This window comes from Couchioplanes caeruleus, from assembly GCF_003751945.1.
In the GTDB taxonomy this organism is placed as follows: Bacteria; Actinomycetota; Actinomycetes; order Mycobacteriales; family Micromonosporaceae; genus Actinoplanes; species Actinoplanes caeruleus.
In genome coordinates this window covers 6,613,297-6,670,967 of sequence record NZ_RJKL01000001.1, presented here as the reverse complement: position 1 = coordinate 6,670,967, position 57,671 = coordinate 6,613,297, and the positions used below count along the sequence as shown (strand labels likewise).

Below are 57,671 nucleotides of genomic sequence, written 5' to 3'. Positions count from 1 at the left end.
GGAGGCGCAGGCCGCCACGCTGTACCGGGGCTCGCTGCATCCCTACAGCGCGGGCCTGCTCGGCTCGTTCCCCGCGCTGAGCGGCCCGCGGCGCGAGCTCAGCGGCATCCCCGGCTCGCCGCCCGACCTCAAGGGCATGCCCACCGGCTGCTCGTTCCACCCGCGCTGCCCCAAGGTATTCGACCCGTGCGCCGCGAACATCCCGGTGCTGGGCAACCCGGATACCCCCGACGGGTCGGCGCGGACCGTGGCCTGCTGGCTCCACCCCACCCGCATCCCCAGCCCAGGAGACGCATGAACCCCGTAGGCAGCTCCTTCCCCGACCTGCTCCTACCTCCCACCGCCTTTCCCCCGTCGTTCCAGTGGGGCGTCGCCACCTCCGCTTATCAGATCGAGGGTGCCGCCGCCGAGGACGGCCGCACACCGTCCATCTGGGACACGTTCTGCCGGGTTCCCGGCGCCGTGAGAGGCGGCGACAACGGCGACGTCGCCTGCGACCACTACCACCGGATGCCGCAGGACGTGGCGCTGATCAAGAGCCTCGGCGTGGACTCGTACCGCTTCTCCGTGGCGTGGCCGCGTGTCCAGCCGCACGGCCGCGGCCCGGTCAACCCGGCCGGCCTCGCCTTCTACGACCGGCTCACCGACGAGTTGCTCGGCGCCGGGATCGCACCCTGGGTCACGCTGTACCACTGGGACCTGCCGCAGGCGCTCGAGGACGCCGGCGGGTGGCCGCACCGGGACACCGCGTACCGCTTCGCCGACTACGCGATGCTGGTCTTCGACCGGCTCGCCGACCGCGTCGGGACCTGGACGACGCTCAACGAGCCGTGGTGCTCCGCGTGGCTGGGCTACGAGGTCGGCGTGCACGCCCCGGGCCGCCGGGACTTCGGCGCCGCCGTGGCGGCGGTCCACCACCTGCTGCTCGGCCACGGTCTCGCGACGCAGCGGATGAAGGCGGCGGCGACGCGGGAACACACATTCGGCATCACCCTCAACATGGGCACGGCGGACCCGGCGACCGACGCACCGGCGGACCACGACGCCGCCCGGCGCGCCGACGGCATGGGACTGCGCGCCTACCTGGATCCGCTGTGCAAGGGCACGTACCCGCAGGACGTGGTCGACGACCTCGCCGAGCGAGGCGTCGCCTTCCCGGTCCGGGACGGTGACCTCGACGTCATCGCCACGCCGATCGAGGTACTGGGCGTCAACTTCTACTTCGGCCAGGACTTCAGCGGCACCGACGAGCACGGCTGCCGGGTCGACGCCGACGGCCATCCGGTCGTCCGCGTGGTGCCGCAGGACCGCCCGCGGACCGCGATGGACTGGCCGATCACGCCGGAGCGTCTCACCCAGTTGCTGCTGCGGCTGCACCGTGACTACCCGGGCCTGCCGCTCGTCATCACCGAGAACGGCGCGGCCTTCGACGACGCGGCCGGCGAGTCGGGCTTCGTGGCGGACGAGGGGCGCACCGCGTACCTGGCCGAGCACATCGCGGCGGTCGCGGCGGCGTGCGAGCAGGGCGCGGACATCCGGGGCTACTTCGCGTGGTCGCTCATGGACAACTTCGAGTGGGCGGAGGGCTACGCGAAACGGTTCGGCATCGTGCACGTCGACTACGAGACCCAGCGGCGTACGCCGAAGCGGTCGGCCCTGTGGTTCCGCGACACGATCGCCCGCCACCGCGCGACCTGACCGCCCGCACGCCGCCGGCCGGGGCACCGTGGTCGACGAGCCGTGCAGCGCATCTCCGGCGCGCCGGCATGGTCCGTGCGGGACGCCGGCGGTTGCCGGGCACGCCGTGCCGGCATGCTCCACGACCGACGGCTGCCCGGGCACGCCGTGCCGGCATGCTCCACGACCGACGGCGTGCCCGGGCACGCCGTGCCGGTTCAGGTGCGGTCCCGGGCCGCGGCGCGGCGGTGGGCGGCGCGGGACATCGGTGCCGGGCCGGTCGCCGTCGGCAGCCCGCCGTCGGCGAGCAGCCGGGCGATCGGAAGGGTGGCCGCGCCCATCGCGACGGCGTCGGGTCCGAGCTGGCACAGGTCGATGCGGGTCCGCGAGTACGGATGCCGCAGCGCGTTGCGGGCGGCGGCCTCGCGGATGCCGGTGAGGAAGCGCTCGCCCAGCGCCAGGCCCACCCGGCCGCCGAGCACGATGCGCTCGGGAGAGAAGAGATTGATCAGCCCGGCGATGCCCGCGCCCAGGTAGCCGACGGTCCGGCGGAGGACCTCCGCCGCCGCACCGGCGAGCGGCTCGTCGGCGAGCACCCGGGTCAGCAGGTCCGGCCCGGCCGCGAGGCCCGTCGCCTCGGCGAGGCGGGCGGCGATCCGGTCGGCGCCGATGTACGCCTCCAGGCAGCCCCGCGCGCCGCAGCGGCAGAGGTCACCGTCGTAGACGAGGGTGGTGTGCCCCCACTCCCCCGCATTGCTGTGCGCGCCGCGGTAACCGCGCCCGTCCATCACGACCGCCGCACCGACGCCCTCGCCCACCAGGACGATCACCGCGTGACGCGCCCCGCGGCCGGCGCCGAACCACATCTCGGCCTGGCCGACCGCCTTCGCGCCGTTCTCCACGTGGATCGGCACGTCGGTGCCGTCCCGCAGCATCGCGCCCAGCGGGACGGCGTCCCAGCCGGTCGGCTGCGAGTGCACCACGGGCGCGCCGCCGGACTGGTCCACCACGCCCGCGACGCCCACGCCGAAACCCAGCACCTCGGCCCGGGCGACGCCGGCCTCGGCCATGACCGCCGCCAGCCCCTCGAGCAGCTTCTCGGCGGCCAGGCACGGATCGGGCTGTTTTGGTGCGGGCAGGGCGTACTGCGCAACGCCGAGCCGGGACATCGCGAGGTCGTACAGCTCGACCAGGACTCGTGTCTCGCTGACGTCGGCGCCCGCGACGTACCCGAAATCCGGCGCCACCCGCAGCAGGGACCGCGGGCGGCCGCCGTCCGAACCGACCAGGCCGGCCTCCTCGACCAGGCCCTCGTCGATCATCTCGCCGATGAGGTTGCTGACGCTCGCCTGGCTCAGCGCCGTGGTGTCACCGAGCTGCTGCCGGCTCTGGCGCCCGCCGTGGAAGAGGTCGGTGAGCAGGCTGGCCCGGTTGGCGCGGCGGACGTCCCGCACCGTCGTACGCCTGGTCTCCACATCCGCACCGCCTTCGATCCGCCCGTGCCGAGGTAATGATGCGCCCCGGGCCGGTCGGAAACCAGGCGGTGAACGGCCCATGATCTGCTGTACGGTCTCCGCCGTGACCGACTACCGCGACGTGAACCGCGCCAACTGGGACGAACGGGCACCCTTCCACGCCGCCTCTCCCGGCTACGACCTTGCCGCCTTCGCGCGGGATCCCGAGCACCTCAGCGACGTCGTCACCTTCGACCGGCCGCTGCTCGGCGACATCCGCGGGCTGCGCGGAGTGCACCTGCAATGCCACATCGGCACCGACACGGTGTCGCTCGCCCGGCTGGGCGCGTCCATGACCGGGCTCGACTTCTCACCGGCGTCGCTCGCCGAGGCCCGCCGGCTCGCCGAGCTGGCCGGCGCCGCGGTCGACTTCGTCGAGTCCGATGTGTACGGCGCACCGGACGTCCTCGAGAACGGCGCCTTCGACCTGGTCTACACGGGGATCGGGGCGATCTGCTGGCTGCCCGACATCCGCCGCTGGGCGCGGGTGGTGGCCTCGCTGCTGCGGCCGGGCGGGCGGTTGTTCATCCGCGAGGGCCACCCGGTGCTGTGGTCGCTGCGGGACGACCGCGAGGACGGCCTGCTGGCCCTGGACTATCCGTACTTCGAGCACGCCGAGCCGGTGGTCTGGCAGGACGACGGCACCTACGTCGAGACGGATCACACGTTCGCGCACACCACCACCCACGAGTGGAACCGCGGCCTGGGTGAGATCGTGACCGCCGTCCTGGAGGCGGGCATGACGCTCACGGGCCTGGTCGAGCACGACAGCGTGCCGTGGGAGGCGCTGCCCGGCATGACGAAACTGCCCGGCGGCGAGTGGCAGGTCACCGACCGGCCGCGGCGGCTGCCGCACACATACACCCTGCAGGCGGTGCGTACGGCCGTTTAGAGATCGTCGGGTACGGGGTATGTCGCGAGCCAGTCCCCCCACCTCGCTGAGGAGCCCCCGATGCGCGCAGGATCGATCGGCGGAATCATCGTCGTCATATGGCTGGTGCTCGGCGCCATCGCCGCGTTCGAGCGTGGTTACTTCAAGGACACCGGCGACACCAGCTGCGCCGAGGCCGGCACGGTCATGGTGACCGTGGTGGCCGGCCCGCTGAACTGGCTCGGGGTCAACCCGAAGATCACCTGCGACATCCCCGAGCCGTCGAAGTAAGCCCTCGCCCGTCCGCGGTGGAGGGCCGCACCCCGCGCCCCGCCCCACCCGTCGTGGCGCCGCCCGCCGTCGTCCGACGGTCGTCGTCGCGCCGCCGTCGCCGTGGTCGCGCTCAGGCCGCCCGGCCCTCGTCGCGTCGTGACCGCGCGGCCATCGGTCGCTGCGCGGCGGGCGACCTCCACCGATCCCGGACGCCGTACAGGCCGCCCGGTCCTCGTCGCGTCGTGACCGCGCGGCCGCCGGTCGCTGCGCGGCGGGCGACCTCCACCGATCCCGGACCGAGCTCAGGCCGCCCAGGGCGGGCTGAGCTCGGTGCCGTCGGCGAGCGTCGCCCGCAACCCGGCGCTCGTGGTCACCCAGGCGGTCGCGAGCTCGCCGGACGTGTTGTCGATGGCGAACTGCGCCCCGGCGGGCACGAACGCGGCCTCTCCGGCCCGCACGGTCGCCGTCTCTCCGTCGATGGTGGTGGTGACCGCGCCGGAGAGCAGGAACAGGACCTCCTCGCGGCTGACCCGGTGCGGCACCCCGACGGTCCCGTCGGCGATCTCGAGCCGCCACGCACTCAGCTCGCGACTGCCCCGCGAGGGGGCGACATACGAGTGGAAGGTCGCCCCGTGCATCCGGTGCTCGACGACGTCCTGTTCACGAATCACAGCCATGGTCGCTCCTCGTTTGGTCAAGCAGATTGACTATATGGTCAAGCAGATTGACGTATCTGTCAAACTGGTGCCGTGGAAAGTGGCCTCCTCGATCTGCCGGTCCTGCTGCTGAGCGCGGCACGGGCCCTGGTGGACGGCATCGACGCGGGCGTGCGCGCCCGCGGCTTCACCGATCTCCGTCCGGCACACGGCTTCGCCTTCGCCCGCCTCGCCGGGCCGGGCGCGACCGTCGTGCAGTTGGCGGAGCACCTCGACGTCACCAAGCAGGCGGCGAGCCAGATGGTCGAGGAACTGGCGAAGAAGGGCTACGTGGAACGCCGGCCGCATCCGGACGACGCCCGGGCGCGGCTGGTCGTGCTGACGGAGAAGGGCCGGGCCTGCACCCGCGCGGCCGACGAAGCCGCCGCCGAGATCCTCCGGCCCTGGGCCGCGGCGCTAGGCCCCGCACGCCTGGCCGCCCTGCGCCAGGACCTGTCGAGGCTCGCCGTTCCGGGCCGCATGCGCCCCGTGTGGTGAGCCGGAGAAACCACCGGCCTGCCGCCCGCCGGGTCGGTGCGGCGGACTGACCCGATGTGCCACCGGCCTCCCCGCCGGGTCGCGACCTATGCGTCGTTGGACCAGCTCCGGGTCGACAGCACCAGGCGGTAACCGTCGGGATCCTCCACGGCGACACCCCAGCGATCCCAATACTCGCCCTGGGAGACGCGCTTTCCACCGGCCCGCTCGAGCCGCTCCAGGATCCCGTCGTCGACCGGCGCGGCCAGGTAGAGCACGAGCAGGTCCTCCGGCGTCGGCGCGGGCTCCGGCACGCCCGGACCGGCGACCAGCTCCAGGTGCCAGGACGCACCTGGCCAGCCCAGCATGACGAGGTCGTGTTCGCCGGGAGTCTCGCCCGCGGCCCGGTAGAGCACGTCCAGCCCGAGCCCCTCGACATAGAAGCGTTCGACGGCGGCAAGGTCCCGGCTCGGCCGGGCGATGCGGACGGCGACGGTCGGATCGATCATGTGATTACCTTTCCCGGCACCGGGGCGGGCCCGGAGGAACGGCCCCGGGCGTGCGGCCGGAGTCAGCCGCGCTCGATCAGGTGGCCGATGATCTGCGGGCCCATCAGCACCGCCTCGCCCGAGCCGTCGCGTCGGGAATCCTGCTCCGGCAGGTCGACCGGGTCGCCCGTCGCGCTGGCACCGACCGGACGGGGGCCCACCCAGGCGACCGCCAGGCGGGACTCGCCCTTGAGGAAGCGCTGGACCCGGACGCCGCCGGTGGCTCGGCCCTTCGCCGGGTACGCCGCGAAGGGGGTCACCTTCACCTGAGTGCCGGTCGAGGTCACCACCATCGGCTCGCCGTGCTGCTCGTCCCGGGTGTCGATGGCGTGGAACGACAGCACCTCGGCGTCCTCGGAGAGGTTGATGCCCGCCATGCCGCCACCCTTGAGGCCCTGCGGGCGGACCAGCTTGGCCGGGAAGCGCAGCAGGGACGCGTCGGAGGTGACGAAGGCGAGGGACTCCGCGCCGTCGGTCAGCCAGGTGGCCTGGACGACCTCGTCGCCGTCCTTGAGGGTGATGACCTCGAACTCGTCGGAGCGGACCGGCCACTCCGGCGCGCACACCTTCACCACGCCCTGGCGGGTGCCGATCGCCAGGCCCGGGGACTTGCCGGGCAGTAGCGGGGCCAGGCCGACGACACGCTCGCCCTTCTCCAGCGGGATCAGCTCCGAGGCCGACATGCCGCCGCGCAGCGAGACCGTGCCGGACTGCTCGGGCAACACCGGCAGCGGCAGCACGTCCGTCTTGAAGGCGCGGCCCGCGCTGGTCACGAGCAGGACCCGGCCGCGGGCGGTCGAGTGGACGACGGAGCGGACGGCGTCGTGCTTGACCCGGCCGCTGCGGCGTCGCGCCTCGGTGGCCTCCTCGCTCTCCGCCGCGGTGCGGGCGATCAGCCCGGTGGCCGACAGGATCACCTGACACGGGTCGTCGGCAACCTCCAGCGGCCCGGCCGGGGCGGAGGCCGCGAGCACCTCCTTGAGGTCGCCGTCGATGAGCGTGGTGCGCCGGGGCGCGCCGAACTCGGCCACGACCTCGGCGAGCTCGTCGGAGACCACCTGCCTGAGCACGCCGGTGTCGTCGAGGATCCGGGACAGCTCGGCGATCTCGGCGTTGAGCCGCTCCTGCTCGGCCTCCAGCTCGATGCGGTCGAAGCGGGTCAGCCGGCGCAGCGGGGTGTCCAGGATGTAGTTGGCCTGGATCTCGGTGAGCCCGAACTCGCTCATCAGGCTCGCCTTGGCCGCGGCGGCGTCGTCGCTGCCGCGGATGATCGCCACCACCCGGTCGATGTCGATGAGGGCGATGAGCAGGCCGTCGACGAGGTGCAGCCGGTCCTGCCGCTTGGTGCGCCGGTGCGTCGTCCGGCGGGTGACCACCTCGTAGCGGTGCGCCAGGAACACCTCCAGCAGCGCCTTGAGCCCGAGGGTCTGCGGCTGGCCGTCGACCAGCACGAGGTTGTTGATGCCGAACGAGCTCTCCAGCGGCGTGAGCCGGTAGAGGTCGGCGAGCAGCGCCTGCGGGTTGACGCCGACCTTGCACTCGATGACCAGGCGGGTGCCGTGCTCGCGGTCGGTGAGGTCCTTGACGTCGGAGATACCCTGCAGGCGCGCGGCCTGTCGCTGGCCCTTGCGGGGGCCCGAGGTGACGAGCTTGCCCTTCACCTCGTCGGTGATCGCCTCGATGATCTTCTCGGTGCCGACGCCGTACGGCAGCTCGACCACGGTGATGGCCTGCCGGCCGCGGCCACCCTCCAGCGGGCCGGTCGTGGCGCGGGCCCGCATGCGCACCACGCCGCGGCCGGTCTCGTATGCCCGGCGCACCTCGTCCAGCCCGAGCAACTGCCCGCCGGTGGGCAGGTCGGGGCCAGGCACGAAGCGCATGAGCGTGTCGAGGTCGGCCTCCGGGTCGGTGATGAGGTGCCGCGCCGCCGCGACGACCTCGGCGAGGTTATGCGGGATCATGTTGGTGGCCATGCCGACCGCGATGCCCGACGTGCCGTTGACCAGCAGGTTGGGGAACGCCGCCGGCAGCACCGTGGGCTCCTGCTCGGAGCCGTCATAGTTGGGCTTGAAGTCGACGGTGCCCTCGCCGAGCTCCCCGACGAGCAGCATGGCCTCGCGCGACATCCGGGACTCGGTGTAGCGCTCGGCGGCCGGGCCGTCGTCGGGCGAGCCGAAGTTGCCGTGCCCGTCGATCAGCGGGACGTTCAGCGAGAAGTCCTGGGCGAGGCGGACCATCGCGTCGTAGATCGCCAGGTTGCCGTGCGGGTGGTACTTACCCATGACGTCGCCGACGACGCGGGCCGACTTCACGTACGCCCGGTCGGGACGGTGGCCCTGCTCCTGCATGGACCAGAGGATGCGCCGGTGCACCGGCTTGAGCCCGTCGCGGGCGTCGGGGAGGGCGCGCGAGTGGATGACCGAGTAGGCGTACTCCAAATAGGAGTCCTCGACCTCGGTGGTGATCGGGTTGTCGATCACCCGGGCCCCGGCCTGGTCGAAGGCCGACAGGTCCACCCGGGACTGCTCGTTCTTGCGGCGTGCCATGTCTGTGACCCGTTCCTCAGGCGTCGATCGTTTCCCGGTCGATCCGGCCGGCGGCCTCGATCAGCCAGTTCTTGCGCGGCTCGACCCGCTCACCCATCAGCAGCTCCAGCGTGGCCTCGGCGCGCTCGGCGTCGTCGAGGGTGATCCGCCGGACCGTCCGGGTCGCGGGGTTCATGGTGGTGTCCCACAGCTCGTCGGCGTCCATCTCGCCGAGACCCTTGAACCGGGGCACCGGCTTGACGACGGTCTTGCCGGCCTTCTCGAACCGGGCGACGGTCGCCTCCATCTCCTGCTGGGTGTACGTGTACACGGTCTCGGGGTTGCGGCCCTTGGTGGCCACCTTGTGCAGCGGGGGCATCGCGGCGAAGAGCCGGCCGCTCTCGATCACCGGTCGCATGTACTTGGCGAAGAGCGTGATGAGCAGCGTCCGGATGTGCGAGCCGTCGACGTCCGCGTCCGCCATGATCATGACGCGGCCGTAGCGCATCGTGCTCAGCTCGAAGGTGCGGCCCGAGCCGGCGCCGAGCACCTGCACGATGGCCGAGCACTCGGCGTTGTCGAGGACCTGCTGGAGGCTGGCCTTCTGCACGTTGAGGATCTTGCCGCGGATCGGCAGCAGCGCCTGGTATTCCGAGCTGCGGGCCATCCGGGCGGTGCCGAGCGCGCTGTCGCCCTCGACGATGTAGATCTCACTGCGGTCGATGCCGGTGGAGCGGCAGTCGACCAGCTTCGGCGGCATCGAGGCGCCCTCGAGGGCGGTCTTGCGGCGGGCCGCGTCCTTCTGCTGCTTCTGGGTGAGCCGGACCCGGGCGGCGTCGACCACCTTCTGCAGGACCGTGCGCGCCTCGCTCTTGGTGCGCCGGTCGTCGATCCACTGCTTGAGGTGCTGCTCGACCAGGCCCTGCAGCACGCGGGTGATGCCCGCGGTGGAAAGCTCGTCCTTGGTCTGCGAGGTGAACTGCGGCTCGGGCACCCGGACGTGGATGACCGCGGTGAGCCCCTCGAGGTAGTCGTCCAGGACCGGTGCGTCTTCCTTGGGCTTGAGCAGGCCGCGCGCGTTGCGGACCGCCTCGCTCAGTGCCCGCACGAGGGCGCGGTCGAAGCCCTTGCGGTGGGTGCCGCCGTGCACGTTGCGGATCGTGTTGGTGAAGCACTCGACCGTGCGCTCGTAGCCGGTCCCCCAGCGGAACGCGACCTCCACCTGGGCGCGGCGCTCGACGTTGGACTGCATCACGCCGTTGGCGTCGGCGGCGTTCTCCTTGTAGGTGCCCTCGCCGGTGACCATGAGGATGCCGGAGACCGGCTTGTCGCCCGAGGGCGTCAGGAACTCCACCATGTCGCCGAGGCCCTGCGGGTAGTGGAAGGTCTCCTCGGCGGGTGCCTCGCCGGTGAGGTCGCGCAGCACGTACGCCACGCCGGGCACCAGGAAGGCCGTGTTGCGCAGCTTGGTCCGCACGATGTCGACGTCGAGCCGCGCGCCGGTCTCGAAGTACCGCGCGTCGTACCAGTAGCGGATCGACGTGCCGGAGCTCTCGCCCCGCTTCATCTTGCGCACGACCCGCAGCCCCGGCTCGGCCTGGAACTTCGCCGCCGGGCCGTCGCCTGCGAACACGCCGGGCACGCCGCGCTGGAAGGAGATCTCGTGGACCTTGCCGTCGCGGCGGACGGTCACGTCGAAGCGCAGCGACAGCGCGTTGACCGCCGACGCGCCGACACCGTGCAGACCGCCGGAGGTCTTGTAGCCGGAGCCGCCGAACTTGCCGCCCGCGTGCAGCCGGGTGAGCACCAGCTCGACGCCGGTCAGGCCCGACTTGGCGTTGATGTCGGTGGGGATGCCGCGGCCGTCGTCGTCGACCTGCACCGAGCCGTCGGCATGCAGGGTGACGTCGACCTGCGTGGCGTGGCCGGCGACGCCCTCGTCGGTGGCGTTGTCGATGATCTCGTTGGCGAGGTGGTTGACCCCCCGACTGTCGGTCGAGCCGATGTACATGCCGGGACGCTTGCGCACCGCGTCGAGACCCTCGAGGTGGGTGAGGTCGTCGGCCCCGTAGAGGATCTCCTGTTGCGCAGTCACGAGGTGCTACTCCTCCAGCGGTGGCGGGCCGTCAACGACGCGGCGAGCCTACCGGGGAGGTGCGACGAGTTTGGTGAGGCCGACCGGGAACGCCCCCTCGAAGAGGAGCACCAAACGGACGAATGTCACTCATCGTGAGCCATCACACGGTTGCGGCCGGCCTGCTTGGCCTCGTACAGGCCCGCGTCGGCCCGGCCGAGGAGCGCGTCCGGGGTGGTGTCGGTCGACCGCAGCCGGGCCAGGCCCACGCTGATCGTCGCCGGAATCGGACCGGTACGGGTGTCCAGCGGCGCGCCGTCGATCGCGGTGCGCAGCTTCTCCGCCAGCGCCGGGCCGTCCTCGCGGACCCCGGGCAGCAGGACGGCGAACTCCTCGCCGCCGTACCGGGCGACGATGCCGTCCGGCGGCAGGCAGGCCAGCAGCCGGGTGACCACCGCGCAGATGACGTCGTCGCCGGTCTGGTGGCCGTACGTGTCGTTGATGCGCTTGAAATGGTCGATGTCGACCATCAGGGCGGTGACCGGGCTGCCGGCCGCCCGCGCGGCGCCCAGCGACCTCTCGGCCAGCTCGAAGAACCGCCGCCGGTTGGCGACCCCGGTCAGGCTGTCGGTGGTGGCCAGCTCGTTGATCCGGCTGAACAGCCGCGCGTTGTCGTACGCCACCATGCCCTGGCTCACCAGCGCCGCGGCGACGCCGAGGTCGGCGGCGGCGTACGCGCCGGCCCGCTCCGAGGCCAGCACGAGGACACCCACGGCGCCCTCCCGGTCGTCCAGCGTGACGGTCAGCCAGCTCGCCCCGGCGTAGTCGCCGAGCGCGGACGCCCAGGCCGGCGTACCCGAGATCATGTCGGCCTGGCGGTTGGCGAGGAGCGCGAGCAGCGCGGGGTGCTCGGCCGGGCGCACGGTGAACGGGCCGGACGAGTCGCCCAGGATGGTGATCTCGGCGGACGCCGAGGTGCCGAGCAGCAGCCAGCCGCGCTCGCCGCCCGGCGTCTGCCGCGCGGTGAGCAGCAGCCGGCGCAGCACCAGCTCGGGGTCGAGGGTGCCGCTGAGCCGGGCCATCGCCCGGCGCAGGGTCTCGGCGAGGTCGCGCTGACGGTTGGCGGCGGCGACGGCCACCTCGAGCTGGGCCGCCCGGGCGGTCTCCAGGCCGACCGCGATGTGGTGGGTGACGGCGGTGAGCACGTCCACGTCGTCGACGGTGAAGACGCCCTTGGCGACCCGGCTGTCCAGGTAGACCACGCCGAGGAGGCGGTCGTCCAGCTCCAGCGGGGCGACCAGGATGCTGCGCAGGCCGAACTGCACGACGCTGTCGGCGCCCATGGCGGCGCCCTCCTCGGTGCCGGTGACCACGAGCGGCTCGCGGCTGTGCCGGACCCTGTCCACGACGGTGGTGCTGTAGCCGGCGAGTTCGGCGAGGTCCTGGCCACCCGCGTCGCGTCCCACGTACGGCGCCAGCACACCACTGTCGGCGTCCACCAGGAACAGCAGGGCGCGCTCGGCGCCGAGCAGACGGACGGTCTCGTCGAGCGCGACCCGGGTGAGCCGCTCGGGGTCGATGACCCGTGACGCGGCGTTGCTGAGATGCTCGAGGGCGGCCCAGCGCTGTCCGGCGCGGCCCCGGGCGGCGACGACCGGCACCCGGTTGCGCCGGCCGGCGTCGAGCCGGAACTCGGCGGCGACCCGGCGGGCCCGGTGCGGCCAGCCGCGGTCCTCGGCGATGCCGGCGGCCATGCGGGCCTGCCGCTCGGCCTCGCCGGCCACGCCCAGGACGGTGAGCGCGCGGGCGCGGACCAGGGCGGCCTCGAACGAGGTCAGCGGCGCGTCGACCGCGCGCAGCAGCTTCTCGGCCTTGCCCAGGATGTCCAGGGCCTGACCGGCGTGGCCGGGCTTCAGCACGGCGAGCGCCGCGCTCGCCACCCGGTGGTGCGCCGCGACGACGGGCCGCTTGGTGACCTGGCCGAGCATCCCGACGGCCGCCTCGGCCGCGGCGATCGCCCGCTCCTGCTCGGCGGGCGCGGCGCGGCGGGCCTGCTCGAGCCGCCCGTACGCGCGGTAGACGTAGTAGGAGTGCTGCGCGGGCAGCACGTCGAACGGGCGCAGGCCCAGGCCGTCGAACTCGGCGACGGCGTCGTCGAAGGCGCTGCCCAGGTCGTCGCGCTCGATGGCCGCGAGCATCCGGGCCACGATCATGTCGACGATCTCGTGGATCTCCCGGGTGTCCCCGGCCCGGTTCAGCCGGGCGAGCGCCTCGCCGGCCCGGCCGCGTATGGCGAGCATCCCCGCGTCGACGGCCACGACGGCGCTGCGGTCGCCGTGTCCTCCGGCGTCCAGCCATTTCTGGCGCCCGGCGCAGGCGTCCTCGGCCTCGGCGATCTCGCCGCGCAGCAGCCAGTCCCAGCCGAGGACGGCGTAACAGTCGAGGATCAGCCCGGCGTCGAGGAACCGTTCGCGCTCGACCAGCACCTGCCGGACCCGCTCGCCGGAGTCCGCCCCGCTGCCGTGCACGGCGATGGCGGTGATCCACTCGATGCGGGCCGCCAGCGTGGGATCGCCGAGGTCGCCGGCGATCCGCGACGACGACGCGGCGATGCGGTCCGAGAGCCGGTGCATCCCGGCCATGCGCAACGGCAGGGTGAGGGCGACGAGGTCGCGGGCCCGCTCGGGCGAGCGGCCCAGGCGGTTCATCGGGTACGGCATGCGCAACGCGTAGAACAGCGAGTGGGCCGGCCGCAGCGTACGGACGCTGCTGGAGGCGCCGTAGTGGTACAGGTTCGACTCCAGCCGCAGCAACTCGCGGCGCTCGCCCCTGGCGGTGCCGTAGCCGAGCCGCGTGACCCGGGTGAAGCAGCCCACGAAGAACAGCCAGAGTCCGGTGAGCACCCGCACGATCGGATTTGCGGGCAGCGGCCGGCCGAGTTCGGCGAGCCCCTGCTCCACGGCGCGCATCTGGGCCGCACCGCTCCAGCTGCTCTCGTGGACGCGGGCGAGCAGCAGGTGGATGCGGGCACGATCGGTGCCCTCGGGGGCCTCGGCCAGCGCCTCGGTGAGCAACGCGACCGCCTCGTCGAAGCGGCCGTTCTGGTGGTACGCCGTGCCCAGGAGCTCCTTGAAGCCGCTGCCGAGCGCCACGTCGCTGGCCTTCGCCGTGTCGCGGGCGTACTCCAGGTAGGTCAGTGCCGTGTCCGGGGCGTGCTCGGCCAGGGCGCGGGCGCCGGCGGCGGTGCAGGCGCGCAGCATCCGGCCGGACGCCTGCTCGGGGCGGCCCAGCACGCAGTGGCGGGCGAGGGCGTACTCGTCGGGGTCGGGCCGGCGGTCGAGGGCGTCGGCGATCCGCTGGTGCAGGTCGCGGACGTCGTCCTCGTCGATGTCGGCGAGCAGCGCGACCCGGATGCTGTCGTGCAGGAAGCGGTGGGTACCGTCGCCGTACGCGACCAGGCCCTGGCGGCCCGCGTCGGTGAGGACGTCGAGGACGCGGCGCAGGTCCCGCCCGGCGGCCTCGGCGACGATGTCGGCGGCGAACGACGTGCCGACCACGGCGGCGATGCCGAGCAGCCGGCGGCTCTCGGCGTCGAGGGCACCCATCCGGCGCAGGACCAGCTGGGCCGAGTCCGCGGGCAGCGCGAGGTCACGCACGCCCTCGGCGTCGACCTCCCAGGTGCCCCAGTTCGGGGTCAGCAGGCCGGCGTCCAGCACGGCCCGGGCGTAGACGATCGTCGCGAAGGGATTGCCGCCGGTCAGCAGTGCGATCTCGGTGGCGCCGTCCTCGGGCAGCCGTACGCCGCCGGACAGGGCACCGATCAGGTCGGCGACCTGCGCGACGGTCAGCGCGGGCAGCGAGATGTCGGTCACCCGGGTGCCGGGCCGCATCCGCACCGCGGCCTCCCCGCCCTCGCCGGGACGCCCACTGGTCACGATCAGCATCGGTACGCCGGAGACCCCGGCCGCGAGCTGCTCCAGGACCCGCAGGGTGCCGTCGTCGAACCACTGGGCGTCATCGAGGTGCAACAGCACCGGCCCGGCCGCCCGGGTGAGGCCGGTGAGCAGGTCGGCGACGGCCGCCGCGTGCCGGCCCTGCCCGATCTCGCCGGAGACCTGCGGCACGCCGAGCGCGTCCGCGAGCGCCGGCGACAGGCTGGTGACCAGGCCGGCGCTCTGCCCGGCGGCGGCACGCAGCGTGGCCTTGGCGACGGCGCGACCACCGGGCCGCTTGAGCAGTTCCTTCACGTACGCGTCGACGGCCGCCCGCAGCGGTGCCATCGGGCGGCTGTCGCTCGACGAGGCGCCGCCCTGCAATACCACGCCACCGGTGGCTCGCACCAGTGCGGCGAGCTCGGCCGCGAGCCGCGTCTTGCCGGACCCCGTGGGCCCCTGGAGGGTCACGACGCCGCCCTTGCCGGCCATCGCCTCGCTCCAGAGCTCACGCAGCGTCTCAAGCTCGGCGTCACGCCCGGTCAGCGGCGGCTCGAACGGGACGACCGGCCCGTCCTGCTCGCCGAGGGCGAAGGCCGCGGCCGGTTCGGCGCCGAGGCGGCGCAGGTCGGCCAGCAGCCCGGCGGCGCTCTGGTAGCGGTCGTCCGGGTCCTTGGCGAGCAGCCGGATGATGATCGCCGCGAAGGTCGCGCCGAGGCCCGGAGCCAGCGCGCGGGGATCCGGCACCGGCGCCGTGGCGTGCAGGTGCAGCAGCTCGCCGACGTCGTCCGCGGCGAACGGCGGCGCGCCGGTGACGCATTCGAAGAGCACGGCGCCGAGGGCGTACAGGTCGGAGCGGTTGTCGACGGGCCGGTTGAGCATGCCGCTCTGCTCGGGCGCGCAGTAGGTCAGCGTCCCGGCGATGGCGTCGTCCGGCCCGACCCCCTCGCCGGCGGCGGCCGTGGCGAGCCCGAAGTCGACGAGGTGGGCCGCGCCCTCGCCGGTGATGATGATGTTCTCCGGCTTGATGTCGCGGTGCACCAGGTTGTGCTCGTGCGCCGCGCTGAGCGCGGCCGCGATGTCGGCGCCGACCGAGACCGCGTGCCGCTCCGGCACCGGCCCGCGCAGCAACCGCCGGGCCAGGGACTGGCCCTCGGCCAGGTCCATGAGCACGTACGGCCGGCCGGCGACCTCGCCGGTCGTGTGGGCCCTGGGCAGGTTGGGGCAGTTGATGGAGGCGAGCACGGCGGCCTGGCGGCGGAACTCCCGCAGTTCCTCGGGCGGGGCCGGCTGAGCCGATTCCTCCTGGCCCCTGCCTCGCTGGGGTGCGATCAGCCGCGCCGCGCCGGGCGCCTTCAGCAGCATCTTCAGGGCATAGTCGGTGCCCGCGTGCCGGACCCGGAAGACGATGGCCTGCGCGCCGCGGCCGAGCTCGCCCAGCACTTGGAGCCCGGCGGCATCGCCGAGCTCCGACTGCACCGCGGCCGGCTCCACCGGTACGGAAGGCGAGGCACCCACGATGCCTTTATCGGCGCTGCCCGAGCGCGCTGAAGGATTGTCAGCGGCAGGGCTCGAGGGCGCGTGCTTGCGCCGGCACCTCCTGGGGGTCCAGGGCTCGCCACAGCTCCACCGGGGCCGACTTGCCGGCCAGCGACACCGGCGGCAGCTCCTGGTAGGCGACCGCGCCGTCGGAGGCGTTCTGCGTCGCCGCGCAGACCACCACGGTGTCGTGCGGCGCACAGGCCTGCAGCCGGGCCGCCGTGGCCACGACGCTGCCGCTGACCATCCCGTAACCGCCGTCGCGAGTGGCGTCGAGGTCGACGATCACGTCGCCGGTGGCGAGCCCCACCCGGGTGCGGACCGGGAACCGGCCGGCCAGAAGACGCCCCCGCAGCGCCTCCTGGACACCCAGCCCCGCCCGGACCGCCGCCGCGGCGGCGTCGCGTACCCCGTCCGGCGTGCCGGCCCGGGGGCCGTGCGCGCCGAAGACCGCCATGACCGCGTCGCCGATGAACTTCTCCACGACCCCGCCCTCGTCCCGCACCACCGCCGAGACGACCTCGAAGTAGTCGACTTGCAAATCCCGCACGTCGGCGCAGTCCAACTCGTCGACCATGCTGGTGAAACCGACGATGTCGACGAAAAGCACCGTCACCGTCTGTCGCCGGCACCGGACACCGGCGGACAATCTGTTCATGTCCCTACGCCCCCCTTTACTGCGTTGGCGCAGAGAACGGTGCCAGGACGGGGCGGGACAGCGGATCAGCAGAATGACGTATCTATGACAGCGGCCGCGTCGTCGGTTCTTTGTGACGCAGAACAGTCCGAACCGACGAGAACGTCATAGCGGCGTTCCCACTAGGCTGCCACGCATGGCCAGCGAAGGGGATGACGCGCCACTTGTCGGACGTTCCGACATCCTGACGTCGATCCAGGCCGACCTGCTCGCCGCGGGCCCGGGCGGCACCGCGGCGGTGTTCGTGACCGGCGAGAGCGGCGTCGGCAAGAGCCGCCTGCTGCGCGAAACCGCCGACGTGATGCGCGCGGCCGGCGCCGCCGTGCTCCTCGGTGCCTGCCTGGACATCGGGGACGCCTCGCCGCTGCACCCCGTCCTCCAGGCCCTGCGCCAGGCCGGCGTCCAGCCCGGTCCCGCCCCGGTCGACGCCCAGGACGGCGCGGGCGCCCTGCTCGAGCGGGTGTCCGCCGAGCTGCGCTCGCTGGCCCGGGGCCGCCGGCTGCTGCTCGTCCTCGACGACCTGCAGTGGGCCGACCGCAGCACCCGCCAGTTGCTGCTCTATCTGCTCGCCGGCCTCGGCGACGTCGACCTGTCGGTGCTGGCCGCGGTCCGCTCCGAGTCGCTGCACGGCGCGCATCCGCTGCGCCGCGTGCTCGCGGAGCTGCGGCGGCTGCGCTCCGTCCGGGTGCTGGACCTGGCCCCTCTCGACCAGGACGCGACCGCCGAGCTGGTCATGGCCATCGCCGGCACCGGCGTCGCGGCCGAGGACGCCGACCGGGTCTTCAAGCGCAGCGGCGGCAACCCCTTCGTCGCCGAGGAACTGGCCCGTGACCTGCGCGACGGGCGGGTCGAGCTGTCCGACACCCTGCGGGAGATCTTCCTGTCCCGCGTCGACGAGCTGCCCCCACACGCGCACGACGTGGTGCACGCGGTCGCCGCCGGCGTCGAGCCGGTCGAGCACTCCCTGCTGGCCCGGGTCCTGCCGCTGCCCGAGACGGAGCTCATCGAGGCGGTCCGGGCCGCGGTCGCGCACCGCTTCCTGACCAGCGCGGCGGACGGCTACCGGCTGCGTCACCAGGTGGTCGCCGAGGTCCTGGAGCACGAGGTCCTGCCCGCCGAGCACGCCGCCCGGCACCGGCGCTACGCCGAGGCGATCGAGGCCATGCCGGGCGACCCCGACCACGCGCGGCTGGCGCATCACTGGCAGCAGGCCGGCGAGCCGGCCCGCGCCCTGCCCTCGGTCGTGGCCGCCGCCCGCGCCGCCGAGCGGCTGTACGGCTACGCCGAGGCGCACCGCTACTGGGCCCTGGCCCTGGAGCTGGCGCCGGACGACTCCCCGCAGCGCACCGACCTGCTCGCGCACGCCGCCGAGGCCGCCCACCGCTGCGGCGAGCACCAGCGCGCCCTGACCACGCTGGAGCTGCTCGCCGTCCGCGCGGACGGGCCGAGCGCCTGCGAGATCCACCTGCGCCGGGCCCGCTACCTCGCCGCCGCCGGGCGCACCGCGACCGCGGAGATCGAGTACGAGCGCGCCCTGGCGTCCCCGGAGTGCAGCGCCAGCGAGAAGGCGAGCGCGGCCGCCAACCTCGCCGAACTGCTCGTGCACCTCGGCCGGTACGCCGACGCCGGCGACCGCGCCCGGGAGGCCCTGGAACTGGCCGAACGCGCCGACGGCTCGACCGCCGACCTGGTCCGGGCGAGCGCCGCGCTGGGTTTCAGCCTGGCATTCCGGGAGGATCCGGACGCGGGTCTCGCGGTCATCCGCCAGGCGGTGGAGATCGCCGAGCGCACCAAGCACCCGGACGACATCGGGTGTGCGTACCTGCATCTGGCCGAGCTGCTGACCAACCCGCTGAACAACATCGAGGAAGGTGTGCTCGTCGCCCGTCGCGGCGCGGAAAGGCTCGCCGCGATGGGCCAGGGCCGCACCTATCAGACGCGGTTGCTGGCGATCGCGGCGAACGGCCTGTTCCGGGTGGGTCAGTGGGCGGAGGCCGGCCAGGTCCTCGACGACGCGATGCGGCACCGTCCCTCCGGCGCCGATGCGGTGGAGATCCTGCTCGCCCGGTGCCGGCTCTGGGTCGGCTTCGGCGACGTCCGCGCCGACCGGGACCTGGACGCCGTCGCGACGATCCTCGCCGGCGGCGGCGCCCGACACGTGCTGCCGATGCTGACGCTGCGGGCCGGGCTGGCCATGTGGCAGGGGCGGCACGCCGAGGCCCGGGCGGCGGTCCAGCGCGGGCTCACCGAGACCCGCTCCGATGACCTCGTGCTGCTCGGCGTGCTGGCCTGGCACGGGTTGCGGGCCGAGGCGGAGGCGCAGGCCGGCGGCGAGGTTCCGGTCGACCCGGGCGCGGTGCGCCGGCTGCAGGCGGTGGTCGAGCGGATGGCCCGGGGGGCCGGCAACGCGGCGCCGCCGGTCCGGGCGGTCGTCGACGGCTACCTCGACCTGTGCGCGGCCGAGCTTAGCCGGATCGAGCAGCGCAACGACCCGTCCCTGTGGGCGCGGGCCGTGCAGGCGTGGGACCGGCGCAAGCAGCCGTACCCGGCCGCCTATTCGCGGCTGCGGCAGGCGGAGGCGTCGTTCGCCCGGCGCACCAAGCGGGCCGCCGCGACGACCGCGCTCCGGGAGGCGTACGAGACCGCCCGCGCGATGGGCGCCAGGCCGTTCGCGGCCGAGATCACCCAGGTGGCCGCCCGGGCCCGGGTGGCGCTGACCGGCGAGGAGGAGACCGCCCACGCCTCCCCCGCACGCGGCGACGACGGCCTGAGCATGCTCACCGAGCGCGAGCGGGAGGTGCTGGCGGCCGTCGCCGAGGGGCTGACCAACCGCGAGATCGGCCAGGCGCTGTTCATCAGCGAGCGCACGGTCGGCGTACACGTGGGCCACATCTTCGACAAGCTCCAGGTACGTACCCGGGTGCAGGCCAGCCGGGTCTACCTCCGCGCGGCGTGACCTTTTCGTTATCTACGTACGCGGAATACGTCGTTCTACCGATCCCTGCGTAGTCCATCAGTGAGAGGCTCACAGTCGTTCGGGGGAGCACCGCCCGGCAGCCGGGAGGCGCCGGGCGGTGCTGAGGACCTCCGCCGAGAAGTCCGCCGTGTGGAGGATCCATGATCACCGAGACGTCCGTCTGGGGGCCCGTGCGACGGGAGATGGCCGACGTGCTGTCCGGTCACCCGGACGACGTCCCGGCCGTGGTCGACCAGCTCACCAAGCTCCAGGACGTGCTGGAACGGGTTCCGCCGCTGCTGGTCAGCAATCCCCTCGCCGACTTCAACAGGCTTTATCTGACGATCACGACCTGCGTGCTCGAGCGGCTCTACGCGGGCCGCTTCGCCGACCCCGCCTTCCTCGCCCGCCTCGACGTCGAGTTCGCCGCCCGCTATTTCGACGCGCTGCGGCAGTGGTCGGACATGAGCGCCGGCTGCCCGAAGTCCTGGTCCGTGCTCTTCCACCGGATACCCGGCCCGGACGCCCGCCCGCTGCCGTCGGCCGCCGCCGGCGTCAACGCGCACATCAACTACGACCTGCCGTTCGCCCTGGTCACCACGTTCGACCACCAGGGCGGTTACCCGGTGGACGACAGCGACCAGCACCACGACTACCTGCAGATCAACGACATCTTCGCCGAGCAGATCCCCGGCCTGCGCCGCGGCTACCTGGAGAAGTGGCAGTTGTTCATCGACATGATGAACGGCGACCTCGACGACCTCTGGCAGGGCGAGATGGTGGAGTACACCCGCAACGTCGCCTGGCGCAACGCGCAGCGGCTCTGGTCCGTCCGCCACGACCTGCAGGCCGTCGCCCGGGAGCGCAGCCGGCTGGACCGCACCACCGAGGCCTTCGGGAAGCTGCTGCTCTCCCCGATGGGCACGATTCTGCAGTGACTTTGTTGAGGGGGCGGGGCAGGGCCCGTGCTCGAGGCACCGAGCGCGGGCCCTGACCCACAGACCGCCTAGCGGATCGCGATGAGCCGCGCCGTCGCCCGGTCCCCGTCCTTCGCCCCGGCGACCCCGATCTCGACGCCGTTCTTGAGGGTGTTCACGTCCACGGCCTTGCGGTTCTGCAGGACCTTGACCTTGTCGCCGAAGGTCCAGGTCTGGGAGAAGCCGTCGGTGGACCGCACGCTGACGGTCCGCCCGTCCACGGCGGTGACGGTGCCGCGCTGGACCACGATCGTCCGCACGCCGTCCTTCGCGCGTACGGTGGTCTCGCCGTGCAGGATGTTCTTGCGAAGCTGCTTGCGAAGGCCCTGCTTGCGCTCCTTCGGCTTCCCCGACTTCGGTTCCTCCGACGCCGCGGGAGCGGCCTCCATGCCGGTCTCGAAACCGACTTCGGTCAGGGCGTACGCCTCCCCGGTGACGTCCGCGGCCGCGACGGCCGGCGCCGCGGACGGTCCCGCGCCGGCGGAGCCGCAGCCGGTCAGCCCGAGCAGGCCGGCGAGGCCCAGCGTGGTCACGGTCAGCGCGATGCGGGTTCGTGTCATGCCGCTCAGCCTCCGCCCGGCGTGCACGGACCGGATCAGCGTCATGTTCGAGGAGCGTAAGGAAGTATCACCGTGAACATCGCGCCACCCTCGGGCGCGTGACCTGCCTCGATGGTCCCGCCCAGCCGGGAGACCAGCCGCGCGGCGAGGGCGAGCCCCAGACCGCTGCCGGTCTTGCGGACGTGCCGGTACCGCTGCTGCAGCGCACCCCGCTGGAAGGCCACCGCGAGGTCGTCGTCGGTGAAGCCGGGCCCGCCGTCACGGATCTCCACCACGCCGCCGTGCTCCCCCGCCCGGACCGCGAGCACCAGCGGCGCCCCGGCCGGCACCACCCGCAGCGCGTTCTCGCACAGCCCGTCGATCACCTGCCGGATCCGGCCCGGATCGGTGTCGACCACGATCGGCGTCTCGGGCAGCTCGACGGACAGCCGAGGGCCGTCGGAGCCGCAGCGCGGCGCCCACGCCTCCCCCGCCGCACCGACCACGTCGACAAGGTCGACCCGGACGACGTCCACCGGCAGGTCCGCGGCCTCCAGGCGGGAGAGCACGAGCAGGTCGGAGATGAGCCGGTCGAGCCGATCCGCCTCGGCGAGCATCGTCTCGCCCGCCTTGGGCGCGCCCTCGGCGTCGACGACGCCGTCGGCGAGGGCCTCGGCGTACCCGCGGATCGTGGCGAGCGGCGTCCGCAGCTCGTGGGAGACCGAGAGGAGGAAGTCACGCTCCCGGCCCTCGCTGATCTGCAACGCCGCGCCGAGCTGGTTGAGCGCCGACGCCAGCTCGGCGGCTTCCACAGGCGGGCGCACCGCCAGCCGCACCGACCGGTCCCCGGCCGACAGACGCCCGGCCGCGACCGCCGCCTGCCGCAACGGCCGCGCGGTGAAGTGGGCGAGCAACGCCCCGGCGCCGACCCCGCCGAGGAGCCCGGCGAGCAGCGCGACCCACACGCCGCTGAGCACGCGGCCGGCCGTACCCGGCAGGGCGGGGCGGGTGAGCACGACGCCGCTGTTGTTGCCGCGCAGCGGACTCCCGGCGATCAGGACGGTACGGCCGCCGACGACGCCCCGGGTCTCGACGACCGCACCCGCGGCCACCTGCTCGATCACCCGCGTCGGCAGCCCGGGCCGGTCGACGACCCCACGCCGCACGAGGTAGATGTCGATGTCGTTCTCGCGCAGCCGCTCGACGATGCGCGCCCGGGGGGCGGGCTTCTCGGCGCTGAGCAACTCCACGGCCAGCTTGGACTTCTCCATCAGCTCGACCCGGGCGGCGTTGTTGGCCGAACGGGCCGCGATCGGCAGGGCCACCAGCGCGGTGATGATCACGGCGACGACCGCGGTGGCGGCGGTGACCAGGACGGTCCGCCCTGCCAGGGTGGAGAAGAATCTACGCATCGGCGGTGTAGCCGACCCCACGCACGGTGCGGATCACCCCCGCGGCGGAGCCGAGCTTGGCGCGCACCTGGGCGACGTGCACATCGACCGTACGGGTGCCGGCATGCGACGCGTACCCCCAGACGCCGGCCAGCAGCTCCTCCCGGGTGAAGACCCGCCCGGGCCGGTGCAACAGGTGGCCGAGCAGGTCGAACTCGGTCGGGGTGAGCGACAGCGCCACGCCGTCCACGGTGACCAGCCGGCGGGTGGGATCGAGGGAGACCGGGCCGAGGCTGCGCACCCGGCCCCCGTCGGGCGGCCCGGCGGCCCGGCGCAGCAGCGCCCGCACCCGTGCGACCAGCTCCCGCGGGCTGAACGGCTTGGTCAGGTAGTCGTCGCCGCCGAGCTCGAGCCCGAGGATCCGGTCGACCTCGTCGTCGCGGGCGGTGAGGAAGACGACCGGCGTCCAGTCGCCGTCCTCCCGCAGCCGGCGGCAGATGTCGGTGCCCTCCATGCCGGGCAGCGCGATGTCGAGGATGCAGGCCACCGGCCGCATCCGCCGCGCGGCGGCCAGCCCGGCGGTGCCGTCGTGCTCGACGTGCACGCCGAAGCCGTCGCGGCTCAGATACATGCGCACGAGGTCGGCGATGGGACGCTCGTCCTCGACGACCAGGACGAGCCCCTTGGAGGATGCATCGCTCACGCGCCCATTCTGCCCGCGCAACGCCCGTCGCGATGTTCGGGTCAGGTACGGATCTCCCCACGGACCAGCCCCACCAGCCCGCCACGAAGGGCCGCCGCGATTCGGGGATCACCACTCCCCCGCGCAGCGCCGCCCGGTCCCGGGTGTCACCACTCGTGAAGCGCCGATCGGGGCCGTCAGGCCGGGCGCGCGGAGCGGGTCGGGTCCGGGGTGGGAGCCAGCTCGGCGGCGCGGAGCATGAGGTAGCGCTGCTCGGGCAGGCTCGCGGTCATCGTGGCGGCCCTCCGGTAGGCGGCGTGGGCGGCGGCCGCGTCGCCGACGAGCTCCAGCAGGTGGGCGCGGACCGCCTCGAGGCGATGGTTGTCCTTCATCCGCTCGTCGCCGTCCAGCTCGGCGAGCACGGTGAGTCCGGCGAGCGGCCCGCGGGCCCGGGCCACCGCGACGGCCTTGTTCAGCGTGACCACCGGGCCGGGCGCGACCCGTTCGAGGACCTCGTAGAGGGCGAGGATCTGCGGCCAGTCGGTCCGCTCGGCGGCCGGCGCCTCGTCGTGCACGGCGGCGATGGCGGCCTGCAGTTGGTACGGCCCGAGCGGCCACCGCCCCAGCGTCGCGGACACCAGGGCCACGCCCTCGGCGATCAGCTCCCGGTTCCACCGCGTCCGGTCCTGCGCGTCGAGCGGCACGAGGGCGCCCTGCGCGTCCGTGCGTGCGGCCCGCCGGGCATCCGTCAGCAGCATCAGCGCGAGCAGCCCGGCGGTCTCGCCGTCCGGGGAGAGCCGGTGCAGCAGCCGGGTGAGCCGGATCGCCTCGGCGGTCAGGTCGGCCCGGTGCAGACCCGGCCCGGAACTGGCGGTGTACCCCTCGTTGAAGAGCAGGTAGAGCACCTGTCGGACGACCTGCAGCCGGGCGGAGCGATCGTCGGCCGCGGGTGGCGCGAAGCCGGAACCGCTCTTCCTGATCTTCTGCTTGGCCCGGCTGATCCGCTGCGCCATGGTGGCCTCCGGCACCAGGAACGCCCGGGCGATCTCGGCGGTGCTGAGTCCGCCGACGGCCCGCAGCGTGAGGGCGAGCTGCGACGGCGCGGACAAAGCGGGATGACAGCAGAGGAACAGCAGCGTCAGCGTGTCGTCCGTGTCCGGTACGCCGCCGGGCTCGATCGGCTCCAGCAGCGCGGCGTTCGCCTCGCGGGCCCGGCGGGCGCTCTCGCTGCGAAACTCGTCCACGAGCCTGCGACCGGCGACCGTGACGAGCCACGACCGGGGACTGTCCGGAACGCCGGCGCCGGGCCACTGCAGGGCGGCCGCGAGCAGGGCCTCCTGCACCGCGTCCTCGGCAGCGTCGAACTGACCGTAGCGACGCACGAGGATGCCGAGGACCTGCGGCGCCAGCTCGCGCAGCAGGCCCTCGATCGCCGGTCCCGGATGGGTCACCGCTCGGGAGGTGCGTCCGGCACCTGGCGGAGCTCGACCCGCTCGGCCCAGACCACGACCTGCCCGGCCAGGGAGATCGCGCGGGCCTCGTCCGCCACGTCGAAGATCCAGAAGCCGGCCAGCGACTCCTTGGCCTCGGCGAACGGGCCGTCGGTCACCACGACCTGGGCGCCGGAAAGGCTCACCGTCTTCGCGGTGGCCGGGTCCGCCAGACCGTAGGCGTGGACCAGCTCGCCGGACTTCTCCAGCTCGGCGTTGAAGGCGCCCATGAAGGCGATCATCTCGGTGACCCACTCGGGACTGCGCTGCTCCGCCATGGTGGCGCCGTCGCCGAACATCATCAGCATGTATCTCATCGCGTCTCCCAGATGTCGTCGCCCGCCGCTGCGGGCGCGTTTCGCCGCTGGGTCGGACCGCGGGCCGCGTTCTCGACATCCTCTGCCGAGGATGGGCGAGAAATTCTCCGGCGGCTCCGAGAGACCGGCCGTGGCCTGCCTAGGCGCTCTGCCAGAGACCGATCAGATTGCCCTCGGTGTCGCGGACGTAGGCCGCGAAGCCCATGTCGCCGACCGGCTCGCGGCCGATCTCGACCCGGCCGCCGAGCTTCTCGATCCGGGCCAGGCTGTCGTCGAGGTCCTCGACGCCGATGACGATGACCGGCGAGGTGATCGGCCCCTGGCGGGCCATCATGCCGCCGTTGATGCCGCCGGGCTCTCCCGGGCCGCCGGTGTCGTCGGTCGGCGTGGTGGTGACCATCGTGTAGGACATTTCCGGCATCGTCGCAAGCTGCCAACCGAAGGCCTCGCGGTAGAAGCCGTGTGCGCGCTCGGCGTCGTCGAACGGCACCTCGAAGTGGACCACCTTGTCCATCTCGTCCCTCCTCAGGGTTGTCTGGGCACCTGTAGACGCTAGACCCGGGGACCGACAAAAACCCTGGGCGCGGACCCTGCTTTGTCCGACGAGGACGAGCGGCTGTCTGGACTGCTCCGCATCCCCCCGCTCCGTGCCCGGGGCGGCTGACCATCTGGGCGTCATCCTCGCCGGGCTCCGACGGTCGGAGGACACCACCGGGGCGGCGGCCGTGCTTCCGCCGGTGCTCGCCCACGTCGCTTGGTCCAGCGGGCGAGATAGGAACCGATTCCCGGAGCCATCAACCAGCCCTGACAGAAACGCCCGGCTACCGCCCGAGACCGGCCTCCCGGGCCCGGACGATCGCCTCGGCGCGGTCGGCCACCTGGAGCTTGGCGAAGACGGTGGAGACGTTGTTGCGTACGGTCTTCGGCGACAGATAGAGCGCCGCGGCGATCTGGCCGTTGGAGCGGCCCGCCGCCAGCAGGTCCAGGATCTCTCGTTCGCGGGCGGTGAGCTGCGGGAACGCGGTCGTCGGCGTCGGCGGGCCGGCGGCGAAGAACTGCGCGATGCGGGCCGCGAGCGTGGCGCCGAAGACGGCGCCGCCGGACGCGACGGTGGTGATCGCGCGGACGATCTCCTCCTGCTCCGCGCCCTTCACCAGATAGCCGCGGGCGCCCGCGCGCACGGCCGCGAAGACCGTGCCGTCGTCCTCGGACATGGTCAGGACCACGATGCCGACGTCCGGGGCGCGCGTCGCCAGCTCGCGGGTGGCCTCGACGCCGTTGAGCTCCGGCATCTGCACGTCCATCACGACCACGTCCGGCAGCAGGCGGACGGCCTCCGCGACCGCCTCGCGCCCGTTCGCCGCCGTGCCGGCCACCTCGATGCCGTCGACCGAGGCGAGCAGCATCGCCAGTCCGTCCCGGAAGATCGGGTGGTCGTCGGCGACGAGCACCCTGATCGCGTCACCCATGAGCCACCTCCGCGCCGAGTCCCAGCGGCAGACGGGCGGTGACCACCGTGCCGCCGCCGTCCGGGCACTCTATCCGGCAGTCGCCGCCCAGCTCGGCGGCGCGCTCACGCAGCGACACCAGGCCGACGCCGGTGGGCGTGCCGGCGGGGATGCCCACGCCGTCGTCGGCGATCTCGACCACGAGGTCGTCGCCCGCGCGGGACAGGCGGACCTTCGCCGTGGCCGCGCCGGCATGCCGGGCCACGTTCGCCAGGGCCTCGGACGCGATCCGGTACGCGGCCACCTCCGCCGCCGCGGGCAACCCCTCGAGATCCTCACCCTCGACCGTCACGGTCAGGCCCGGTACGCGCAGGCGTGCGGCCTGCTGGCGTACGGCGCCCAGCAGGCCGACGTCGTCCAGGGCCGGCGGGCGCAGGTCGTGCACGAGCCGCCGGACGTCCGCCAGAGCCGTCGTCACGTCCTCCCGGGCCTGGCGCAGCAGCCGGTCCGCCTCCTCGGGCTTGCGGGCGGCCAGGTTGCGGGCCGTGTCGATGCGCAAGGCCACGCCGCCGAGCGTGGGCCCGAGCCCGTCGTGCAGGTCGCGCCGCAGCCGGCGCCGCTCTTCCTCGCGCGCCGCGACGATCCGCTCCCGGCCGCGCTGGAGCTCGGCGGCGAGGTACGCCGTCCGCGCCGCGATCGCCGCCTGCCGCACCATGTCGCCGAGCAGCCGCCCGTCGCGCGCGGACAGCGACGCCCGCCGCGACGGCAGCACCAGCCGGCCGACGGTCTCATCCCGGTAGGCGATGGGCAGCACCTGCGTATCGCCCGGGGCCGTCCCGTACGCCGCCACGACGCTCTCTCCGCCGGGGCGGTCCACCTCGACCGCCACGTACGGCACCTTGAACGCGGCCGCGACGCTGCGGGCGACGGCGACGAGCTGCTCCTCCGGGCGGTCCTGCCGCTCCAACTGCTCGGCCAGGCCGGCGACCACGCCGTACGGGTCGTCGCGGCGCCCGCGCACGAGCCGGCGCGCCAGAACCCACAGCCGCTGGCGCAGGGGGCCGTACACGGCGGTGACCAGCAGCAGCGCCAGCACGGCGGCGTCGCGCTCGGCGAGGCGCTCCCCCAGCACCGTGCTCGCCACGCCCAGCACGCAGGCGTCCACGACCAGCACGGAGAGGGCCATGGCGGCGTACAGGATGGTGCCGCCGAGGAGCCGGTCGATGTCCACCAACTGCGGCGCGACGATGCCGACCGTGAGGGCGATCCCGGTGAGGCCCACCGCCGCGGTCAGCCCGATCGACGTCAAGGCCTGCGGAAGCACGAGCATGGCGAGCATGACCAGGACGTCGACCACGGCGGCCCAGAGCAGCCAGCGCATCCGGGCGCGGCGCCGGGGGTCGCCCGCGGACCGCCGGTAGCGGCCCAGAACCACCGCGAACGGTACGACCAGGCTGACCGGCACCATCGCACCGGCGAAGGCCAGCACGGGCGCCCACACGGACGTGGGCAGGCCGATGGTGGTGGGATCGAGATCGAGGCCGGCGAACGCGGCCGGAAGCGGAACACCGGAGTCGGCCTGCGCCACGGTCGACGGCGTGAACAACAGCACCAGCGGCAGCAGCGCGGTGCTCGCCAGCCCCGCGAGCGCGGCCACCCGCCAGCGCCCGCGCGGCAGCCGCCCGTCCGGGTAGAGCAGCAGGATCAGCGGCAACGACAGGAGCAGCGAGGCACCGAGCCGCTGATAGAGCCAGAAGGCCAGGCCGGCGCCGGGAAGCGCCGGATCGCTCAGGGTGGCGTACGCCAGCCAGGCGCAGGCCAGCCCGTCCACGGCCCAGTGCACGCCGGTGATCAGCAGCACCCACGCGACGGGATGGCGCGGTAGGCGGTGCAGGAGCAGCGCACCGGGCGCGCACAGGAACGCCCCGGCGACTCCGGCGACCCAGCCCAGGTCGAGCTGGGTGGCGGCGCGGTGCGCGGCGGGCACGGCGGCGTCGATGACGGCGGCGGCCGCCACCGCGGCGAGCGCGAGGGCGACGGCGGCGACGCCCACGACCGCCGGCAGGACGCGCCGGGGCGCGGCAGCGGCGGCCGGCGTCACGCGCGGGCGCGGGGGTGCTTGCGAGGTCACCGGCTCATCGTCGCAGCGCAGGCGTCCCGCGGGCCCGAGGACCGGTGTCCCGGATCTCCCGGGACATTCTCCGGGACGCGGTCGGGGGCGCGCGGCCCTGCCGGCCCGGGACGCGTCCCCGGAAGAGTTCTCCCCGTCACCGACGACCACCCACTTCCGCAGGGAGAACGACATGACGATCACCACCGCCCCGGCGCAGGCCCGCACCGACGTCACCACGGCGGCCCCGGCCGGCACGACCGCCCGGCAGGTCCGCCGCACGGGCATCGCCGTCGCGGCCGGCTCGCTCGTCTGGGCCGCCTCGATGGCGGCCGTCAGCCCGCAGTCGACGGACAGCTTCGACATCACGATCAGCGACCTGGGTGCGCTCCCGTTCCAGCTCTCGCTGTTCGCGCTGGTCACCACGCAGCTGCGGACGGCGGCGACGGGCACCTCCCGCCTCGCCCGGGGCCTGCTCGGAACGGAGTACGTCCTGCTGACGCTCGCCACCGTCTGGACCGCCCTGCACGGCCTGGTGCCCGCCTTCCGGGACGACACCTGGCTGGCCGTCCTGGACGCGTTCTGGCCGCTGTCGATGCTCGGCATGTTCGTCATCGGCGTGAAGATCGCCTTCGCCGGCCGCTGGCGGGGCGTGGCCCGCGCCTGGCCGCTCGTCGCGGAGAGCTGGGCGGTCGTGGCCGTCCCGGCGATCGGCATCCTCGGCGCGTCGGGTGGCCGGTTCGTCGGAGCCGCGCACCTGCTGGTGGGCTACGTCGCGCTGGGCCTGATCCTGGCCCGCCGCCCGCACCTCACCGGCGCCCGCGACTGACCACCTCACCAGCGCCCGCACCCCATCCAGCGTCCGCGAACCGACCACCTCACCAGGGAGACCCGGCCCTTCGGGCCGGGTCTCCGCTTCTCGACCGCAACCACTCACGCAGGTCGCCGGGGTGGGCCGAGCGTTCTGGGCGCCCCGCGCCCTGCTCGGCCCGCCCCGGTCCTCGGCGGGAGCAGCGATCTGTACCCACCACCCCGCTACGACATCTGCCTTTGATCTTGTCTTCGCAGGGGAATGATGAGTCCATGCCTTACGTCTCGGAGTCCGGTGAGTTCACCCGTGACCAGCGCTACATCGCCACCCGGATCACCGCGGACGGCCGCGACGGCTATCCGGTGGAGCCGGGCCGGTACCGCCTGGTGGTGAGCCGCGCCTGCCCGTGGGCCAACCGGGCGATCATCGTGCGGCGACTGCTGGGCCTCGAGGACGTGCTGTCGATGGGGGTCGCCGGGCCGACGCACGACCAGCGGAGCTGGACGTTCGACCTGGATCCGGGCGGGCGGGACCCGGTGCTCGGTATCGAGCGGCTGCAGGAGGCGTTCTTCGCGCGCTTCCCGGATTACGACAAGGGCATCACCGTGCCGGCGATCGTGGACGTGCCGACCGGGCAGGTGGTGACGAACGACTTCGCGCAGATCACCCTCGACCTCTCGCTGGAGTGGACCGCACATCACCGCGAGGGCGCGCCACGGCTCTATCCGCCGGAGCTGCGGGAGGAGATCGACAAGGTCGGCGAGTACGTGTTCAAGGACGTGAACAACGGCGTCTACCGGGCCGGTTTCGCGGGGTCGCAGGAGGCGTACGAGCGGGCGTACCACCGGCTCTTCGACCGGCTGGACGAGCTCTCGGACCGGCTCTCGCGGCAGCGCTACCTGGTCGGCGACACGATCACCGAGGCCGACGTGCGGCTCTTCACGACGCTGGTGCGCTTCGACGCGGTCTACCACGGGCACTTCAAGTGCAATCGCAGCAAGCTGAGCGAGATGCCGGTGCTGTGGGCGTACGCGCGGGACCTGTTCCAGACGCCGGGCTTCGGGGACACGATCGACTTCGTCCACATCAAGCGGCACTACTACGAGGTGCATCGCGACATCAACCCGACCGGCATCGTCCCGGCGGGGCCGGACCTGTCGGGGTGGCTCGAGGAGCACGGTCGGGAGCGGCTCGGCGGGCGGCCGTTCGGGGACGGGAGCCCGCCACCGCCACCGAAAGCGGGTGAAGAGGTGCCCGGCCTGTAAAACGTCGTACCCCGCTTCTAAAGTCTGCGCGTGCCTGTCGAACGCTGGTCCACCGCCCAGGTCACCGCCGTCGCGCCCGACGCCGGTTCGCTGAAGGGCGCCCGCAGTGTCGCCGCCGCGTCGAAGTGGCAGGCGACCGGCCTGCTCGACGACGTCCTGTGGGGACTGTGCAAGGGCAGCGGGAAGAATCCCTACCAGGTCTGTGTGGACCTCTCCGGCCCGGCTTACAAGTGCTCCTGCCCGAGCCGCAAGTTCCCCTGCAAGCATGCCCTGGGCCTGCTGCTGATGTGGGCCGAGGGCATCGCACCCGACCCGGCCGCCGAGCCGCCTGCGTTCGTCGCGGAGTGGCAGGCGAGCCGGGCGGCCCGCGCCACGGCAACGGCGCAGAGATCCGCCGGACCGGCGGATCCCGAGGGGGCCCGCAAGCGCGCCCGGCAGCGCGAGGAGCGGGTCGCCGCGGGCATGGCCGAGCTGGGCCGGTGGCTCGACGACCAGGTCCAGCAGGGGCTGGCGGGGGCCGAGCGCGCCGGTCGCGCACCGTTCGAGACCATGGCGGCCCGGCTCGTCGACGCCCAGGCGCCGGGTGCCGCCTCCGCGGTGCGCCGCCTGGGTGACGTCGCCGGCATCGGGCCGCACTGGGCCGACCGGCTGCTCGGCGACCTCGCGATGCTGCGCCTGCTGGTGGCCGGCCACGAGCGCCTCGGTGCGCTGCCCCCGGCGCTGGCGGCCACCGTGCGCACGCGGATCGGCTTTCCGGTCGCCACGGAGGATGTCCTGGCCACACCGTCCGTCGGCGACCACTGGCAGGTGCTCGGTCAGTCCGACAGCGACGACGGCACGATCATCACCCGGCGCACCTGGCTGCGAGGTGTCGACAGTGGCCGGTTCGCGCTCCACCTGTCGTTCGCCGCGCCCGGTCAGACGCTGGCGGCCGACCTCGTGCCCGGCACGTCCTTCGACGCCGATCTGTGTTTCTATCCTGGTGCGGCACCGCTGCGGGCGCTCGTCAAGGACAGGCGGTCGGCACCGAGGCCGCTGACGGCGCCGAGCGGGGCGACCGGCGTGCGGGAGGCGATGCGCGGCTGGGCCGCCGTCCTGGCCGCCGAGCCTTGGCGCTTCGACGCTCCCGTCCTGCTCGCGGGTGTCAGCCCGAGCTCCGACGGCTTCCTCACCGACACCGGTGGTGACTCGTTGCCGCTCGCGGCCGGGCACCGGGAGCCGTGGTGGCTGCTGGCCGCCGCGGGCGGAGCGCCCGCGACCGTCGCGGCCGAGTGGACACCGGCGGGCCTGCGGCCCCTCGCCGCCTGGGTGGAGGGTCGCTTCGTGCCGGCGGCGCCACCGGTGCCCGACGGCGGCACGCGACGCTCCCCCGAGCTTCCGTCCGGCCTGTTGGCGGCGGCCCTGGTGGGCACGAGCCGCCGACCGTACTCCCCGGCGACCGTCGACGTCGGCGACCGCGGCATCGCGCTGGGAGCCGGCTGTTCGCTGCTGGAGGCCGCGGCCACCGCCCTGGTCTATCGCCGCGCCGGCACGGCACCGTCCACCTCGCATCCGCCGGTCGCGCCGGCACCCGCCGAGACCGGCCCACCGGTGCCGAGCGCCGCGGGCGACCGCCTGCTGCGCCTGCTCGGGGGCGGCGCACCCGGCGGCGCCCAGCAGGCCCAGGAGCTGCTCGCCCAGTGGCTCTGCGCGGCCGCGGCGCACGGCGGCCACGTCCCGCCGGAGTCGTTGCCCGCGCTGCTCGACGCGGGCCGCCGCAACGGCGTCATCCGGCCCGCGATCGGCCGGGTCGCCGGGGAGCGCGGCCGCTGGCTGGCGGGCCTGCGACCGGAATGGCAGTGGTTGCGCGAGGAGGCGTCCGGCAGGGCCGCCGCCGACGACCCCACCGTCTGGCAGACGGGTACGGGCGGAGAGCGCCTCGCCCACCTCACGCGCCTGCGCGCCACCGACCCCGCCGGCGGGCTGGCCCTGCTGCGTGGCACCTGGCCCGCCGAGGCGCCCGAGGACCGCGCCCGCTTCGTCGGCGCCCTCGGCACCGGGCTGTCCCTCGCCGACGACGAGTTCCTCGAGACGGTGCTCGACGACCGTCGCAAGGAGGTACGCGAGGCCGCGCTCTATCTACTCCGCCGCCTTCCCGGCTCGGGCCTCGGCCGCCGGATGGCGGCGCGGGCGCTGGCCGCGGTCACGCTCGAACGCCGCGCCCTGGGCCGCGACCGGCTGGCCGTGACGCCGCCCGCCGATGTCACCGCCGAGCTGCGCCGCGACGGGGTTGCCGCCCAGCCCGCGCGGGGCACCGGCGTGCAGGCGTGGCTGCTGGAGGAGGTCGTCGCCGGCACCGCGCTTTCCACCTGGACCACGGCGTTCGGGCGCGGCCCGTCGGCGGTGGTGGACCTGGCGCGCGGCAACGACTGGGAGTCGGCGCTGTTGCACGGCTGGGCCAAGGCCGCGATCGTCCAGGCCGAGCCGGAATGGGCTTCCGCGCTGGTGCACAACGACTCGCGGGAGAACGCGGCCGGGCTGCGCGAGGCGGTCCGGTGGGACCTGCATCTGTTGCTGCCCCCGGCCGACCTCGCCCGGATCGCCGCCGACTTCCTGCGTCGGGAGGACCACCTCGCGCACCGCCTGCTCGCAGTGCATCCCGGCGCCTGGCCGGACGAACTCGCCGTCGCGGTGGTCGAGACCATCACGCACCGGGCCCGCACCGACCGGCACAGCTGGCAGCTCGCCGAGCTGTGCCGCGCCGCCGCGACCGCCATGCCGCCGGCGTACGCGGCGCACGTCACCAGCCTGGCCGTCCGGCTCGACCAGGACGCGGCCGACCCGTCCCGGATCCGGCCGGTCGCCGAGCTGGCCCGCACCCTCACCTTCCGCCACGAGATGCTCCAGGAGTTCGCATGACCGCTCTGCGTCCCCACGCCGAGGACCAGTACGCCGACGAGCTGGCCCTGCTCGCGGAGGCCGACGACCGGCCGCGGCCGCCCGGCTGGCGGCTGTCTCCGCACGCCGTGGTGACCTACCTGCTGGGCGACGGCGCGAAGATCACCCCGAAGTACGTGGGTCCCCGGCGGCTCATGGAGGTGGCGGTGTCCACTCTGGTCACCGACCGGGCGCTGCTGCTGCTCGGCGTGCCGGGCACGGCCAAGACCTGGGTCTCGGAGCACCTCGCCGCCGCCGTCAGCGGCGACTCCACCCAGCTCGTGCAGGGCACGGCGGGCACGGCCGAGGAGGCCATCCGGTACGGATGGAACTACGCGCGGCTGCTCGCCGAGGGCCCGTCCGAGGCGGCCCTGACCCCGAGCCCGGTCATGCGCGCCATGCAGAGCGGCACGATCGCCCGCGTCGAGGAGCTCACCCGGGTGCCTTCCGACGTGCAGGACGCGCTCATCACCATCCTGTCCGAGAAGACGCTGCCGGTGCCGGAGCTGAACACCGAGGTGCAGGCCCAGCGTGGCTTCAACCTCATCGCCACCGCCAACGACCGCGACCGCGGCGTCAACGAGCTGTCGAGCGCGCTGCGGCGACGGTTCAACACGGTGGTTCTGCCCGTGCCCGCTTCGGCCGACGACGAGGTGGAGATCGTGACGCGCCGGGTGGCCCAGCTCGGCCGGTCGCTCGACCTGCCGGAGGTGCCCACCGCGCTGGAGGAGATCCGCCGGGTGGTGACGATCTTCCGCGAGCTGCGCAACGGCATGACCGAGGACGGCCGCACCAAGCTCAAGTCCCCGACCGGCACCCTGTCCACGGCCGAGGCCATCTCCGTGATCACCAGCGGCATGGCCCTGGCCGCACACTTCGGCGACGGCCGGCTGCACCCGGGCGACGTGGCCGCGGGCATCCTCGGCGCGGTGGTCAAGGACCCGGTATCCGACACAGTGGTGTGGCGCGAATACCTCGAGACGGTCGTGCGGGAACGCACCGACTGGCGCGACTTCTACCGCGCGGCCCGCGATGCCTGAACGGCTCTACGGCATTCGCCACCACGGGCCCGGCTCGGCGCGGGCGGTGCTGCGCGAGCTCGAGCGGCGGCGGCCGTCCGTGCTGCTGGTCGAGGGCCCGCCGGAGGCCGACGACCTGGTCGGTTGGGTGGCCGACCCGGGCCTGAAGCCGCCGGTGGCGCTGCTCGGCTACGCGCCGGACGATCCGCGCCGGTCCGCGTTCTGGCCGTTCGCCGTCTTCTCGCCGGAATGGCAGGCGATCAGGTGGGCGGTGCGCCACGAGGTTCCCGTGCGATTCTTCGACCTGCCCTACGCCTATCGGCTCGCGGATGACGGCACGGCGGACTCGCCGCCGGCGGAGGGTCCTGTGCGGCCGGCCGACCCGATCGGGGAGCTGGCCCGGGCCGCCGGCTACGACGACCCCGAGCGGTGGTGGGAGGACGTCGTCGAGCACCGCGGCATGCCCGCCTTCGCCGCGATCGCCGAGGCCATGACCGCCATCCGCGAGACATCCACGGAGGACCCCGAGGACCTCGTCCGCGAGGCCCACATGCGCACCGTCCTGCGCGAGGTGCGCCGCACGCACGACGACATCGCCGTCGTCTGCGGCGCGTGGCACGTGCCGGCGCTCACCCGCAAGGTCACCGCGAAGGACGACGCCGCGCTGCTCAAGGGGCGCAGGAAGGCGAAGGTGGCGTTCACCTGGGTGCCGTGGACGTACGGGCGGCTGGCCTCGTGGTCCGGCTACGGCGCCGGCGTGCGGTCTCCCGGCTGGTATCACCACCTCTTCACCGCCGGCGGCGACGTGGTGCCGCGGTGGCTGGTCGACGCCGCGGGGGTGCTGCGCGCCGAGGGGATGCCGACCTCGTCCGCGCACATCATCGAGGCGACCCGGCTGGCCGAGGCGCTGGCCGGCCTGCGGGGCCGGCCGCTCGCCGGGCTCGCCGAGGTCACCGAGGCCGCGGAGGCGGTCATGTGCGACGGCGAGCCGCTGCGGGTCGAGCTCATCGGCCGGCGGCTGATCGTCGGTGAGCGGCTCGGGGGCGTGCCGGACGACATGCCCGCCGTGCCCCTGGCCAAGGACCTCGCCGCGCGGCAGCGGGCCGTACGCCTCAAGCCGGAAGCGCTGGAACGCGTCCTCGAGCTGGACCTGCGCCGCGACATCGACCTGGCCCGCAGCCGCCTGCTGCACCGGATGCGCGCGATCGGCGTGCCGTGGGGCGAACCCGAGACCGCCCGGCGCGGCACCGGCACCTTCCGGGAGCAGTGGCGGCTGCGCTGGCTGCCCGACTTCGCGGTGCGACTGGTCGAGGGCAGCATGCACGGCACCACGGTCGCGGCGGCGGCGACCACCAAGGTGACCGACGCGGCCCGCAAGGCGGCCAGCCTCGGCGACGTGACCGCGCTGGTCGAGGTGTGCCTGCTCGCCGACCTGGCCGACGCCTTCCCGCCGGTGCTCGCCGCCCTGGACGCCCGCGCCGCGGTCGACGCCGACATCACCCACCTCATGGCCGCGATCCCCGCCCTCGCCCGCGCGCTGCGCTACGGCGACGTACGGCGTACGGACCTCGCCGGGCTGGCGACGGTGACGGCAAGCCTGCTCACCCGGGTCTGCGCCGGACTCCCCGCGGCGGTCGGGTCGCTCTCGGACGAGGCCGCCCAAGAGCTGCGCGACCGCGTCGACGACGTGCACCGGGCGGTGAGCCTGCTGTCCGGCGACGGCGACAGCACCCGCGACGACGCCCGGGACGACGACGGCGACCGCAGCCGCGACGGCGACGGCGACGGCGAGGATCTTCGCGAGCGGTGGCTGAGCACGCTCGCGGCGGTGTCCCGGCGGCCCGGGCTGCACGGGCTGCTCGCCGGGCGGCTGACCCGGCTGCTGCTCGACGCGGGCCGTCTCGACAGCGCCGAGGTGCGGCGGCGGCTGCGGCTGCCGCTGACCGTCGGCACGCCGCCCGCACACGGCGCCGCCTGGGTCGAGGGCTTCCTCTCCGGAGGAGGGTTGCTGCTGGTGCACGACGACGCGCTGCTGGAGCTCATCGACGGATGGCTCGCCGACATTCCGGCCGACGGCTTCGACGACGTGCTGCCGCTGCTGCGGCGCACCTTCGGCGCCTTCGCGACCGGGGAACGCCGGGCCATCGGCGAACGGATCGCGGGCGGCGCGGGGTCCGCGACCGCGGAGCCGCTCGTCCTCGACCACGACCGCGCGGCGCTGGTGCTGCCCACTTTGGGCACGCTGCTCGGACGGGAGATCCGATGACCGTCATGCTCTGCCAGGGAGATCCGATGACCGACGTGCTCGCCAGGGGGATCCGATGACCGGCATCGACGACGCGGCGCGGCGGGAGCGGCTGCGCCGATGGCGGATGGTGCTGGGTGGTCCCGCCGACGAATCGCTGGGCGAGGCACAGGACCGCGACTCCCGGATGGACGCCGCGCTGGCCGCCCTCTACGACGGCGCCGAGGACGCGGACGGCCGGCGCACCTCCCGGGGCGCCGGGCTCGGCGGCTCGGCGCCGAAGGTGGCCCGGTGGCTCGGCGACATCCGGGAGTACTTCCCCAGCACGGTCGTCCAGGTCATGCAGGCGGACGCCATCGAACGCCTCGACCTGACCAGGCTGCTGCTGGAGCCGGAGATGCTCGCGGCGGTCGAGCCGGACGTCCACCTGGTCGGCACGTTGCTGTCACTGAACGGCGTGATGCCCGCGCACACCAAGGACGCCGCCCGCCAGGTGGTCCGCAAGGTCGTCACCGAGCTGGAGGAGCGGATCAGCCAGAAGACCCGGGCGGCGGTCAGCGGCGCGCTGAACCGGGCCGCCCGGATCAACCGTCCCAGGCTGACCGACATCGACTGGGACCGGACCATCCGCGCCAACCTCAAGCACTACCAGCCCGAGCACCGCACGGTCATCCCGGAACGCCTCGTCGGCTACGGCCGGCGCACCACCGCCATCCAGCGCGACGTGGTGCTCTGCGTCGACCAGTCCGGCTCGATGGCGGCCTCGGTGGTGTTCTCCGGCGTCTTCGCGGCCGTCCTGGCCTCGATGCGGTCGCTGAAGACCTCGCTGGTCGTCTTCGACACGGCGGTGGTCGACCTGACCGACCAGCTCGCCGATCCGGTGGAGGTCCTGTTCGGCACCCAGCTCGGCGGCGGCACCGACATCAACCGCGCGATCGGCTACGGCCAGCAGTTGATCACCCGCCCGCGGGACAGCATCTTCGTGCTGATCAGCGACCTGTACGAGGGCGGCGTCCGCGAGCAGATGCTGCGCCGGGTTGCCGAGATGACCACCGCGGGCGTCCAGGTCGTGGTGCTCCTGGCCCTCTCGGACGAGGGCGCCCCGGCCTACGACCACGAGAACGCCGCGGCCCTGGCGGCCCTGGGAGTCCCGGCGTTCGCCTGCACCCCGGACGCCTTCCCGGACCTGATGGCGGCGGCCATCGAACGCCGCGACCTGATGGGGTTCGCGCAACGCTTCGCCGAACGCTGACCCCGCGTGGTGAGCACCGCATCGACGAGGTCGAACAGCAGGGCTTGGGTGCAGTCACCCTGCCCCGGCACGAAGATCCCGGTGATCATCGGACCGCACTAGCGGCGGTCGCCGATGCGCCACTCATGTCTGCGCCGGACGCTTGAGCACGATTGCCGTCAGGACGATGCCCTCTGCCACCAGATAGCGCCCGGCCAGCGTGTCGAACGGGCCCGGGCGCAGCAACCGCGCCGTGAACTCTCCCGTGTCCGGGGCGAAGGTCAGGGATGCCTCCTTGAAACCGAGCCACTCCCCCGTACGCGGGAACCAGACCTTGTAGACCGATTCCTTCGCGCTGAAGAGCACGCGTTCCCACCGCGTCTGCGGATGCTTCGTGGACAGAGCCGCCAGGTGGTCGCGTTCCTCCGGCAGCGAGACCAGGTCGAGCACCCCGTCCGGCAGCGGCCCATGCACCTCGGCGTCCACGCCGATTCCCCGCACGTCGGTGTCCCGGGCGACCGCTGCCGCCCGGTAGCCGGCGCAGTGGGTGAGGCTGCCGACGATTCCCCGCGGCCAGATCGGGGCGCCGCGCTCACCGCGCAGGATCGGGCCCGGGGGCACGCCGAGGTCGGCGAGGGCGGTGCGGGCGCAGTGCCGCACGGTGGTGAACTCGTCGCGCCGCTTGGGGACCGCGGCGGCCACGAGCTCCGCTTCGCCCGGGTACAGCGTGGCGTCGCCGAGGTCGTCGAGGGCGTACGCCGAGCGGACCGGCGCCGGCAGGATGCGTTCGATCATGCCGGGAGCAACCGGGGTACGACATCGGCAAGAATCGAGAGCATGGCGGAACCTTACCGGGCAGCCGCCACCGGATTCCGAGCACGCAGAAGGGGTCGACCAACATGCCATTGACCGGCGAGTACGCGCCCAGTCCTTCCGACTGGGCACGGGAGCAGGCGGAGAAGTACGAGGCGTCGAACGGCGCGGAGGCCGGCACGCTGCAGGGCAAGCCGGTGATCGTGGTCACGTCGGTGGGTGCCAAGTCCGGCAAGCTGCGCAAGACGCCGCTGATGCGCGTCGAGCACGACGGCGAGTACGCGATCGTCGCCTCACAGGGCGGCGCGCCGACGCATCCGGTCTGGTACTGGAACCTGGTGAAGAACCCGCACGTCGAGCTCCAGGACGGCGCGGAGAAGCACGACTACCAGGCGCGTGAGGTGCACGGCGAGGAACGGGCACAGTGGTGGGAGCGGGCCGTCGAGGTGTGGCCGGACTACGCGAACTACCAGACCAAGACGGACCGGATCATCCCCGTGTTCGTTCTGTCGCGCCTGCCGGAGGCGTGAGGCGGCGGCTCCTCGCACCCCGCGCGGCCGGCACGACCAGCGGCGTGCCGGTCTGCGGGTCGGGGATGACCTCACAGCGCAGCCCGTAGACGTCCTCGACGAGCTCCGCGGTGATGACGGCTCCCGGGTCCCCCGAGGCGACGATCCGCCCGGCCTTCATGGCGATGAGGTGGGTCGCGTACCGGCAGGCGTGGTTGAGATCGTGCAGGACCGCGACCAGCGTGCGGCCCTGCTCGTTGAGGTCCGCGCAGAGGTCCAGCAGGTCGATCTGGTAGGCGATGTCGAGGTACGTCGTCGGCTCGTCGAGCAGCAGCAGGTCGGTCTGCTGGGCCAGCGCCATCGCCATCCACACGCGCTGGCGCTGGCCGCCGGAGAGCTCGTCGACGGCCCGGTCGGCGAGCTCCGTCACGCCCGTGGCCTCCATCGCGGCGGCGACCTGGTTCTCGTCCTCGGGGGTCCACTGCCGCAAGAGCTTCTGGTGCGGGTAGCGGCCGCGGGCCACCAGGTCCGCCACCGAGATGCCCTCGGGAGCCGTCGCCGTCTGCGGGAGCAGGCCGAGGCGGCGCGCGACCTCCTTGGCCCGGTACGAGCCGATCGCCTGCCCGTCGAGCACCACCGTGCCCCGCTTCGGGCCGAGCAGGCCGGACAGGGCGCGCAGCAGCGTCGACTTGCCGCAGGCGTTGGGCCCGACGATGACCGTGAACGAGCCGTCCGGAATCTCCACGTCCAGATCGGACGCGATGACCCGCTTGTCGTACGCCAGGGTCAGGTCCGATCCCGACAGCCGCGACGCTGAGCCTTTCCGCGGCGGAAAACCGAGACGAAGACTCATTGACTTCCCCTCCGCCACTGCACACTGAGTACCCAGGCCAGATAGACCCCGCCGACCGCACCGGTGATCACGCCGACCGGCACCTGGGCCGGGGCCAGCAGCCGCTGGGCGGCGAAGTCGCTGAGCACCATCACCAGCGCCCCGGTGACGGCGGCGGGCACGAGCTGCGGCGCAGCCGTCCCGGTCAGCCGCCTGGCGATCTGCGGTGCGGCCAGCGCCACGAACACGACCGGGCCGGTCGCGGCGGTCGCCACCGCGCAGACCGCCACGGCCAGGAAGACGAGCAGCGGCCGCGTCCGGCGCACCCGGACGCCGAGGGAATGCGCCGAGTCGTCGCCGAGCTCGAGCATTCCCAGCGGCCGGCTCAGCATCAGCAGCAGCGGCATGAGAACGAGCAGGGCGATCCCCAGCAGCCGGACGGAGTCCCAGGTCCGGCCGTTGAGCGTGCCGACCAGCCAGGTGGCGGCGGACTGCGCCTCGTCGAGCCGGGCGCGGCTGAGCACGTAGCTGTTGACGGCGACGAGCATCGCGCTGACGCCGATGCCGACGAGCACGAGGCGCCGGATCGCGCCGCCGCCGAGCGCGGCCAGCGCGTACACGACGGCCGCGGTGAGGATGCCGCCGACGACGGCTCCGGTGGCCGCGCCCGCGGTGCCCGCGCCCAGGACCAGGATCGCGACGACCGCGCCGGTCGCCGCGCCGGTGGTGAACCCGATGACGTCGGGGCTGCCCAGCGGGTTGCGCGACAAGCTCTGGAATACGGCGCCGGACAAGCCGAAGGCGGCGCCGGCAAGCAGTGCCAGGCTGACCCGGGGCAGGCGCAGGTCGAGCAGGATGAACCGGTCGGCTCGGCGGCCCCCGCCGCCGAGGATCTCGACCATGTCGGCGTACGGGATCCGCACGCCGACCGCGGTGACGGTCCAGGCCCCGGCCGCCAGCGCCGCCACGACGAGCAGGGCGGTCACCCCGATGGTGCGCGGGTCGAGCCGCAGCGCCACGCCGGGGGCCCGCACGGTGAGCCGGCGGGTCACAGCGGCACGATCCGGCGGCGCAGGATGATGGCGAGGAAGACGGGTGCGCCGAGGAACGCGGTCACGATGCCGGCCTGGAGCTCGCCGGGCCGGGCCAGCAGCCGACCGGCGACATCCGCCAGCAGCAACAGAATCGGGGCCAGGACCAGAGAGTACGGCAGCAGCCAGCGCTGGTCCGGCCCGACGATCGTCCGGGCGATGTGCGGCACGGCCAGGCCGACGAAGGCGATCGGGCCGACCGCCGCGGTGGCCGCACCGCAGAGCAGCGTGATGGCGACCGCGGACAGCACCCGGGTGCGGTTCAGGTTGGCGCCGAGGGCGCGGGCGGAGTCCTCGCCGAGCGCGATCGCGTTGAGCGACGGGCCCAGGGCGAGCGCCAGCAGGACGCCGGCGGTGACGAACGGCAGCACCCCGTACAGGACGGAGAGGTCTCCCGTCGCGAGGTTGCCGACCATCCACAGGCGATAGCGGTCGAAGGTGCTGCTGTCGAGCAGCGCGATCGCGTAGACGACCGCGAACAGGGCGGCGTCGACGGCCGCGCCGGCCAGCGCCAGCCGTTCCGGCGAGGCGCCCGAGCGCCCCCGCGAGCCGAGCAGGTAGACCACGGTGAAGGCGCCGGCCGCGCCGGCGAAGGCGAACCAGATGTATCCGGTCAGCGAGCCGATGCCGAAGACCTGGATGGCGATCACCACGGCCGCGGCGGCTCCGGCGTCGAGGCCCAGGATGCCCGACTCGGCCAGTGGGTTGCGGGTGAGCGCCTGCAGCAGCGCGCCGCCCAGGCCCAGGGCGATCCCGGCGACCAGGCCGAGCAGCGTACGCGGAATGCGCAGCTCCACGATGAACTGGACGTCCTGGGCCCGCTCGGGCAGGCTCGCCCGGCCGTCGAGGGCGTCGAGGACGGTGCCGAGCGGGATCGACTTGGTGCCGACCGCGATGCTCAGCGCCGCGACGGCGGCGAGGGCCGCCACCGCGGCGACGAGGCCGAGGCCGCGCGTCGTGAGGCCGCCGCGGGCACGGACGCGCTCCTTCAGGGGCGCGTACCCCGCGCGCTCGGCGGCCTCGTGCTCGCGCTCGGCGACCACGGTCACGCCAGGGCGTCCTTGACCATCGGTACGAACTTCTCGATGGTGTACGGGGTGCTCAGCACCGAGTTGGTGGAGAAGGCGTTGACCAGGTCCGGGTCGTCGATGATGAGCAGCCGCTTGGCCTTGGCCGACGGGATGCCGTTGAGCACGGCGTCCTTCTTGAGCACGTCGCCGGCGCCGAGGCCGAAGACCACGGTGAGGTCGGCGTCGAGCAGGTTCACGCGCTCCTTGGAGATCTCGGCGTAGAAGCTCGCCGGCTTCAGGTCCTCGATCTTCTGGGAGTTCTTGAAGCCGAGGGCCTCCATGAACTGCACCCGGCCGTCGCCGCGGGTGTAGGCGCCGTACTGTCCGCTGAACGCGGCCGCGACGACGACGCTCTTGCCGTCGAAGCCCGGGTTGGCCGCCTTGGCGTCGGCCAGCGCCTTGTCGCTGGAGGCCACCAGCGCCTCGCCCTCGGCCTTCCTGCCGAGCGCCTCGGCGATGAGCATCGTCTGGTCCTTGAGCGTGGTGCCGTACGGCTGGGAGCCGGCCGGCCCGCTCAGCGTGGGCGCGAGCTTCTCGAGCTGCTCCCACTTGGCCTTGTCGTTGTCGCTCTTGGTGAACGTGACGAGGTCGGGACGCAGGGTGGCGACCTGCTCGTAGTTGATTTCCGGGCCCTTCAGCACGGTCGGCTTCGCGCCACCGAGCTTGTCCTGCGCCCAGGGGCCGACGCCGACCGGCCAGGCCTGGAACCAGTCGAGGATGCCGACCGGGATGACGCCGAGCGCGAGCAGGGCGTCCGCGTCCGCCCAGCCGAGCGAGACGACGCTCTTCGGCGCCTGCTCGACGCTGGTGGTGCCGAACTGGTGGGCGACCTCGGCCGGGAAGGAGCCGCCGGCGGGCGCCGAGGTGGCGCTCGAGCCGGTGCCGCCACCGGACTTGTCGTCACCGCAGGCCGCAAGCAGCCCAGCGGCCGCGACACCCGCCGCGCCGAAGAACAGACCCCGGCGCGAGATGAGCGGGTTGGTCGCCATGTCGGCCTCCTGAATCGATATGTGCGCTGGTCAATGCGGGTTAGGTAATCCTCACCTTAGCGATCGAACAAGATCTTGGGAAACCGGGTCCGCAACTGCGCGGGCAACCCCTGAGGAAACGGTCCCGTTCGGACCATCTTGCGCGAAAACGGGGTGCTCCTCCGCGACTTTGGAACGATCATGGGGTAATGCGTACCCCCCACCAGTCCGTCGACCGGCTCGGCAGCCGTCCCGTGGAAGCGGCGGCCGCCCCGCCCGTCCACCACCCGCTGCCGCTGTCCGGTTCCGTCGACGACGGCGACCGGCTGGTGGACGTCGTGGACCTGCTCGCCCTCGACGCCTTCGTCACCGGGCGCGAGCCGTTCGGCCGGACCAGCTACCTGGAGAACGTCCGCGCAGACGCGCCCCTGACCACCGACGACGCCCGGGTGGTCCGCGATGCCCGGGAAGAGGACAGCCACGGACGGTTGTCCACCGGCGACGGCTGGACCCTGCACGTGACCCGCTGGAAGCAGAGCCGCCGCGCCCGCGTGACCGTCACCGCCGTCACCGCCGAGCTCGCCGAGTCGGTGCTCGCCGCGGCCACGGCCCACGCCGTCGAGGAGCCGGGCCCGGTCGCGGACAGCGTGCCGATCGGGTTCTGGCATTTCGGCCCGCACGGACCGCGGCGGGTGCAGCGCGAGATCGACGCCGCGCCCTGGGACAAGATCCGGGCCAACTACGCCGGCCCGGTCGCCCGTACGCTCGAACGCCTCATGGCCGTCGACGGCACCGCCGTCAACGGCCGCCTCCTGCTGCTGCACGGCGAGCCGGGCACCGGGAAGACGACCGCCCTGCGGGCCCTCGCCCAGCAGTGGCGCTCGTGGTGCCAGGTGGACTGCGTGCTCGACCCGGAGCGGATGTTCGGCGACCCCGCCTACCTCATGAGCGTGGCGCTGGGCAGCGGCGACGACGACGAGCCGCGCTGGCGGCTACTCATGCTGGAGGACTGCGACGAGCTGATCAGCGGCGAGGCCAAGGCGAGCGCCGGGCAGTCGCTGTCACGGCTGCTCAATCTCACCGACGGGCTGCTCGGCCAGGGCCGCAACGCGCTGATCGCGATCACCACGAACGAGGACCTGGCGTCGCTGCACCCCGCCGTGGTCCGGCCGGGACGGTGCCTGGCGAGCATCGAGGTCGGGCGGCTGCCGTACGCGGAGGCGACGGCCTGGCTGGGCACGTCGACCGGCGTCGGCCCGGAGGGCGCCACCCTCGCCGAGCTGTACGCCCTCAGGACCGGTGCCCGCCCGGTCACCGTGCCGAGCACCGCACCCTCGACCGGCCTGTACCTGTAGAACGAAGAATTGCCAAGGCCGCCGCCTTCGAAAAGGCGGCGGCCTTAGGTAAGGCTCACTTTCGAAACACAATTACCGAGCCGTGTACGTCAGACAATCGGCACGATCCTCGGCGGCACCGACGGTGATCGCCGGGGCGCGGCATTCGAGGCCCGTGTTGTGCACGCACTCGGCGCGGTGGCAGGCGCCCACCTGGGCCATGACCTGGCCCATTCCGCCCTCGTCACCCTCGATGAACGTGTCGCACTCCGTCTTGGCCCGGCCGATCGTGATCGCGAAGGCCGTGCAGCCGTCGTGGTTGTACCCGCAGCCGCTCACCGTGCACGTCTGCACGCGCGGCATCTCCATCATTTGAGTCATGGTCTGGCCTCCCTTTCTCAAGGCCGACAATAAACTATCGAAGAGCGCTACGCGCGATGGCGTACCCACCATTTCACGAATGCAATAAAAATAGGTAAGCCATTCTTTAGGCAAGGCAAACCTTCCCTTTTCGCACCCCGCCCGAGGACCCGCGGCGCGGCACCCGTACGGTCGTCGGCGCGGACGAACCCGGCACCCGGCCGTCCGGAAGATGTCAGACTTCACCGCGACACGCTGGCGACCACCCAGGAGATCACCGCATGGCCGAAGAACGATGGAGCGGCCGCCGGTCGACGGTGGCCGCGGCCCTCGCTACGCTCGTCGTCCTGACCGGCCTCGCCGTCGGCGTGGCGACGGCGGGCAGGGGCCCGATCCCCCCAGGGGCCGCACCGGCGTCCCGCGCGCCCGCGTCGGCCACGCCGGGCGCCGCCCCGCCCACTCCGGGCGGCGCGACCACCGCGCCCGGCGCCGGTGTGCGCGATTTCCGGTCGGCGCGGCAACTCCTTGCGCTGCCACGGACGGACGGGTCATGGCCCGGAGCCAACGGCCTGTCCGGCGTGAACGGCGACCCGCGGTTCGACACCGCGCACGTGACCTCGTTCTGCACCGCGCGGGGACGGCCGTGCAGGATCACACAGACCTACACGGACCGCACGTCCTGGGAGTCGATGACCCGGGGCACGGGCTGGACCTTCGAGCTTCTGGCCGACTTCGACGGCATGCTGGTGATCTCCCAGGGCCTGGTGCCCAAGGGCGCGAGCAAGGACCTGAAGTCCTGCGCCCGCGGCGAGCACGACGCCGACTGGCGGGCCTTCGGCACACTGATGCGCCACCACGGCCGCGGGGACTCGGTGGTCCGGCTGGGCTGGGAGTTCAACGAGCGGACGTCCCCCTGGCTCGCCAGAGACCCGAAGACGTGGATCGCGTGTTACCGGCGGGCGGCGGACAACATCCGCGCCACCAACCCGGACGTCCTGCTGGACTGGACGATCAACGCACACAGCACCCCGGCCGGCGTGTGCGGCGGCCTGAGCACCAACTGCTATCCCGGCGACGCGTACGTGGACATCATCGGCATCGACAACTACGACCACTATCCCTGGTCGCCGGACAAGGCCGCGTTCGACCGTACGGCGGCCGCTCCCGAGGGGCTGACCTGGCTGTACAACTTCGCTCGGGCACACGGCAAGCCGTTCTCGGTGGGCGAGTGGGGGGTGGTGCCGACGGCGGACGCGGGCCGGGAGAACCCGGACTTCATCGCCTGGATGCACGAGTGGTTCGCGGCGCACGCGTCGCATCTGGCCTACGAGGCGTACTTCTCCGACTGCGGCGCCGGCGGGGTGCAGTCGAGCCTGTTCCGCACCGACGCGGCGTGCCGACGAAACCCCGGATCGGCGGCCCGGTATGCGGTCCTGTTCGGCACTTAGGGTGCAATTCCACTCAACTCTGTCATTCAAGCAATCACCTAAACTCGAACGACCCTCGCCTCAACCAACGGACAAAAACACCGAAATCAATAAACGCCGGGAGGAGTGCATAGTGGGCGCATGGAGAAGCGGGCACTCGTCCTGGGCGGAGGCGGCGTCACCGGCGTCGCATGGGAGATCGGACTGCTGTACGGCCTCGCGGAACGCGGGCTCGACCTGACCACCGCCGACCTGTTCGTCGGCACCTCGGCGGGATCGGTGGTGGCCGCCGAGCTCACCGGCGCCACGCCCCTCGACAAGCTGTACGCCCGCGAGCTCACCGACACCAGCGGGGACACCAGCGCGGTCGTCGGCACGCGGGTGCTGCTCGGCTTCGTGCTGGCCGCGCTCTGGCCGGGCGGCCGGACGCGGGGCCGGGCACGCCTCGGGCGGGCCGCCCTGCGCGCCCGCACGGTGCCCGAGTCCGAGCGGCGCACGGCCATCGCCGCGCGGGTCCGGCGCGACGACTGGCCCGCGGCCCGCCTGCTGGTGCCGGCCGTCGACGCGCTGACCGGCGCGGTCGAGATCTTCGACCGGGACAGCGGGGTGTCCCTGATCGACGCGGTCGCGGCGAGTTGCGCGGTGCCGCTGGTGTGGCCACCGATGACGGTCGGCGGCCGGCGCTACGTGGACGGTGGCGTCCGATCCGCCGCGAATGTCGACCTGGCCCGGGACTACGACCGGGTCGTGGTGGTCGCGCCGATCGACGTCGCCGCCCGGCGCGCAGACCGTCCGTCCGCGCAGGCGAGACGGTTGGGACCCGCCGTACGGACGGCCGTGGTCACCCCGGACGCCGCCGCCCGGGCCGCCATCGGGCGCAACGCGCTGGCCCCCTCGCGCCGGGCCCCGGCCGCCGAGGCGGGCCGGGCGCAGGCGGCCGCGGTGGCCGAGCGGGTGCGGAGGGTCTGGCAGTAGAGACCATCATGGGGCGGATGCCCCGGCAAAGTCATTGCAACCTTTCGGGGCTCCCGGCCGTCTCCACTGTCGTGGGACAAGGCCGACGAGGTGACGACGAGTTCGTCGAGTTCGCCCAGGCGAACTCGGCGCGGCTGCAGCGTGCCGCATATCTGCTGACCGGCGACCGGCATCAGGCCGAAGAGGCCGCGCAGGCCGCGCTCGTCCGGGTGTACGCGTCCTGGGGACGGGTACGCCGCAAGGACCCGTACGCCTACGCGCGCACCGTCCTCGCGAATCTGCTCACCGACCAGTGGCGCCGCCCCGTGCGCGAGTACGCGACCGAGGAGCTCCCGGAGCGTCCGGTCGCTCGCGACGTCGCCGACGAGGTCACCCGGCGGCGCTGGCTGATCGGGGCACTCAAGGCCCTCTCGCCGCGCGAACGCACCGTCGTCGTCATGCGACATTTCTTCGACATCACCGAAATGGACGTGGCGCGGGAGCTCAACCTCTCCCTCGGCACGGTCAAGAGCCTCAACTCTCGGGGGCTGGCCAAGCTCCGGATCTCGATTCCCACCCCCCGCCAGGGCCTGGAAACCGGAGCGGCACGATGACCGACCTCGACGACCTGAAGGACGCCATGCACTCGACGCCGGACTTCGAGCCGCGTCCCCTCGACCTCGGCGCGGTCATGGCGCAGGGCGGCCGCCTGCGCCGCCGGCGCCGCCTCGCGATGGGTGCGGCCTCCGCCACCACGGTCCTGGCCCTGCTGGTCGGCGGCGGGGTGCTGGCCCGTGCCGGCGACGGGAGCGCCGAGCCTGCGGCGGGCCCGGTCGCCGCCGCGTCCTCCCCCGACGTGCTCGGCGACGTGATCGACACCGGCCTGCGGAGCACCGGCGGCGAGCCGATCCTGCTCTGGTTCATCCCGATCGAGGACGAGTCGCTGTCGACGACGACGTTCGGGCTCGCCACCGGCCGGCGGACGGCGGACGGCGTCCTGCGGCGTGAGGTCGTGGTCAACGAGACCCGGGGCTCGGACCGCGCCCCCGGCTTCCACTCGCCGCAAGAAGCCATGGAGGTGGACGGCTTCCTCTCTCCCGCCTTCGGCTACTTCGTGGGCGGCGATGTCTCCCGGATCAGGGCCATGGCAGGCGGAAAAGCAGTCGACGCACGGATCGTGCGGTGGAGCAACGATCCGTCGATCGTCGCCTTCTGGTTCGATCCGGCTGACGCGCCGCCCGGGACGTCACTGACGCGGCTCTTCGCCATCGACGGCGCCGGCAGGACGATGCCCAGTCGCAGCGTCGGGTTCGGCGTCGGCTGACCCGATCGGGCCGGCCGGGAAGGCTCAGTCGCGAAAGGTCCGGCGCAGCCGCTCGGCCAGGCCCAGCGGCCGCGGCGCGACGGGGGCGGTCCCGCGGGTCGCCACGGTGGGCCGGGAGCGGCCGATCGGCTGGTCGTAGTCGGCACGGGCGACGGCCTCGACGATCTGCTCCTCGCCGAAGTTCTCCGAGCCCGGAATGGACGGCACGAAGCCCACGAGCACGCCGTTGCGCATGATCTGCGCCTCGAGGCCGGCGGTGCCGTCGTTGTCCCAGATCGCCTCGCGGCCGTCGGCCAGCACCACCCGGATCCCGTAGCGGGTGATGCCGGCGTGCGGCAGCTTCACGTGCGCGAAGACGTTACGCGCGCGGAGTGTCTCGACGACTCGGTGTGCCCTTTCCTCGTCCATGCCGCGACGCTAGTGGCCCGAGCTGTGGACACGCTGAAGATCGGCTGTACCGCCGTTGATAATCAACTACCCTTCGCGCATGAAACATAACCGCATGACATACATGCAGGTCACATCGATGCATGTTACTCCTTTGTAATCGTTATGTCACTGGATTTCTTTCGGCGAGCCCTTGACTTACTCTTCGGTAACCGGAGCGCTTCGGCCCCCATCCCCCGTGGATCTGGAGGCCCCCGATGAGCAGACGTCTTTCCGTCCTCGCCTGCCTCGTCACGTCCATCGTCTTGACCGTCGCCACCGCCACCCCCGCCATCGCCGCCCCACCGTCCGACTGGGACTACATCGCCATGGGCGACTCCTATTCGTCCGGCGTCGGCACGTCCGGGCAGTCCGGCTCCTGCCTGCGCAGCCCCAACGCCTACCCCGGGCTGTGGGACTCCGCGAACGATCCGGCGTCGTACCGCATGGTGGCCTGCAGCGGCGCCACCACCAGCTCGCTGCGCTCCGGCCAGCTTTCCGCCCTCTCCACGACCACCGACCTGGTCTCGGTGACCATCGGCGGCAATGACGCCGGCTTCGCCGAGACGGTCCTCACCTGCACACTGACCAGCGACAAGGGCTGTGCCGCCAAGGTCGACGAGCAACTGGAGCTGCTGGACGAGGAGATACCCGCCCGGCTCGACGCCACGTACCGCGAGATCCGGGCCAAGGCGCCGAACGCCAAGGTGGTCGTGCTCGGCTATCCGCTGCTGTTCGACGTGAACGCGCCGAGTTGTGGCTTCGCCGGCATGAGCATCCCCAAGCGCAAGTCGCTCAACCACGGCGCCACCGAGCTCAACCAGGTCACCGAGGAACGCGTCCGGGCGGCCGGCTTCACCTGGTCGGACGTGACGGACGAGTTCGCCGGCCACGGCGTCTGCGGCCCCAGTCCCTGGCTGCACGGGCTCACCCTGCTCCCGCCGACCGACTCCTTCCACCCCAACGGCAACGGTCACAAGTACGGCTACCTCGCCGCGCTCAACTCCGTGCTGCACTGACCCTTGCGGTGAGACGGCGGGCACGCCGGTGACCGTGCCCGCCGCGACCGACCTAGAAGGCGAACTCCGAGCCACGCGCGGAACCGGCCTCGATCCGGCCGTCGCGGCTGAACCGCCACGACATGACCACCTGGTAGCGGTGCCCCCGGCGGGGGCTCACCGTGGCGGGCCCGCACTCCCGCGACCGGGCCCCCTCACCGAAGACCAGCCCGTCACAGGTCTTCGCCGGGAGGCTGCCGCCGGTCACCACGTCGCGCAGCGCCAGCGAGAGCGAGGCCGTGCCGTCGCGGGGCGCGGTCAGCGTCGCGGAGACCTGGACCTTGTCCCCCACCTTGTGGCAGGGCCGCACCGCCATCGCGTTGTCGAAGCTCAGCGCATACCGCTGCTCGCATTCCCAGGGGCCGTAGGTCTTCTCCGTGACCGGGGAGCCGGTGGCGGCGGCCCGGGTGACCCGCGGAGCCGGCGTCGCCGCCGTGGCGGGGGCTCCGGCGTTCAGACGGCTCTGCGCCGTGCCGGGACTGCTGTCCCGGTTGCGCGCGGCGCGTGCGGGCGGCGGCGCCGACATCGCGGAGGCTGCGGCGGAGGGGCGGGCGTCGCCGGTCCCGGTCCGGGCCAGGGCCGCCCGGCCGCCCGGTTCCCCGTCGGCGCGGCCGAGGTGCCATGCCGTGGTCGCCACCCCGGAGGCGAGCATCGCGGCGCAGACCAGCACGATCATCGCCCACGGCCGGGCCCATCGCCAGCTCGCCGGCTGGTTGCGGCGGCGCGGCACCGGCGGCCGGCGCAGCCCCGCGAGCGACGGATGCCGGCCCGGCCCCGCGGCCGATGGCTTCGGGTCGGGGCTCCGCGACGGCCTGGACCCGGCGGGCGCCCGGCCGGCCTCCGGGACCAGGGAATCCGCCGAGCCGCGGCCGCCACGCTCCGAGCCCTGGCCGCCGGATCCCGGGTCACGGGAGCCGGGCGACGAGTCGCCGCTGCCTGGTGACGAGTCAGGGGAGGCCGGAGACCGCGGCGCCGGCGCGGGCAGGGCGGGGGCGTCGACGCGGCGGGCCACGTCGCCGAGGTCGACGGCGAGCTCGGCGGCCGCCGGGCGCAGCCGGGGCTTGTGCTCCATGCAGCTCGCGATGACGTCCCACAACGGGTCCGGGATGCCCGGCCGGCGCTCCGGGGCGCCCTCGAGGTGCAGGCGCATCAGGTCGGTGACGGTGTCGCTGTCGTACGGCGGCCGCCCCGACACCATCTCGTACAGCAGCACGCCGAGCGCGTACACGTCGGCGGCCGGGGTGATCGTGGAGCTGTGGAAGGCCTCGGGGGCCATGTAGTGCGGGGTGCCGACGACGGCGTGGGTGGTCGTCAGGCTGGGGGCGTTGAGCACCCGCGCGATGCCGAAGTCGGTGAGCCGGATGTCGGGCCGGTCGTCCTCGCGGTGCAGCAGGATGTTGTCCGGCTTGAGGTCGCGGTGCACGATGCCGAGCTCGTGCGCCTCGGCGAGCGCCGCCGCGACCTGGGAGCCGAGCCGCGCCGCCTCGGCCGGGGCCAGCGTGGGCCGCTCGCGCAGGTAGTCGCGCAGGCTGCCGCCCGGCACGAGGTCCATGACGAGCCCGAGCGACTCGCCGACGCTGAACAGGTCCCGGACCCGGACCACGTTGCGGTGCCGCAGCATCAGCAGGATCGTGCGCTCCTGCACGAAGCGCGTGACCAGCTTCGGCTGACGCAGCAGGCTCTCGTGCAGCAGCTTGACCGCGACCGGCTCGCCGGAGGAGCGGTCGACGCCGCGCCAGACCGTACCGGTCGCGCCGTGCCCGATGGGGCGGAGGAGGATGTACGAGCTGCCGACGCACCGTCCGCTCAGATCGAGGGTCGACGCGCCGTCGGAATCCGCCTCTGCGCCGCTGCTCGTGGGATCCTGGTCCACCTGTGGGGTTGCCCTTCCGCCCGCCGCGGTGCCGCGACATCCGACCTGGCCGACCGGAATAATGCTGTTTGTCCGGATCAATCGGCAACTCTCCGCGTCGGAGTTCGCATGTGAGGTAGGTGTCCGCCACCGCCCGTCACCGGATCGCCCTCCCGTCGTTGCTGCAGATGGAACCGCGGTGAGCTGGCAAAACACCCGACTGCGACGTCGCAGAGCACTCGAACGGCCGGTTACTGATGAGACGACCCTCGGCCGGACGGTTGCATTCCTCCTGAACCGCCCGCACCGCGAGGCAGTTGCGCAGATAGTTGCCACATGGGTGTCATGGCTTATCCCCTCCGGTACGCACTGGCCGACCTGGCGCTGGCGCTCAGCCGCGTCGCAGAGAATGCGGAAGAGGTGCGCTCGACCGCCGCGCGGGCCGCCGCCGACATGGTCGGTGACGGCGCCGGCGTCCAATTGCTCGGCGACGACGGCCGCTACGACGCGCTCACCTACCATCACGTGGACGACGAGGTCGCCCCGGCGTTCAGCCGCCTGCTCGACCGCGTCGGCGAGCTGCCCGACGACGACTTCTCCACCAGCCTCGCCGCGAGCCGGCGCCCGGTCGTCCTGGCCGGCGAGGACGGTGAGCCCCTCACCGAGCTGCCCCGGCCGCGGCACGAGGCGTACGTCGACACGGGCGTACCCGCCCCCGTCGTGCACGCCGCCGTGCTGTGCCCGGTCATCGTCGACAACACGTACGCGGGCTATCTGGTGCTGACCCGCGCCACCCCGGGGGCGGTCTACTCCCCTGCCGAGGTCGAGCTCGCCCGCGACGTCGCCGGCGAGCTGTCCCTGGCCCTGTCCGGCGCGCGGGCCATGGAACGCCTGCGCGCCAGCGAGGAGCGCTACCGCCGGGTGCTGGAGACGATCCCCGAGGGCGTGCTGCAGCTCGACGACGACGGGGTCGCCACGTACGCCAACGAACCCATCGGCGTCGTCCTCGGCATGCCCCGCGCCCAGCTCGTCGGCGTCTCGCTGCGCGGCTTCCTGGACAAGCACGGCCAGGCCGAGCTCACCCGCCGGCTCGCCGAGTGCAAGGCCGGACGCTCCACCGTCGGCGCCACCAAGCTGATGCGCGCCGACGGCTCGCAGCGCAGCGTCCGGATGAGCATGATGCCGCTCGAGGACGAGCACGGCCGCCGCAACGGCGTGCTCTGCATGGTCACCGACACCACCGACCACATCGACGCCAAGGGGCTCAAGCGCCAGCTCGACCACCTGCGCCGGCTCGACAGCATGGGCCAGCTCATCGGCGGCATCTCGCACGACTTCAACAACCTGATGACCGTGGTCGCCGGCTCCGCCGACATGATCGCGACGACGACCGCCGAGGGCACGCCGCAGCACCAGATGGCCAAGGACATCCTGGACGCGGTAGGCACCGGGCGCACGCTGACGCACCAGCTCCTCGCGTTCGGGCGTACCGAAGGCAACCGGCCGGAGATCATCCCGATCCCGGACCTGCTCACCGACGTGCAGAGCCTGTTCAGTCGTACGCTCGGCGAGCGCATCGGCCTCGACCTCGCCTTCAGCCCGGACGTGTGGCCGGTCCGCGCCGAACGCGGGCCGCTGGAGCAGGCGCTGGTCAACCTGGCCGCGAACGCCCGCGACGCCATGCTGCACGGCGGCATGCTGCGGGTGGCCGCCACCAACGAGGTGGTGGAGCCGGGCCAGCTCGCCGAGGGCGCCCCGGCCGGCCGGATCGTGCACATGGTCATCCAGGACACCGGCGTGGGCATGAGCGACGAGACCCGCCGGCGGGCGCTGGAACCGTTCTTCACCACCCGCCCCACCGCCGCCGGGCTCGGACTGGCCACCACCGCGGGCATCGTGCAGGGCATCGGCGGCCACATCGCCCTGGAGTCGCAGCCGCGCATGGGCACGACGGTGCACCTCTACCTGCCCGCGGCCGAGGAGCGCACGACACCGGCCGTCGACCGGCGCCTCACGCCGGCCGTCATCGGCCGGGTGCTCATCGTCGAGGACCAGCCGGAGGTCGCCCAGCTCGTACAGCGGCTGATCGAGCCGGCCGGCTACGAGATCACCGTCGCCACCGACGCCCTCACGGCGGTCACCCAGGTCGCCGCGGGCGCCCACCCGGATCTGCTGATCACCGACGTGGTCATGCCGACGATGACCGGCCCGGAGCTCGCGGCGGCGCTGCGCACGCACCACCCCGACCTGCCCGTGCTCTACATGTCCGGCTACACCGCGGCGTCGCTGGGGCCGCAGCTGCACCTCGACGCCAACAGCATGCTGCTGGAGAAGCCGTTCACCCGCTCCACGCTGCTCGGCGCCATCCTCTCCCTCTGCGGCCCGCAGCCCGCGCGCGACAACACCTAGGCGAAGAGCGCGCTGACCGACTCGCCGTTGTGGATCCGGCGCATCGCCTCGGCGAGCGCCGGCGCCACCGAGAGCACGGTCAGCTTGTCGGTGCGGTTCGCCGCCGGGATCGGCACCGTGTTGGTGCAGACGATCTCCTCGATGTCCTTCTCGGCGGAGAGCCGCTGCACCGCCTGCGAGGCGAAGAGGCCGTGCGTGCAGGCGACCCGGATGCTGCGCGTGTTGCGCTCGCGCAGCCGGTCCAGCAGCTCGAAGACCGTGCTGCCCTTGGCGATCTCATCGTCCAGGATGATCACGTCCCGGTCGGCGACCTCGCCGATCACCGAGCTGATCACGACCTTGTCGTCGGCGTAGCGCTGCTTGGCGCCGGCGGCCACCTCGATGTCGAGCATCCGGGCGAACGCCGCCGCCTCCTTGGCGTTGCCGAGGTCCGGGGAGACGACGACGGTGTTGCTGAGGTCGTATCCCCGGAAGTGGTGTGCCAGCTCGCGCAGCGCGTGCAGGTGGTCGACGGGGACGCTGAAGAAGCCGTGCACCTGGGGGGAGTGCAGGGTCAGGGCGAGGATCCGGTGGGCGCCGGCGGTCTGCAGCAGGTCGGCGACGAGGCGCCCGCCGATGGAGATGCGCGGGGCGTCCTTCTTGTCGCTGCGGGCGTACGCATAATGCGGCAGCACGACCGTGACCCGGCCGGCCGAGGCGCCGCGCGCGGCGTCGAGCATGAACAGCAACTCGACCAGGTTCTCCTGGACCGGCGGCACGAGCGGCTGGATGAGGAACACGTCCCGCTCGCGGCAGTTGCCTCGGAGCTGCACCTCGATGCAGTCGTTGGCGAACCGGGACGTCTTGGTCGGCATCAGCGGCACACCGAGGTGCTCGCAGATCTCCGCCGCCAATTCGGGATGGGCACTTCCGGTGAACACGGCGATGTCACGCACGGCGCCCACCCTAATGTCCGGGCGGCGGACACTACCGGGTGACCCGTACGGTCGCCCGCACGATCACCTCCGAGATCAGCGAGCGGGCGATGTAGCACTCCTGGTGAGCCTGCTCCACCAGCCGCAGGACGAAGTCCTCGTCGGGGCCGGCGGCCACGTGCACGACCGGGTTCAGCTCGATCAGCTCGATGCGGGCGTGGCGCAGATCCTCGCTCAGGTAACCGGTCGCATCGTCGGTGTACCGCACCACGTCGACATGCTTGCGGGCGGCCACCGACAGGAACGACAGCAACTGGCACGAGCTCGCCGCCAAAACGACGAGCTGTTCGGGGTTGAGCAGGCCGGCGTCGCCGCGGAAGTGCGGATCGGCGCTCAGCCGCAGCGAGCCCTCGGCGGGCGGGGCGGCGCCCGTGTGCGCCCGCGAGTACGCCCGGTAGCCCTCCCCCGTCGAACCGTCCCACTCCAGCCGCGCCGCGTGCGTGAGTCTCTCCATGGCCGCCACCTCACAGCCACCCGCGGCGCTTCAGGTACGCGTAGAGCCCGCCGGCGATGGACGTCACGGCAGATCACTATGCCGCACCGGCGCTCCCACGGGCCTTCGAGCGGGTCTCGAGAGCCGCGCGTCACGGTGATCCACAGTGTCCCACCGTACGAGCGAAAGGAGCGCGGGTTCCATGCCCACCAGACGCACCGTGATGAAGGCGGGCGGGGCGGTGCTCCTGCCGGCGGCCGCGTACGGTACCTCCGCCCTGGCCGCCGCGTGGCCGAACGAACGCGGCGCGAGGCCCGTCCGCGCCGAGGTTCCGGAGCCGTTCTCCGTCCGAATGCCGCTGCCGGCCACGCTGAAGCCGGTGGCCCGCAGCTCGACCACCGACTACTACGTGATGACCGCCCGCAAGGCGAACGCCCAGATCCTGCGCGGCGCCACGACCGAGATCTACGGCTACGACGGCCAGTTCCCCGGCCCGACCATCCGCGCCAGGGCCGGGCGCCGCGTCGTCCTCGCCCAGACCAACCAGCTCGACATGGACACCGCCGTCCACCTGCACGGCGGCCACACGCCCCCGGCGAGCGACGGCTTCCCGCTGGACGTCATCGCCCCCGGCAAGACGCGGATCTACGAGTACCCGAACCGGCAGCAGGCCACGACGCTGTGGTACCACGACCACGCCCACCACATGGAGGCGGAACACGTCTACCGCGGCCTGCACGGCTTCTACCTGATCGAGGATCCCGCGGAGGCCGAGCTCGGCCTGCCGTCCGGGGAGTTCGACGTACCGATCATGCTGCGCGACGCCCGGTTCGCCGACGACGGCAGCCTGCACTTCGTCGCCGAGGACTTCCAGAACCGCACCACGATCCTGACCAACGGCCGACCGCAGCCGTACTTCCCGGTGGCCGCCCGCCGCTACCGGTTCCGCTTGCTCAACGGCTCCAACCTGCGCTCGTTCGTGCTGCGTCTCGGCGCCGGCGAGGAGATGGCCCAGATCGGCACCGACGGCGGCCTGCTCGGCGCCCCGGCGACCACCCGCGAGATCAGGATCAGCCCCGGCGAGCGCGTCGAGGTCGTCGTGGACTTCACCGGGCGCGAGGGCTCGCAGGTCATCCTCGCCGACGACCACGCGGGGCCGGTGCTGCGCTTCGACGTGGGCGCGCCGGCCTACGACGCCAGCCGCGTGCCCGCCGTGCTGCGGCCGCTGCCGCCGCTGGGCGAACCGGATGTCGTCCGGCAGATGAGCCTGGGCATCGACCCGCAGGACTTCACCTTCAAGATCAACGGCAAGGTCTTCGACCCGCACCGGGTGGACACCACGATCCGCCGCGGCGACACCGAGGTGTGGGAGGTCACCAACGGGGACACGTTCACGATCCCGCACAACTTCCACATGCATCTCGTGCAGTTCCGCGTCCTGAGCCGCAACGGACGGCCGCCGGTGCCGGCCGAGGGCGGCTGGAAGGACACCGTGCCACTCCAGCCGGGCGAGACCGTACGGCTCCAGGCCACCTTCACCGGCCCGGCGGGTCGCTACGTCTACCACTGCCACCTGATCGACCACTCGTCGCACGCGATGATGGCCACGATGGAGATC

At 73.1% G+C, this 57,671-nt stretch carries 47 protein-coding genes (2 of these 47 only partly in view); 22 read left to right on the top strand and 25 right to left on the bottom strand.

Features of this window, described 5'->3' with window-relative positions; translation table 11 throughout:
* Both EDD30_RS29910 and EDD30_RS29905 read left to right on the top strand, forming a co-directional pair.
* On the top strand, nt 1–298 hold the end of the coding sequence (locus tag EDD30_RS29910; protein WP_071805803.1) for an ABC transporter ATP-binding protein. Its footprint begins 722 nt before the window's first position; the window shows 298 of its 1,020 coding nt (coding positions 723–1,020); its start codon lies off the left edge, out of view; the stop codon is at nt 296–298.
* Nucleotides 295–1,698 carry a GH1 family beta-glucosidase gene (locus EDD30_RS29905; protein ID WP_071805802.1) on the top strand — a complete coding sequence of 468 codons (1,404 nt, stop codon included), beginning with the start codon at nt 295–297 and terminating at the stop codon, nt 1,696–1,698. Before EDD30_RS29910 ends, EDD30_RS29905 begins: the two co-directional genes overlap by 4 nt.
* Nucleotides 1,699–1,895: 197 nt before the next feature.
* Here EDD30_RS29905 and EDD30_RS29900 read toward each other — a convergent pair whose 3' ends face one another.
* Entirely contained in the window at nt 1,896–3,152 is a 1,257-nt protein-coding gene (locus EDD30_RS29900) for an ROK family protein (protein WP_071805801.1), read from the bottom strand.
* Between the two features lie 103 nt (nt 3,153–3,255).
* On the opposite strand from EDD30_RS29900, the gene EDD30_RS29895 reads away from it, so the two are divergent.
* Together EDD30_RS29895 and EDD30_RS29890 are read left to right on the top strand one after the other, a co-directional pair.
* Nucleotides 3,256–4,083, top strand: coding sequence for a class I SAM-dependent methyltransferase (locus EDD30_RS29895; RefSeq protein ID WP_071805821.1), 828 nt, complete (start codon nt 3,256–3,258; stop codon nt 4,081–4,083).
* Between the two features lie 60 nt (nt 4,084–4,143).
* Entirely contained in the window at nt 4,144–4,353 is a 210-nt protein-coding gene (locus tag EDD30_RS29890; protein WP_071805800.1) for a hypothetical protein, read from the top strand.
* 284 nt (nt 4,354–4,637) lie between these two features.
* On the opposite strand, the gene EDD30_RS29885 is transcribed toward EDD30_RS29890, so the two are convergent.
* Nucleotides 4,638–5,012 (bottom strand): cupin domain-containing protein, encoded by a 375-nt coding sequence (locus tag EDD30_RS29885; RefSeq protein ID WP_071805799.1) that lies wholly within the window; start codon nt 5,010–5,012, stop codon nt 4,638–4,640.
* Between the two features lie 72 nt (nt 5,013–5,084).
* Here EDD30_RS29885 and EDD30_RS29880 point away from each other — a divergent pair, with 72 nt between their 5' ends.
* Entirely contained in the window at nt 5,085–5,528 is a 444-nt protein-coding gene (locus tag EDD30_RS29880; RefSeq protein WP_071805798.1) for a MarR family winged helix-turn-helix transcriptional regulator, read from the top strand.
* Nucleotides 5,529–5,614: 86 nt separating this feature from the next.
* On the opposite strand, the gene EDD30_RS29875 is transcribed toward EDD30_RS29880, so the two are convergent.
* From EDD30_RS29875 to EDD30_RS29855, 5 genes are all read right to left on the bottom strand, one after another.
* Complete coding sequence (locus EDD30_RS29875) at nt 5,615–6,016, bottom strand: VOC family protein (protein ID WP_071805797.1); 402 nt, start codon at nt 6,014–6,016, stop codon at nt 5,615–5,617.
* Between the two features lie 62 nt (nt 6,017–6,078).
* Complete coding sequence (locus EDD30_RS29870) at nt 6,079–8,601, bottom strand: DNA gyrase/topoisomerase IV subunit A (RefSeq protein ID WP_123678581.1); 2,523 nt, start codon at nt 8,599–8,601, stop codon at nt 6,079–6,081.
* Nucleotides 8,602–8,617: 16 nt separating this feature from the next.
* A complete protein-coding gene (locus EDD30_RS29865; protein WP_071808035.1) occupies nt 8,618–10,675 on the bottom strand; it encodes a DNA gyrase/topoisomerase IV subunit B in 2,058 nt (685 codons plus the stop codon).
* 125 nt (nt 10,676–10,800) lie between these two features.
* Nucleotides 10,801–16,104 (bottom strand): diguanylate cyclase domain-containing protein, encoded by a 5,304-nt coding sequence (locus EDD30_RS29860; protein WP_170208290.1) that lies wholly within the window; start codon nt 16,102–16,104, stop codon nt 10,801–10,803.
* Nucleotides 16,105–16,144: 40 nt separating this feature from the next.
* The gene (locus tag EDD30_RS29855; protein WP_071804224.1) at nt 16,145–16,783 is read right to left on the bottom strand and encodes an adenylate/guanylate cyclase domain-containing protein; all 639 of its coding nucleotides are present in this window, start codon (nt 16,781–16,783) and stop codon (nt 16,145–16,147) included.
* Between the two features lie 175 nt (nt 16,784–16,958).
* On the opposite strand from EDD30_RS29855, the gene EDD30_RS29850 reads away from it, so the two are divergent.
* Together EDD30_RS29850 and EDD30_RS29845 are read left to right on the top strand one after the other, a co-directional pair.
* The gene (locus tag EDD30_RS29850) at nt 16,959–19,778 is read left to right on the top strand and encodes a helix-turn-helix transcriptional regulator (protein WP_071804223.1); all 2,820 of its coding nucleotides are present in this window, start codon (nt 16,959–16,961) and stop codon (nt 19,776–19,778) included.
* A gap of 161 nt (nt 19,779–19,939) precedes the next feature.
* A complete protein-coding gene (locus EDD30_RS29845; protein WP_211277724.1) occupies nt 19,940–20,716 on the top strand; it encodes a DUF5995 family protein in 777 nt (258 codons plus the stop codon).
* Between the two features lie 68 nt (nt 20,717–20,784).
* On the opposite strand, the gene EDD30_RS29840 is transcribed toward EDD30_RS29845, so the two are convergent.
* From EDD30_RS29840 to EDD30_RS29805, 8 genes are all read right to left on the bottom strand, one after another.
* A complete protein-coding gene (locus EDD30_RS29840) occupies nt 20,785–21,360 on the bottom strand; it encodes a hypothetical protein (RefSeq protein ID WP_084556230.1) in 576 nt (191 codons plus the stop codon).
* Nucleotides 21,357–22,706, bottom strand: a complete 1,350-nt coding sequence (locus tag EDD30_RS29835) for a HAMP domain-containing sensor histidine kinase (protein ID WP_084556229.1) — start codon at nt 22,704–22,706, stop codon at nt 21,357–21,359. Before EDD30_RS29835 ends, EDD30_RS29840 begins: the two co-directional genes overlap by 4 nt.
* Nucleotides 22,699–23,388, bottom strand: a complete 690-nt coding sequence (locus EDD30_RS29830) for a response regulator transcription factor (RefSeq protein ID WP_071804221.1) — start codon at nt 23,386–23,388, stop codon at nt 22,699–22,701. The genes EDD30_RS29835 and EDD30_RS29830 overlap by 8 nt, the downstream gene beginning before the upstream one ends.
* A gap of 176 nt (nt 23,389–23,564) precedes the next feature.
* Entirely contained in the window at nt 23,565–24,818 is a 1,254-nt protein-coding gene (locus tag EDD30_RS29825) for an RNA polymerase sigma factor (protein WP_071804220.1), read from the bottom strand.
* On the bottom strand, nt 24,815–25,174 hold the full coding sequence (locus EDD30_RS29820; protein ID WP_071804219.1) for a YciI family protein: 360 nt from the start codon (nt 25,172–25,174) through the stop codon (nt 24,815–24,817). The genes EDD30_RS29825 and EDD30_RS29820 overlap by 4 nt, the downstream gene beginning before the upstream one ends.
* A 139-nt stretch (nt 25,175–25,313) precedes the next feature.
* Complete coding sequence (locus EDD30_RS29815) at nt 25,314–25,688, bottom strand: VOC family protein (RefSeq protein WP_071804218.1); 375 nt, start codon at nt 25,686–25,688, stop codon at nt 25,314–25,316.
* A gap of 307 nt (nt 25,689–25,995) precedes the next feature.
* On the bottom strand, nt 25,996–26,643 hold the full coding sequence (locus tag EDD30_RS29810) for a response regulator (protein ID WP_071804216.1): 648 nt from the start codon (nt 26,641–26,643) through the stop codon (nt 25,996–25,998).
* Entirely contained in the window at nt 26,636–28,753 is a 2,118-nt protein-coding gene (locus EDD30_RS29805; RefSeq protein ID WP_148088161.1) for a sensor histidine kinase, read from the bottom strand. Before EDD30_RS29805 ends, EDD30_RS29810 begins: the two co-directional genes overlap by 8 nt.
* A gap of 172 nt (nt 28,754–28,925) precedes the next feature.
* Between EDD30_RS29805 and EDD30_RS29800 the strand changes: the two genes are divergently transcribed.
* The 6 genes from EDD30_RS29800 to EDD30_RS29775 all read left to right on the top strand — a co-directional run bounded on the left by EDD30_RS29800 (nt 28,926) and on the right by EDD30_RS29775 (nt 38,240).
* The gene (locus EDD30_RS29800; RefSeq protein WP_071808101.1) at nt 28,926–29,561 is read left to right on the top strand and encodes a hypothetical protein; all 636 of its coding nucleotides are present in this window, start codon (nt 28,926–28,928) and stop codon (nt 29,559–29,561) included.
* A gap of 254 nt (nt 29,562–29,815) precedes the next feature.
* Nucleotides 29,816–30,808 (top strand): glutathione S-transferase family protein, encoded by a 993-nt coding sequence (locus EDD30_RS29795; protein WP_123678578.1) that lies wholly within the window; start codon nt 29,816–29,818, stop codon nt 30,806–30,808.
* A gap of 30 nt (nt 30,809–30,838) precedes the next feature.
* Nucleotides 30,839–33,706 (top strand): SWIM zinc finger family protein, encoded by a 2,868-nt coding sequence (locus EDD30_RS29790; protein WP_123678577.1) that lies wholly within the window; start codon nt 30,839–30,841, stop codon nt 33,704–33,706.
* A complete protein-coding gene (locus tag EDD30_RS29785) occupies nt 33,703–34,764 on the top strand; it encodes an ATP-binding protein (RefSeq protein ID WP_071807262.1) in 1,062 nt (353 codons plus the stop codon). The genes EDD30_RS29790 and EDD30_RS29785 overlap by 4 nt, the downstream gene beginning before the upstream one ends.
* Nucleotides 34,757–37,009 carry a DUF5682 family protein gene (locus tag EDD30_RS29780; protein WP_071807263.1) on the top strand — a complete coding sequence of 751 codons (2,253 nt, stop codon included), beginning with the start codon at nt 34,757–34,759 and terminating at the stop codon, nt 37,007–37,009. The genes EDD30_RS29785 and EDD30_RS29780 overlap by 8 nt, the downstream gene beginning before the upstream one ends.
* 55 nt (nt 37,010–37,064) lie before the next feature.
* A complete protein-coding gene (locus EDD30_RS29775) occupies nt 37,065–38,240 on the top strand; it encodes a VWA domain-containing protein (RefSeq protein ID WP_071807264.1) in 1,176 nt (391 codons plus the stop codon).
* A 123-nt stretch (nt 38,241–38,363) separates the two neighbouring features.
* Here EDD30_RS29775 and EDD30_RS29770 read toward each other — a convergent pair whose 3' ends face one another.
* Nucleotides 38,364–39,014: a 4'-phosphopantetheinyl transferase family protein gene (locus EDD30_RS29770; RefSeq protein WP_071807265.1), complete on the bottom strand. Its 651-nt coding sequence runs from the start codon at nt 39,012–39,014 to the stop codon at nt 38,364–38,366.
* A 104-nt stretch (nt 39,015–39,118) separates the two neighbouring features.
* On the opposite strand from EDD30_RS29770, the gene EDD30_RS29765 reads away from it, so the two are divergent.
* Entirely contained in the window at nt 39,119–39,562 is a 444-nt protein-coding gene (locus EDD30_RS29765) for a nitroreductase family deazaflavin-dependent oxidoreductase (RefSeq protein ID WP_071807266.1), read from the top strand.
* Here the strand turns inward: EDD30_RS29765 and EDD30_RS29760 are convergent.
* From EDD30_RS29760 to EDD30_RS29745, 4 genes are all read right to left on the bottom strand, one after another.
* Nucleotides 39,522–40,394, bottom strand: a complete 873-nt coding sequence (locus EDD30_RS29760) for an ABC transporter ATP-binding protein (RefSeq protein WP_071807267.1) — start codon at nt 40,392–40,394, stop codon at nt 39,522–39,524. The two genes, EDD30_RS29765 and EDD30_RS29760, sit on opposite strands and share 41 nt — an antisense overlap.
* On the bottom strand, nt 40,391–41,425 hold the full coding sequence (locus tag EDD30_RS29755) for a FecCD family ABC transporter permease (RefSeq protein WP_071807268.1): 1,035 nt from the start codon (nt 41,423–41,425) through the stop codon (nt 40,391–40,393). The genes EDD30_RS29760 and EDD30_RS29755 overlap by 4 nt, the downstream gene beginning before the upstream one ends.
* The gene (locus tag EDD30_RS29750) at nt 41,422–42,393 is read right to left on the bottom strand and encodes a FecCD family ABC transporter permease (protein WP_211277878.1); all 972 of its coding nucleotides are present in this window, start codon (nt 42,391–42,393) and stop codon (nt 41,422–41,424) included. Before EDD30_RS29750 ends, EDD30_RS29755 begins: the two co-directional genes overlap by 4 nt.
* Nucleotides 42,394–42,509: 116 nt before the next feature.
* Complete coding sequence (locus EDD30_RS29745; protein WP_071807270.1) at nt 42,510–43,523, bottom strand: ABC transporter substrate-binding protein; 1,014 nt, start codon at nt 43,521–43,523, stop codon at nt 42,510–42,512.
* Between the two features lie 188 nt (nt 43,524–43,711).
* Between EDD30_RS29745 and EDD30_RS29740 the strand changes: the two genes are divergently transcribed.
* Nucleotides 43,712–44,857 (top strand): DUF5925 domain-containing protein, encoded by a 1,146-nt coding sequence (locus EDD30_RS29740; protein ID WP_071807271.1) that lies wholly within the window; start codon nt 43,712–43,714, stop codon nt 44,855–44,857.
* 72 nt (nt 44,858–44,929) lie between these two features.
* Here EDD30_RS29740 and EDD30_RS29735 read toward each other — a convergent pair whose 3' ends face one another.
* Nucleotides 44,930–45,217, bottom strand: coding sequence for a DUF1540 domain-containing protein (locus EDD30_RS29735; protein WP_071807272.1), 288 nt, complete (start codon nt 45,215–45,217; stop codon nt 44,930–44,932).
* 260 nt (nt 45,218–45,477) lie between these two features.
* Here EDD30_RS29735 and EDD30_RS29730 point away from each other — a divergent pair, with 260 nt between their 5' ends.
* From EDD30_RS29730 to EDD30_RS29715, 4 genes are all read left to right on the top strand, one after another.
* Nucleotides 45,478–46,644 (top strand): glycoside hydrolase family 26 protein, encoded by a 1,167-nt coding sequence (locus EDD30_RS29730; RefSeq protein WP_084556644.1) that lies wholly within the window; start codon nt 45,478–45,480, stop codon nt 46,642–46,644.
* Nucleotides 46,645–46,764: 120 nt separating this feature from the next.
* On the top strand, nt 46,765–47,598 hold the full coding sequence (locus EDD30_RS29725; protein ID WP_071807273.1) for a patatin-like phospholipase family protein: 834 nt from the start codon (nt 46,765–46,767) through the stop codon (nt 47,596–47,598).
* Between the two features lie 17 nt (nt 47,599–47,615).
* Nucleotides 47,616–48,191 (top strand): SigE family RNA polymerase sigma factor, encoded by a 576-nt coding sequence (locus EDD30_RS29720; protein ID WP_084556662.1) that lies wholly within the window; start codon nt 47,616–47,618, stop codon nt 48,189–48,191.
* Nucleotides 48,188–48,901 (top strand): hypothetical protein, encoded by a 714-nt coding sequence (locus EDD30_RS29715; RefSeq protein ID WP_123678576.1) that lies wholly within the window; start codon nt 48,188–48,190, stop codon nt 48,899–48,901. The genes EDD30_RS29720 and EDD30_RS29715 overlap by 4 nt, the downstream gene beginning before the upstream one ends.
* Nucleotides 48,902–48,925: 24 nt before the next feature.
* Here EDD30_RS29715 and EDD30_RS29710 read toward each other — a convergent pair whose 3' ends face one another.
* On the bottom strand, nt 48,926–49,309 hold the full coding sequence (locus EDD30_RS29710) for a hypothetical protein (protein ID WP_071807948.1): 384 nt from the start codon (nt 49,307–49,309) through the stop codon (nt 48,926–48,928).
* A gap of 236 nt (nt 49,310–49,545) precedes the next feature.
* Between EDD30_RS29710 and EDD30_RS29705 the strand changes: the two genes are divergently transcribed.
* On the top strand, nt 49,546–50,346 hold the full coding sequence (locus tag EDD30_RS29705) for an SGNH/GDSL hydrolase family protein (protein ID WP_071807947.1): 801 nt from the start codon (nt 49,546–49,548) through the stop codon (nt 50,344–50,346).
* Between the two features lie 52 nt (nt 50,347–50,398).
* On the opposite strand, the gene EDD30_RS29700 is transcribed toward EDD30_RS29705, so the two are convergent.
* A complete protein-coding gene (locus tag EDD30_RS29700) occupies nt 50,399–52,258 on the bottom strand; it encodes a serine/threonine-protein kinase (protein ID WP_244945450.1) in 1,860 nt (619 codons plus the stop codon).
* Between the two features lie 315 nt (nt 52,259–52,573).
* Here EDD30_RS29700 and EDD30_RS29695 point away from each other — a divergent pair, with 315 nt between their 5' ends.
* Nucleotides 52,574–54,646, top strand: a complete 2,073-nt coding sequence (locus EDD30_RS29695) for a hybrid sensor histidine kinase/response regulator (protein WP_071809447.1) — start codon at nt 52,574–52,576, stop codon at nt 54,644–54,646.
* On the opposite strand, the gene EDD30_RS29690 is transcribed toward EDD30_RS29695, so the two are convergent.
* Both EDD30_RS29690 and EDD30_RS29685 read right to left on the bottom strand, forming a co-directional pair.
* Nucleotides 54,643–55,581 carry a ribose-phosphate diphosphokinase gene (locus EDD30_RS29690; RefSeq protein WP_071809448.1) on the bottom strand — a complete coding sequence of 313 codons (939 nt, stop codon included), beginning with the start codon at nt 55,579–55,581 and terminating at the stop codon, nt 54,643–54,645. The genes EDD30_RS29695 and EDD30_RS29690 overlap by 4 nt on opposite strands.
* 31 nt (nt 55,582–55,612) lie before the next feature.
* Nucleotides 55,613–56,074, bottom strand: a complete 462-nt coding sequence (locus EDD30_RS29685; RefSeq protein WP_071809446.1) for an OsmC family protein — start codon at nt 56,072–56,074, stop codon at nt 55,613–55,615.
* A 181-nt stretch (nt 56,075–56,255) separates the two neighbouring features.
* Between EDD30_RS29685 and EDD30_RS29680 the strand changes: the two genes are divergently transcribed.
* Nucleotides 56,256–57,671, top strand: the 5' portion of a protein-coding gene (locus tag EDD30_RS29680; RefSeq protein WP_071809445.1) for a multicopper oxidase family protein. Its footprint extends 9 nt past the window's final position; 1,416 of the gene's 1,425 nt are visible here — the first part of the coding sequence; the start codon lies at nt 56,256–56,258; its stop codon lies off the right edge, out of view.

What these genes read in the sequence shown, in the direction of transcription:
- EDD30_RS29835 (WP_084556229.1), bottom strand. Translation starts at nt 22,706, where the DNA reads ATGCGTAGATTCTTCTCCACCCTGGCAGGGCGGACCGTCCTGGTCACC.
- EDD30_RS29815 (WP_071804218.1), bottom strand. Translation starts at nt 25,688, where the DNA reads ATGGACAAGGTGGTCCACTTCGAGGTGCCGTTCGACGACGCCGAGCGC.
- EDD30_RS29890 (WP_071805800.1), top strand. Translation starts at nt 4,144, where the DNA reads ATGCGCGCAGGATCGATCGGCGGAATCATCGTCGTCATATGGCTGGTG.
- EDD30_RS29735 (WP_071807272.1), bottom strand. Translation starts at nt 45,217, where the DNA reads ATGACTCAAATGATGGAGATGCCGCGCGTGCAGACGTGCACGGTGAGC.
- EDD30_RS29850 (WP_071804223.1), top strand. Translation starts at nt 16,959, where the DNA reads ATGGCCAGCGAAGGGGATGACGCGCCACTTGTCGGACGTTCCGACATC.
- EDD30_RS29855 (WP_071804224.1), bottom strand. Translation starts at nt 16,783, where the DNA reads ATGAACAGATTGTCCGCCGGTGTCCGGTGCCGGCGACAGACGGTGACG.
- EDD30_RS29710 (WP_071807948.1), bottom strand. Translation starts at nt 49,309, where the DNA reads ATGGACGAGGAAAGGGCACACCGAGTCGTCGAGACACTCCGCGCGCGT.
- EDD30_RS29775 (WP_071807264.1), top strand. Translation starts at nt 37,065, where the DNA reads ATGACCGGCATCGACGACGCGGCGCGGCGGGAGCGGCTGCGCCGATGG.
- EDD30_RS29785 (WP_071807262.1), top strand. Translation starts at nt 33,703, where the DNA reads ATGACCGCTCTGCGTCCCCACGCCGAGGACCAGTACGCCGACGAGCTG.
- EDD30_RS29725 (WP_071807273.1), top strand. Translation starts at nt 46,765, where the DNA reads ATGGAGAAGCGGGCACTCGTCCTGGGCGGAGGCGGCGTCACCGGCGTC.
- EDD30_RS29870 (WP_123678581.1), bottom strand. Translation starts at nt 8,601, where the DNA reads ATGGCACGCCGCAAGAACGAGCAGTCCCGGGTGGACCTGTCGGCCTTC.
- EDD30_RS29795 (WP_123678578.1), top strand. Translation starts at nt 29,816, where the DNA reads ATGCCTTACGTCTCGGAGTCCGGTGAGTTCACCCGTGACCAGCGCTAC.
- EDD30_RS29705 (WP_071807947.1), top strand. Translation starts at nt 49,546, where the DNA reads ATGAGCAGACGTCTTTCCGTCCTCGCCTGCCTCGTCACGTCCATCGTC.
- EDD30_RS29905 (WP_071805802.1), top strand. Translation starts at nt 295, where the DNA reads ATGAACCCCGTAGGCAGCTCCTTCCCCGACCTGCTCCTACCTCCCACC.
- EDD30_RS29695 (WP_071809447.1), top strand. Translation starts at nt 52,574, where the DNA reads ATGGGTGTCATGGCTTATCCCCTCCGGTACGCACTGGCCGACCTGGCG.
- EDD30_RS29760 (WP_071807267.1), bottom strand. Translation starts at nt 40,394, where the DNA reads ATGAGTCTTCGTCTCGGTTTTCCGCCGCGGAAAGGCTCAGCGTCGCGG.
- EDD30_RS29780 (WP_071807263.1), top strand. Translation starts at nt 34,757, where the DNA reads ATGCCTGAACGGCTCTACGGCATTCGCCACCACGGGCCCGGCTCGGCG.
- EDD30_RS29720 (WP_084556662.1), top strand. Translation starts at nt 47,616, where the DNA reads ATGCCCCGGCAAAGTCATTGCAACCTTTCGGGGCTCCCGGCCGTCTCC.
- EDD30_RS29745 (WP_071807270.1), bottom strand. Translation starts at nt 43,523, where the DNA reads ATGGCGACCAACCCGCTCATCTCGCGCCGGGGTCTGTTCTTCGGCGCG.
- EDD30_RS29845 (WP_211277724.1), top strand. Translation starts at nt 19,940, where the DNA reads ATGATCACCGAGACGTCCGTCTGGGGGCCCGTGCGACGGGAGATGGCC.
- EDD30_RS29885 (WP_071805799.1), bottom strand. Translation starts at nt 5,012, where the DNA reads ATGGCTGTGATTCGTGAACAGGACGTCGTCGAGCACCGGATGCACGGG.
- EDD30_RS29820 (WP_071804219.1), bottom strand. Translation starts at nt 25,174, where the DNA reads ATGAGATACATGCTGATGATGTTCGGCGACGGCGCCACCATGGCGGAG.
- EDD30_RS29770 (WP_071807265.1), bottom strand. Translation starts at nt 39,014, where the DNA reads ATGATCGAACGCATCCTGCCGGCGCCGGTCCGCTCGGCGTACGCCCTC.
- EDD30_RS29875 (WP_071805797.1), bottom strand. Translation starts at nt 6,016, where the DNA reads ATGATCGATCCGACCGTCGCCGTCCGCATCGCCCGGCCGAGCCGGGAC.
- EDD30_RS29765 (WP_071807266.1), top strand. Translation starts at nt 39,119, where the DNA reads ATGCCATTGACCGGCGAGTACGCGCCCAGTCCTTCCGACTGGGCACGG.
- EDD30_RS29800 (WP_071808101.1), top strand. Translation starts at nt 28,926, where the DNA reads ATGACGATCACCACCGCCCCGGCGCAGGCCCGCACCGACGTCACCACG.
- EDD30_RS29685 (WP_071809446.1), bottom strand. Translation starts at nt 56,074, where the DNA reads ATGGAGAGACTCACGCACGCGGCGCGGCTGGAGTGGGACGGTTCGACG.
- EDD30_RS29840 (WP_084556230.1), bottom strand. Translation starts at nt 21,360, where the DNA reads ATGACGCTGATCCGGTCCGTGCACGCCGGGCGGAGGCTGAGCGGCATG.
- EDD30_RS29730 (WP_084556644.1), top strand. Translation starts at nt 45,478, where the DNA reads ATGGCCGAAGAACGATGGAGCGGCCGCCGGTCGACGGTGGCCGCGGCC.
- EDD30_RS29740 (WP_071807271.1), top strand. Translation starts at nt 43,712, where the DNA reads ATGCGTACCCCCCACCAGTCCGTCGACCGGCTCGGCAGCCGTCCCGTG.
- EDD30_RS29715 (WP_123678576.1), top strand. Translation starts at nt 48,188, where the DNA reads ATGACCGACCTCGACGACCTGAAGGACGCCATGCACTCGACGCCGGAC.
- EDD30_RS29810 (WP_071804216.1), bottom strand. Translation starts at nt 26,643, where the DNA reads ATGGGTGACGCGATCAGGGTGCTCGTCGCCGACGACCACCCGATCTTC.